The following is a 57,671-nucleotide window of genomic DNA, read 5'->3' on the forward strand; positions in this document are numbered from 1 at the left end:
CCCCAAGCTCTGGCGCTTTAACCGTTGGGCAGATCTTGTCGCTCACCGAAAAATTTGATCTGAAAAAGCTTGGGGCAGACAACCCAACCAGCTGGCAAATCATTTCCGAAGCGTCCCGACTGGCATTTGCGGATCGCGGGCGATACATGGCAGACAGCGACTACGTACCTATGCCAACTCAGGGTTTACTGGATTCTGGTTATCTTGCTGAACGCGCAAAACTCATTACACCAGATAAGGTGTTGGAAAACGTCAGTGCAGGTTCGCCACCCTGGAACCATGCAATGCGTCTGGCAAACGATGAATCGATTGAGCTTCCATCCACTAGCCATTTCAACGTCGTCGATAAAGAAGGCAACGTCGTTTCTATCACAACCACCATTGAAAATGCCTTTGGCTCTCGCTTAATGGTTAGAGGCTTCCTGCTGAACAATGAGCTGACGGACTTCTCTTTCCGAACTCACAAGGACGGATTCCCGATTGCCAACCGTCTGGAGCCGGGTAAACGTCCTCGTTCTTCGATGTCGCCAACCATTATTATGGAAAATGGCAAACCCTACATGGCAATAGGCTCACCAGGTGGCAGCCGCATCATTGGTTATGTCGCGCAATCCATCATCGCTCATACTCAGTGGGGTATGGATATTCAGCAGGCGATAAACCAGCCTCATTTGGTTAACCGCTTCGGAACGTTGGATGTAGAGAAAGGCACCAGCGCGGAGTCATTCAAACCTGCTCTTGAGAGCATGGGCTACAAAGTCAATGTCAGGGATTTGAACTCGGGTTTGCACGCAATTCGCATTACCAAAGACGGATTGGAAGGCGCAGCTGACCCTCGTCGTGAAGGTGCCGCAATCGGCAAGTAGCACATTTCAGCCGTTGTACCTATGCCCTTGTAAGAGATCTCTCACAAGGGCGTAAGTTAACGCGGTTTCCTTTCTATCAATAAAGCACACCACAAACACTAACTTATTGAAAAATATAAATTTATATACAATTGCTCATCATTTAAACAAAGAAATATTGGCTCGGTCTATTGAGTAAAATCCGCATTCTCTTAATATGAACCCTGTCGGAAGGATGCTGACACGGAACAGGAAACAGCCAAGGATTTGGTTATCTTCAGGATGAAGATTCGGTTATTCAGGACGAGTGACCAGCACGGAGCAAAAAAGGACATTGAACGGACTCAATCGTTATTAGGATGATAACGGCAAGGAAGGCAATGGACACCTCTAGGATGAGGAATGGAACTGGCATCAGGACGATGAAAGGGACACCGCTCAAGGAACAAGTGAGTGCGCTAACGAGGATTGTTAGCAGATCAGGATAAGATCATTGGACACCGCTAGGACGGCGATGAAAAGGATTGTGCTGAAGGACACAGCGCTGCTATCAAGGATTTGATGCATGGAGCAACATTAGTAGCCGGATTGCTGCGAGTAAGATTATAACCCCGATGGGCTTTGCCCTCGGGGTTTTTCTTTATCTACTCCAACCGTTCTGTAGATACTAAAAAGCCCGCTTTTGCGGGCTTAAGAAACTAGCTTTTGTCAGTTAGAGCTTTTCTAACTTTGCAAATGACGTGACCAGCCATTTGATCCCTTCGCCATTGAATGCAACCTGAACCCGGCTTTGTGGACCACTGCCCTCAAAATTGATGATGGTGCCTTCTCCAAACTTAGGATGCATTACTCGTGCCCCCAAAGAAAAGCCTGTTTCATTGAAGTTTTCTTTCACCACTTGCTGGCTAAAACGTCCAGAACTTGCAGGGCGACTTACCTGAGCTTTCATCCGCACTTCATCCAGACATCCTTCTGGCAATTCACGGATAAAACGAGATGGCTTGTGGTATTTGTCCTGACCATAGAGGCGACGCATCTCTGCATAAGTGATGTAGAGTTTCTCCATAGCACGCGTCATACCTACGTAGCAAAGACGACGCTCTTCTTCGAGCCTGCCCGCTTCTTCCGCCGACATCATGCTTGGGAACATCCCTTCTTCAACTCCCACCATAAAGACCAGTGGAAACTCGAGGCCTTTTGCACTGTGCAGCGTCATCAGCTGAACGGCATCGTCGAATTCGTCTGCCTGACCTTCCCCTGCTTCTAAGGCTGCATGAGTCAGAAATGCCGTCAGTTCGGAAAGTTCTTCCGCTTCTTCTGGCTTTTCAAATTGTCGGGTCGCGGTAACCAGCTCTTCCAGGTTTTCAATTCGCGCCTTGGACTTTTCGCCTTTCTCCTGTTCGTACATCGCAAACAGACCAGAGTTTTTAATCACATGGTCGGTTTGGTGGTGTAGTGGCATTTCAAAGGTGTCGTCTTCCAACGCATTGATGAGTTCAATAAACCTACTCAGCGCACCAGCGGCACGACCCGCCAGAACTTTCTCTTCTAACAGGGCTTGAGATGCTTGCCATAGTGTTGCGCCGCGATCACGCGCCGCAAAGCGAATGGTTTCTAACGTTTTGTCGCCCATTCCACGGGTCGGTGTATTCACGATTCGTTCAAATGCCGCGTCATCATTGCGATTGGACATTAACCTTAGGTAACAGAGCGCATCTTTGATTTCCTGACGCTCGAAGAATCGCATGCCGCCGTAGATTCGATATGGCAGCCCCGCCTGAATCAATGCTTCTTCGAGCACACGAGACTGGGCATTGTTTCGGTACAACATGGCAGAGTCATTCAGTGCTCCGCCTTTCTCATGCCACTCTTTGATCTTACTGACGGTAAAACGGGCTTCGTCCAGCTCGTTGTAAGCCGAATAAACCGAGATGGGTTCACCTTCGTTCCCTTCGGTCCACAGCTCTTTACCCATACGCTCGGTATTATTGGCGATCAGTTCGTTTGCGGCCGACAGGATGGTTTTGGTCGAACGGTAGTTTTGCTCCAGGCGAATGGTTTTGGCTTCAAGGAACTCACTCAAAAAGCGTTGAATGTTCTCAACTTTTGCTCCGCGCCAGCCGTAGATCGACTGATCGTCGTCGCCGACAATCATTACGCGCGCATCGGGACCCGCCATCATTCTCAGCCATGCATACTGAATGTTGTTGGTGTCCTGAAACTCATCAACCAGAATGTGTTTGAAGCGTGCCTGATAGTGTTCACGGATATGCTGTTTTTCACGTAGCAGCTCGTGTGCTCGCAGAAGAATTTCAGCAAAGTCCACCAACCCGGCACGATCACAGGCTTCTTGATAAGCGGTATAAATTTGCAGATAGGTCTTGGTTACCGGATCCTGATAGCAGTCGATATGGCTCGGACGCAAGCCTTCATCTTTCTTTCCATTAATCCACCAAGCCGCTTGCCTTGCAGGCCATTGCTTTTCGTCCAGATTGAGCGCTTTGATCAGACGACGCAACAAACGCTGCTGGTCTTCAGAATCAAGGATCTGAAAGTCTTCCGGCAATCTGGCGTCCAGATAATGTGCTCGAAGAATGCGGTGGCAGATACCATGGAAAGTACCGTTCCACATCCCTGATGCACTGCCCATCATCAGCTCTTCAATACGACCGCGCATTTCCGCCGCGGCTTTATTGGTAAAGGTAACCGACATAATAGAAAACGGCGATGCTTGCTCGACAGCCATAAGCCACGCGATGCGGTGTACCAGTACCCGGGTTTTACCACTGCCCGCTCCAGCCAGCACCAACATGTTCTCAAGCGGCGCCGCTACGGCTTCACGCTGTTTGTCATTCAAGCCATCAAGTAATAAGGAAGCGTCCATCGTTTTCTACTGTGTATTTATACATAACTGGACATTATAACCGAATTCCTCGCAAGAATAAGGGCGATTTAACAATTTAAAGCCACTTTTTAACCAGCTATAAATCAACCAGTTACAGACGTTAAGAAAAAAATGTGAAAAAAAATCGGCTTTTTTGTGAAAGATTTGGCGTTCATTTCTAATCTTATTCAATAAGCAACCTGATAAACGCTTGTCCATCGCGAAACGGGTTGTCTTTATTAAAGAAACTAAGGATCAAGTTCGAGGATTTAAATATGAAAAAGTCTAATCTTGCTGTCACTGCTGCGGTTACGGGCCTTCTTGCAATTGCTGGTACTACGCTAACTGCTACTTCTGCGGTCGCAGCAGAAAAAGAGAAATGCTATGGCGTGGCGAAAGCAGGGAAAAACGACTGTGCAACTAAGACAAGTTCTTGTGCAGGCACGTCTAAAGAAGATTTCCAGAAAGACGCATTCATCGTAGTACCAAAAGGTTTGTGTGACCGTCTGGCGGGCGGAAGCAACACTTCTTCTTAAGCCTTTTCCTCTTAGCCATTCCAGGGCGATAGGCTGCGCTTGTCGCCCTTATTTATGAGTGGCTTTGTGAAAGAGGCTTGGAAACATCCATTCAGGGAGACACACATGCACAGCAAAGTCGGCGTTGGTTTAAGAACACCTCATCTGGATTTTTTTACCACCGAAGCCACAGGGCTAAGCTGGTTGGAAATCCATAGCGAAAACTACTTTCTACCCAACTCTTTGCAGCGCAAGCAGCTTAATCAGATCGCCGAGAATTACGACATCAGTTGCCACGGTATCGGATTGTCGCTGGGGTCTGTGGGTGGTGTCAATCACGAGCATCTCGTTCGTCTTAAGCGATTAATCGACGACATCAACCCTATTCTGATTTCGGATCACCTGAGCTGGAGTGAAAACGGCGGGCATTACTACAATGATTTATTGCCACTGCCCTATACCGAAGAAGCGCTGGATGTTTTCTGCCAAAACGTAATACAGGTTCAGGATCATTTGAAAAGACCCATGCTGATTGAAAACCCAAGCAGCTATGTGAAGTTTTCTCACTCAACAATTGATGAGTGGGTGTTTCTTGCGGAAGTTCAGAAAAGAACGGATTGTCGCCTGTTGCTTGATTTCAATAACATCCACGTCAGTGCATTCAATCATGGTTTCAGTACTGATGAGTATCTGGCGGGGATAGATGCAGACACGGTGGATGAGATTCATTTGGCAGGCTTCACCATTAAACAGCTCGACAAAGGTGAAATCTGGATCGATACCCATAGCCGCCCAGTAAGCGATGAAGTGTGGTCATTGTTTTCCAGCTGGATTGCTCAACACGGTGACAGACATACCCTGATTGAATGGGATCTGGAAATTCCTGAGCCACAAGTTTTGCTACAGGAAGCAAGCAAAGCCAGCCATTACCTGCTTCAGGTGCAAGGAGACAACCATGTCACTGCCTCTCGCTAAATTGCAGTCTCAGTTCGCCCAAGCGCTGCACTACAAAGCCACAGGGGAGTCGTGCGAAGTGGTCTCGGATGTTTTTACCGCCGATGAGCGCATGCAGATCTACCGCAATAACTTCGTCATGAGTCTTTGCGAAGTGCTGGAGGTGACCTATCCAAAAGTGTTGGCATTGGTTGGAGAAGAGTGTTTCCACCAGATGGCTCGACAGCACGTTCTAACGCAGCCACTCACAGAAGGTGATGTATCCGGTTACGGTGAGGGGTTTGGCGATACTATCCGCCAGTTTGATCAGGTAATAGCTGCCGTCCCTTATCTATCCGATATGGCAGATCTGGAATGGAAAATAGACACCAGTGAATACAGGTTGTCTTCCACTCAAGAGACCGATTATTTCCCAATGGAAGCTTTGGCAGAGGTAACAGAAACACAACAACCCGCATTGGTGTTTCATCTCGCGCCTCAGGTACAAAACATTCAGAGTGCCTTTGCCATTTTTTCGTTATGGGAAGCCTTGGAAAAGGAAGAGTTTGAAGGCTTAGAACTTAACGTACCAGAGCAGGGAGTTGTCTGGTTAGACATAAACCGTCAGCTCCATCTGGACCCAGTAGCCCAAGAAGTATGGGCTCTGATTAACGCCTGTTCGATGGGGTTAGCACTAGCAGAAATTGAACCGGAATTATTAGGATATCTGAACACATTGATGGCTTCAGGTTATATCGATGGGTTTAGCTTAAAAGAACAACAATTAGAGGAAGAGTTATGAGTTCAGCAGTCAGAAATATCATCGACACCTACGACGGCATCGTAGAAAAGCTTCAGGCAGGGTTTATCCCTTTGCTGCTTTTATTCTGCCGACTTTGGGTTGCCTGGGTATTTTTCAATTCAGGGCTAACCAAAATCGCATCTTGGGACAGTACCCTTTATCTGTTCGAGTTTGAGTATGTGGTTCCTTTGCTTCCCTGGGAGTTGGCTGCGTATACAGGTACTGCCGCAGAGTTGATTCTACCTGTCTTTCTCGCATTAGGGTTGTTTACCCGCCCTATGGCAGCAGCTTTGTTCGTGTTTAACATCATTGCCGTGGTTTCGTATCCCCTGCTTTGGGAAAAAGGCTTCTACGACCACCAGCTATGGGGCTTGATGATTCTGTTAAATGTGGTTTGGGGTGCTGGTGTGATCTCGGCAGACTATATCCTGAAGAAGAAATTTACCGACTGAATCTCCCTTTAGTAAAGTAGCAACCTGTAAGCTACCTACCAATTTGCCCCAGTTTTTGGGGCATTTTTTTGTTTGTATGTTTTATAAACCTGATTAAAGATTCTATTAATATCAATATTAGTAATGTATTCGAATTGCTCAGATGTTTATCAGTCATGCACCAAGGCTCGGTGCAAAAGCAATATGAGCAAATATCCTTACTTAATTAGTTAGAAAGGGATTTAGCCAATCACTCCCCCTCAAAACGGTGATTGGCGTCGGCAGCAGACTACGGCTGCCTTTTTTTCTAAAAGTTTCGATTACCTGAATTTGCCACCAATAAATTAAGAAATGAAATTAATATTCATCTCTTAATTATCTTTTCCTGTGACTAAATAAATTAAAAGCCAGCACTTTGGCTGGCTTTTAATTCGAACAATTCATTTATTTCTTAGCAAGAAATTCTTTTAATTCTTCTGCGGATATTCCCTGTTGAGCTAATTCAGCGGCGAGCTGCTGAACGCTTTCGCTTTTACGCGATTCTATGACTTGCTGAAATTGATAAACAATATCTCTTAGCATGTGAAGGGGTACTTGTTTAGCCGCACTGCGAATACGTTCTTCGCTTTGGTTACCAAGTTCATTTAGCAGCTTCCCAAACATTACTTTTTCTGGAGACTCTTCTAACTGCTCAAGAATACGAGCCATCTCATAAGTTGTCATCGACATTGATTATGTATCTTCCAAATAGGTAGAACGGAATAATTATATAAGAGGAGCTAAATATACACCCCTTTTGCTGCTGGGAAAACAATCAATTTCAATTATTCGTCATTTATTTGTATAGAAATTAATTCACTGCTTCTGTATGCCAGTTTTTTCCTTTGCGGCTAAATAATATTAGCAGTGCCGGTGCTAAAAGCCACATATGCAAAGCAATTAATACCTCAGATTCAAGTGGTAAGCGCTGCATGATACCGACCATTAAGCCAGAGCCACTCATCTGCATCAATCCAAGTAACGCTGCGGCAGTACCCGCTTTGTCACCAAATGGTGCCAACGCTTTACCAGCTCCTGCCCCCATCAGACAAGCAAAGCCAATAGAAGACATAAAGATAGGCAGCATAAACCCAATTGGAGTCTGCCATGACTTCATGACCAACATCACAAGGCCACCGATTAGAAGCATGGATACGCCAAAAACCAATGTACCGTGTGTGCCCCATTTATCCATCAGCTTTGGTGCCGCCATACAAAAGACAATATTGAAGACGGCGTTAATACCAAACCAGAAAGTAAATGCATTCATGGAAATACCCATGTTTTCCATTAATACCACCGGTGCAGACGTGACATACGCCAATATCACTGCCATAGCAAACATGCACAGCGACGAATGGAAAATGAAGCTTTGATGTTTAAGTACGCTGAGGTAACGAGAAGGTCTGAACAACGGCTCTTCAGAACGGGCTGGATTGGTTTCCTTGAAGTTAACCAATAAGCAAAGCCCCACAATTACTGCAAAACCCGCCATAAAACTAAAGTTACTTCGCCACCCAAACTGCTGCGTCAGCCAGCTTCCAAGAATAGGAGCCAAGGCAGGAATAAAGCAGATAGCACCATTAAGGTAGCTGATCATACGTCCGCTTTTCTTGGGTCCAAACATATCGCGAACTGTTGCAAAAGCCGCTACCGATGTCGCACACGCACCTAAGCCTTGTAGCAGCCGAGCCATCAGCATCCATTCAATAGATTGAGCGACCCACGCCAAATAAGCGCTCAAGCCATAGATTGCGATGCCTCCTAATGCAACAGCTCGACGTCCGTATCTGTCGGCGATAGGTCCAGCAAACAACTGCCCGACTCCCATAGCAAACAGGAACCAGGTAATGGTGTCTTTAGCCAGCCCATTATCCACCTGAAATGCCTGTGCCATGGTTGGCAACGCTGGAAGGTAGATATCTATAGCCAACGGGCTGAATAGCACCAGCATAATGAGCATGGTGAACTGGAGCCTGGACACTTTTTCTGGATTTATCGTCGACATAATAACCGTCACTTTTGTTTTCTGAGGTGGCAGTTTATTATTGAAGCAATATGAATAGAAATGGTCTATTTTCATCTCAGATATTCCGGTGGGGAATTTCTTATGAACATTGAACAGTTGGGTCGAATCGACCTTAACTTACTGGTTTGCCTTAACGTATTGCTCGAAGAAAGAAACGTCACGCGTACTGCGTCTCGGCTGTGCCTGACTCAATCTGCAGTCAGTAAGTCTTTAGCGAAGCTGCGAACCCAATTTGATGATCCACTCTTTTATCGCAGTGCCCATGGATTGAATCCCACGCCAAGAGCTTTGTTCCTAAAGCCCAAACTCGAAGCGTTGATCTACCATCTGGAATCCATAACGCAACCTGAAACTTTCGACCCTAAGACATCAAAACGTCGATTTCATATAGCCTTAGTGGAAAGTGTGTACCCACTTATCTTGCCTCACTTTCTTCCCAGTATGTTTCAGCAGTCACCCGGTATAAAAATCACGACTCATCCATGGAAAGACGATACGTTCAAGTTACTACAGTCCGGTGATATTGATTTTGGTATTACAGGCAAGGATATCGATATTAACGATGCAGCGTTAACGCTCCTTCCGCCATCAGACATCGACACTCAGGAAATTTATCGGGATCAGCAGGTATGTCTGGTGCGAAAGTATCACCCCGTTTTAAGCAGACACTGGGATTTGGATGCGTATCTGGCTGAAAGGCATGTACAGGTGCGTTGTGACGGCAACGATCGCTGGCTGCTGGATTACAAACTGGCAGATATTGGGTTAGAACGAGATATTGCATTGTACGTCCCCGACTTTAACAGCGCAGCCAGTTTGTGTACTTACACCGATTTTGTCTTTACAGCCCCAATGCATTTCGCGCAGTACATTTCAAGCTATCTAGATCTGGTGGTACTTCCTTTACCAACAGAGTTACCTCCTATGGCTTACACCCTATTCTGGCATAAAGACAGAAGTGAAGACGCGGCATTAAGTTGGTTTCATCAGATTATTAAATCCAACACGCTTCATTTGAACAGCAAGGATTCAGGCTCAAAGAGTGATTAGGAAAGACTATATTGTGAGACGTCTGAAACTCCTCAATTTTGGTAGCACTTCTTACCGCAGAATACATTGCTTGTCGGATCAAAAAGCGATAGTTTGTACGCAATTTCGTCGTTAAAACGAATATAAGAACAGGTAAAAGGATTCCTACGGATGGATGTCATGATTAAAGAAAGAGTAGAAGCCCTGCGTAAGTGGTTCGTAGAAAGCAACGTTGACGCACTGATCATTCCTCATGAAGATGAGTTTTTAGGGGAATACGTGCCTGCTCATCACGAGCGTTTACTTTGGGCTACAGGGTTTACAGGCTCCGCAGGTGCTGCAGTTATTACTGCCGACAAAGCTGCAATTTTTGTTGATGGTCGTTATACCGTTCAGGTCACCAAGCAAGCGCCTGCAGAAGTATTCGAATACCGCCACCTGATTCAAGAGCCTGCTTTAGACTGGGCAATTGAAAACCTGCCAAGCGGAGCGAAACTCGCTGTTGATCCTAAAATGCATTCTCACACATGGCTGCAAAAAGCGCAGGATAAGCTCGAAGATCAGCTTGAACTGGTATTGGTTAGTCATAACCCTGTTGATGCGCTTTGGGATGATCGCCCGGAGCCAACGGTAACAGACGCTCGCTTGATGGGCATCGACCTTGTTGGACAAAGCAGTCAAATTAAACGCGCTGAAATCGCAGAACTTGTCAAAGAGAGCAAAACAGACGCAGCGTTGCTGACTCAGCTGGATTCCATCTGCTGGCTACTGAACATTCGCGGGTTAGACGTATCTTGCCTTCCTGTTCTTCTTTCGCATGCCATTATTCACTCTAATGAAGAAGTAGAGTTCTTCATCGATCCAGCTCGACTGCCTGAAGCATTTTCTGAGCACGTTGGCAGTGGTGTTACCGTCTATTCTCCACAAGAGCTTGAAGCGCGACTACAGGCTCTTTCAGGCAAAAATGTATTGGTTGACCCAGCAACAAGTAATGCTTGGTTTACTCTCACTCTTCAAAATTCAGGCGCAGAAGTCATCAACGGTGATGACCCATGCTTGCTACCTAAAGCGGCAAAGAATGACGCTGAAATTCAAGGTATGCGTGCCTGCCACCTGCGCGACGGCGCAGCTATGGTGAACTTCTTGTCCTGGTTGGACGGTGAAGTAGAAGCCGAACATTTCCACGATGAAGCAGTGCTGGCTGATAAGCTTCACGAGTTCAGAAAAGTCGACACTACTCTTGCGGATTTAAGCTTTGATACTATTTCCGCATCAGCAGGTAATGGCGCGATGTGTCACTACAATCATCTAAATCAGCCAGAACCTGGCAAGCTTGAGCCTAACTCGCTTTACCTTGTCGATTCAGGCGGTCAGTATTCGGATGGCACAACAGACATCACTCGTACCGTTGCCATTGGAAAACCAACAGATGAAATGATTCAGCAGTTTACTTTAGTTCTGAAAGGTCACATTGCACTTGCTAATGCTGTATTCCCTCACGGTACGACCGGTCATCAACTGGATATTCTGGCTCGCCAATTCTTATGGTCCAATGGTTATAACTTTGACCACGGCACTGGTCACGGTGTTGGACATTTCTTAAGTGTTCATGAAGGTCCGCAAAGAATTGCTCCTGCAGTTAACACTGTTGCCTTGCTAAAAGGCATGGTGCTTTCTAATGAGCCGGGTTACTACCGCGCTGACGAGTTTGGTATTCGTATTGAGAACTTAGAGCTGGTTGTCGATGTAGAAACACAAGGCGACTCCAACATGCTAGGGTTTGAATCTTTAACCCGTTGTCCTATCGATAAGCGAAACATCGACGTTAATCTGCTGACTCGTCCTGAGCTTCAATGGCTGAATGATTACCACCAAAAAGTTTGGGATGAAATTAGCCCGCTAGTTTCCGGTAATGCTTTAGAGTGGTTGAAAGACGCAACGTCACCACTGTCCTACCCTAATTAATCTGGTTTCACTAAAGATAAAAATGCCGCTTTAAAAAGCGGCATTTTTGTTTCTTCATAGTGTGTTTCACGTGAAACACTCACTGGTCTAAACCAGCAACTCTATCCCGAATAAGCATGATGCCAATCCTTCCAAACAGGTTCAAACCCGCGATTTTTCACAGCTTGGGCTACCTGCGCAGCAGAACGCTCATCACTGATCGCGAATTGCTCTAGTTCTACGTCGTCGTTCGCATACCCACCCGGTTGAGTTTTAGAGGCGGCTGACAGACTGGTCACGCCCAAGGGTAAAACATTATCTCTAAATGACTCAGATTCACGTGTGGAAAGCGACAGTTCAACTTCAGGGTTAAGCATTCGATAAGCACAAATCAGTTGCACTAACTGTTTGTCAGACATAACCGATTTGGGCTGAAGAGCGCCTTCGCAAGGTCGAAGCCTAGGGAAAGAAATGGAGTAACGCGTTTTCCAATAAGTCCTTTCCATGTAACTTAAGTGAGCCGCAACATAAAAGCAGTCTGTGCGCCACTCTTCCAAACCGATTAGCGCACCCAGCCCAATCTTGTCTATACCAGCAGATGCAAGTCGATCTGGCGTGTTGAGTCGGTAATTGAAATCTGTTTTGTTTCCTCTCAGGTGGTGCTGACCATAGGTAGAAGGATGATAAGTTTCCTGATAGACCATCACCGCATCTAAGCCTAACGTTTTTAGCTCTGCGTAGCATTCCTGGTCAAGGGGCTGCACTTCCATGGCAAGATAGCTAAACCGCTTTTTAATCTCTGGTACCACTTCGCGGAAATACTTCATTCCCACTTTTGTTTCATGTTCACCAGTCACCAGAAGAACAGAGTCAAAATTCATTTTCTTGATCGCGTCAATTTCCAAATGAATATCTTCAACGTCAAGGGTTCTTCTCTTGATGCGGTTTTCCATCGTAAAGCCGCAATAGGTACAAGAGTTCGCGCAAAGGTTGGATAGATAAAGGGGGATATAAAAGCCAATCGTATTACCAAAGCGTTTCCGCGTCAGGGCGTAAGATTGCTGCGCCATTAACTCTAAATACGGCTCCGCCGCAGGAGAAATCAGCGCCTTAAAATCTTCTAGATCTCGCTTGGGTTTGGCTATCGCACGCTTTACATCTTCAGCCGTTTTACTGTAGATGGACATGCGGATTTCATCCCAATTCATCTGTTCAAACTGATCTGAAAAGTTCATGTTCTACCCCAGAAACGATGTCAGAGGGCTTGAGGCTACCGCGTGATTCACCTGCCCCGCCAGACCGGATTCATAGGCTAAACGACCACTTTCTACAGCCAACTTAAACGCTTTTGCCATTTGCACCGGATCCGCCGCTGCTGCGATTGCGGTATTAACTAGCACGGCATCGGCACCTAGCTCCATGGCTTCTGCGGCATGAGAAGGAGCACCAATCCCCGCGTCGACAACCACTGGAACATTAGCCTGATCAATGATGATTTCCAGAAAGTCTCGTGAAGCAATACCCTTATTGGAACCGATTGGAGCACCAAGCGGCATGACGGCGGCACAACCTACTTCTTCAAGATGCTTGCACAAAACAGGATCGGCGTGGCAATACGGCAGAACAATAAAACCTTGCTCAACCAATTTTTCAGCTGCTTTTAACGTTTCAATCGGGTCAGGCATCAGGTATTTCGGATCAGGGTGTATCTCGAGTTTCAACCAATTTGTCTCTAATGCCTCGCGAGCAAGCTGAGCTGCGAAGATGGCTTCCTTGGCATTTTTGGCACCGGAGGTATTAGGTAACAATCCGATGTTTTGCTCAATCAACGGCGAAAGAATGTCATCGTCTTTTGCGTCCAAGTCGACGCGCTTAAGTGCCATTGTTGCAAGCTGAGAACCCGATGCAATGATTGCTTCACTCATGACACGACTGTTTGAAAACTTCCCCGTTCCCGTAAACAACCGAGAGTCGAAGGCCTTGTTTGCGATAGTTAACATCATTAACCTCCTGCTATTGCTTTAAAAACGACGACGTCATCACCTGCATTTAGGAAGGTTTGATCCCACGTTGTTTTTGGTTGAACTTCTTGGTTGATTGCCGCAGCAATTCCTTTAAGTTCGATGTTTTTGCTTTCCAGCAAACTGGTCAGTGTTGTGCTTGATTCAGCTTCTTCCGACTCACCATTAAATGTAATTGTAAAAGTACTCATTGTTCTTCCTGAGTATCTGAGTTTGTATTGCAAACAGGGCAAGCCGGGTCTTTGGCGACCTTGAGCTGATGAAATTGCATTGAAAGTCCATCAAACAAAGTGAGTCTGCTTTCCGCGGCTTTTCCTGTTGTAATAATTCTTATGGCAGTAAGCGCTTGATGAGTACCAATGATTCCCACAACCGGTCCAACAACACCGGCATCGGAGCAGCGCATGTTGGGTTGCGATTCATTGATAGGATATAGACAGTGGTAACAAGGTTGTGAATCCTGATACAAAAACGTAGAAAGCTGACCATCCCAACCTATTGCGGCTCCGGAGATAAGCGGTGTTTTTGATTTCATGCAAGCAAGATTAACTGCTTGCCTGGTTTCAAAGTTGTCGCTGCAATCCAGAACTAAGTCGGCCATCATACATTCCAGTTCGAGTTGGCTTCCCTCGAGCCGCTTGTTTATGGTTCTGACTTTAGTTGATGCGTTGAGACGTGCGATGGCTTTCTTCGTCGCTTCTACTTTTGGTAGACCTACTTCGTTTTCCGTGTACAGAATCTGTCTTGGAAGATTGCTAATTTCTACCGTGTCTCCATCAGCGACAACAAGGTTGCCAACACCGGAGCAGGCTAAATGCTGTATTGCAGAACAGCCAAGCCCGCCACATCCAATGACCAGCAATCGCGCTTTTTTCAGCTTACTCTGCCCAGTATCACCAATCTCTGGAAGAGCGATCTGTCTTTGATAACGGAGAAATTCTGAATCAGAAATCGGAGCCACTCTTTTGCCTGCTACTCATCAAGGTGTGAAACTGTCCGATCACTTCTTTTGGATCGTCGCTCAGCGTAATCGCTCTAACTACAGCTAAACTCGAAACGCCACACTTCCATACGGATGGAGCACGTTCCAGATCAATTCCACCTATTGCTACTGTTGGAAAAGTCCCTACAAGCTTTTGGTATAGTTCGAGTCGAACCAGCCCTTGGGGTCTTGAAGGCATGACCTTAGTCGTCGTTGGGAAGATATGCCCGAGTGCAATGTAGCTCGGATTGACCTGCTTGATTCGCAAGATTTCGTAATAGCCATGAGTAGACAACCCAATACGTAGCCCTGCATCAGCAATGTCATCAAGCTCTGCTACTTCCAAATCTTCCTGACCAAGATGCACGCCGTAAGCACCATGCTTGATGGCTAGCTGCCAGTAATCATTGATATAAACCTGAGCATCATACTGCTGCCCCAGCTCTATTGCCTCTTTCACCTTTGACTCAAGGTCTGGGTCTTGTGAATCCTTGATTCTCAGCTGGACGGTTTTTACACCCAGCTCAAGCAATCTAGCAACCCACTCTACCGTATCGACTACTGGGTATAGTTTTAGTCTTTCGGAATCTGTAGACGGGAACTGAATATCACTCTCGACGTTCCAACCTACATCAATATTCAAAAGGCTATCAGATAGCACCGGAACAGGAAAAGCTTCGAGATTCAAAGGCCATGTTTCACGTGAAACATCGTCACGGACTGCCGCTCGAGCAATAACTAATGCGTCCTCAATAGGAAAATCAATGACCAAAGCCGTCAGTAGCCAAGCGACATATGACTCTTGTTCTTGCTCATTGAGTGGCGAACCTTCAAAAGCAATCGCTCGGTTTGTACCTTCATGAGCCCATAAGTCGACCAACTGAAAATCATGGTAGACATCCAGTAGTAGCAAATTAGCCTGCTTAGACAGATCAGAAATTGCCAGAGGCGAAGCCTGACCAGAAGCAAAGCGACAAACAAAATCGGCGTCGCTTTCTCCTTCACCAAGAAACAGTGTTGTCGTCCTGTCATCAACATGGCACTGAACAAGTGGAGTTGGGCTAATGCCCAACTCGATATCGGAAATATCAAATCCCTGCTCTTTCGCTAGCAATAAGCACGACTGCACCAAACCCGTAAGATGTACTTTATCTTGCGGAAGAAGTAGCTGTGGCATTATTCCTCCAAAACGCTTTGCTTAGCGGGATGGTAAAGTTCCGACCCTGATGCCTTAAATTCCTCAGACTTCTGGCGCATGCCCTCAAGTGGGTCATCTAGCATTTTGATCTCAATTGCCTGATCGAGCGCAACCTGTTTTGTGTCTTTTGCGTATTCACGGACTTCCTGAGAAATCTTCATAGAACAGAACTTAGGTCCACACATAGAACAGAAGTGCGCAACTTTTCCAGACTCTTGAGGAAGAGTTTCATCGTGGTAAGTACGCGCTGTATCCGGGTCTAGAGCCAAGTTGAACTGGTCTTCCCAGCGGAATTCAAAGCGAGCCTTAGAGAGTGCGTTATCACGAATCTGCGCACCAGGGTGACCTTTAGCCAAATCAGCGGCATGAGCGGCGAGTTTATAAGTGATAAGACCGGTTTTAACGTCTTCCTTGTTTGGCAGACCTAAATGTTCTTTAGGCGTCACATAACACAACATGGCACAGCCGTACCAACCGATCATGGCGGCACCGATCCCTGAAGTGATGTGGTCGTAGCCAGGTGCAATGTCAGTTGTCAGTGGCCCAAGTGTATAGAATGGCGCTTCATGACAGTGCTTAAGCTGCTCGTCCATGTTCTCTTTGATCATGTGCATTGGGATATGACCCGGACCTTCAATGATCACCTGCACATCGTATTCCCAAGCAACCTTAGTCAGCTCACCCAAAGTTCTTAGCTCAGAAAACTGAGCTTCATCGTTTGCATCGGCAATGGAGCCAGGACGAAGACCATCACCCAGTGAAAGCGCTACGTCGTACTTCGCACAAATTTCACAGATTTCACGGAAATGCGTGTACAGGAAACTTTCCTGGTGATGAGCCAAACACCACTTAGCGATGATTGAGCCGCCACGAGAAACAATACCTGTGACTCGCTTAGCCGTCATCGGAACATAACGAAGCAACAATCCAGCGTGAATGGTGAAGTAATCAACCCCCTGCTCCGCCTGCTCGATAAGGGTGTCTCTCATCACTTCCCAGTTGAGGTTTTCTGCGATACCGTTCACTTTCTCAAGCGCCTGATACATTGGAACCGTACCAATCGGAACCGGGCTGTTACGCATGATCCATTCACGTGTTTCGTGAATGTTTCGACCGGTTGAAAGGTCCATAACCGTATCGCCACCCCAGCGAGTTGCCCAAACCAGCTTTTCTACTTCTTCTTCAATTGAAGAGGTGACCGCAGAGTTACCAATGTTGGCATTTACTTTAACCAGGAAGTTTCGACCAATGATCATTGGTTCTGATTCAGGGTGGTTAATGTTGGAAGGAATGATGGCACGACCTTCTGCCACTTCTTTACGAACAAACTCTGGGGTGATTTCTTTCGGTAAGTTCGCTCCAAAGCTTTCACCTGGATGCTCGATATTCAGTTGCTCATCCGCAAACTTACGACGCTGCATGTTTTCACGAATGGCGATGTATTCCATCTCCGGAGTGATGATGCCTTGGCGCGCATAGTGTAGCTGTGTAACACACTGTCCCTCTTTTGCACGGCGAATTTTTGGAAGGTTTCCGTAACGAAGCTCGTCAAGCGTATCGTCTTCAAGGCGCTCTTTAGTGTAGACCGAGCTTACATCTGCGAGGATTTCTGTATCGGCACGCTCTTCAATCCACTTCTCTCGCAGTTTTGGCAAACCGCTGTACAAGTCGATGTCGTAATTTGGATCAGTGTAAACACCGGAGGTGTCATAAACGCGAATTGGGTCATTCGGCTCGAATATAGGGTCTTTCTTCGTACCACCAACCAGGCTATCAGCCAGGCTGATTTCACGCATTGGGACCTGAATATCACTGCGTGAACCTTCTACGTAGACTTTATGAGAGTTTGGATAGGGTTGGGTCGACAGATTATCAATAAACTGTTTGGCTTCCAGTCTCGCTTGCTTGCGATTCGACATAGCATTTTTCCTTGCATCATTATTTTTGAGGGCATAACCCTAGGAAGAAAATGCTTGACGGATTGTTGTGACAAGAGGGCAGTGAGCAGATAAAACAAGTTCGTGCTCAACTGTAAATCAGATAGATCTCGATTGTATTCGAGTGATGGTATCTTCTCTTGTTCCCTTCGCAGGTATTAGCCTGATCAGGTTCAACGGATCCCGCTACGCGGTCTCAGCTCATTACTTAACACGCTACGTGTTCGAGCACTCCGACAAGTGAAGCCAGTATAAGGGAAAGGTTATGTCAAAACCAAGACTAAAGGTAAAAAAGATTAACTTTTAATCAACAATTGAAAACCGATCCAGGCAGCAGAGATACTGAGAATAACATTTAACAAAACATTCAGACCCATCTTAAAAAAAGCGCCCTGCTGCATCAGTAAAACATTATCCATAGAGAAAGTTGAGAACGTGGTCAGCGCTCCCAAGAAACCTAACCCGATAATCTGTCTCCAGGGCTCTGTGGCAAGACTTCCATTCTCAAACGAGGCAATGAGCATTCCCATCGCTAAAGAGCCCACAACGTTCACTGTGAGCGTCCCATAGGGAAAACCTCGCCCAAATAAACTTGCACATAACTCCGACACCAAAAATCGTGAGCAGGCACCAAATGCACCACCTAGTGCAATAAAGCCAAGAACGGATAATTGTCCCATCTTCCCCTATCCTTCATTTGAATATTGCGATTATTCTATCTCTATATACACAAAAAATTGTTTTTATTTTCGGATACATTGAGACACGAAGAGTGTGAGATATTAAAAGTTACAGGAGTCACTTTTGGTGACTTGAAACAAGTTTTTATGATGTAGAAACGAAAAAGCCCTGATCGGCTGATCAGGGCTTGGAAATTGAACCTGGCGATGTCCTACTCTCACATGGGGAAGCCCCACACTACCATCGGCGCTATTGCGTTTCACTTCTGAGTTCGGCATGGAAATCAGGTGGGTCCACAATGCTATGGTCGCCAAGAAAATTCTTTTTTGTTTCAGACTGACTCACAATCTGTAAACAATAATTAATGGTGCTAGTACCCAGATTTGAACTGGGGACCTCACCCTTACCAAGGGTGCGCTCTACCAACTGAGCTATACCAGCACATTCAATTCTTTTATGCTATGGATTAAAAAAGCCCGTTCTTGCAAACGGGCTTCTTTTAAATTTAAAGCCTGGCGATGTCCTACTCTCACATGGGGAAACCCCACACTACCATCGGCGCTATTGCGTTTCACTTCTGAGTTCGGCATGGAATCAGGTGGGTCCACAACGCTATGGTCGCCAAGCAAATTCTTTAATCTGGAAAGCTGTTTTTAGTTCTGATTCTTACACATTCAATCTGTTCTTATCTGAGTCCACTCAAAACCCCTTGGGTGTTGTATGGTTAAGCCTCACGGGCAATTAGTACAGGTTAGCTCAACGCCTCACAACGCTTACACACCCTGCCTATCAACGTTCTGGTCTCGAACAACCCTTTAGGATACTTAAAGTATCAGGGAAGACTCATCTCAGGGCTCGCTTCCCGCTTAGATGCTTTCAGCGGTTATCGATTCCGAACTTAGCTACCGGGCAATGCCATTGGCATGACAACCCGAACACCAGAGGTTCGTCCACTCCGGTCCTCTCGTACTAGGAGCAGCCCCCTTCAATCTTCCAACGCCCACGGCAGATAGGGACCGAACTGTCTCACGACGTTCTAAACCCAGCTCGCGTACCACTTTAAATGGCGAACAGCCATACCCTTGGGACCGACTTCAGCCCCAGGATGTGATGAGCCGACATCGAGGTGCCAAACACCGCCGTCGATATGAACTCTTGGGCGGTATCAGCCTGTTATCCCCGGAGTACCTTTTATCCGTTGAGCGATACCTTCCATTCAGAACCACCGGATCACTATGACCTGCTTTCGCACCTGCTCGAATTGTCATTCTCGCAGTCAAGCGGGCTTATGCCATTGCACTAACCACACGATGTCCAACCGTGTTTAGCCCACCTTCGTGCTCCTCCGTTACGCTTTGGGAGGAGACCGCCCCAGTCAAACTACCCACCAGGCACTGTCCTCACTCCCGATAAGGGAGCCAAGTTAGAACATCAAAGCTACAAGGGTGGTATTTCAAGGACGGCTCCACGCAATCTGGCGACTGCGTTTCAAAGCCTCCCACCTATCCTACACATGTAGGTTCAATGTTCAGTGCCAAGCTGTAGTAAAGGTTCACGGGGTCTTTCCGTCTAGCCGCGGGTACACTGCATCTTCACAGCGATTTCAATTTCACTGAGTCTCGGGTGGAGACAGCGTGGCCATCATTACGCCATTCGTGCAGGTCGGAACTTACCCGACAAGGAATTTCGCTACCTTAGGACCGTTATAGTTACGGCCGCCGTTTACCGGGGCTTCGATCAAGAGCTTCGTCCGAAGACTAACCCCATCAATTAACCTTCCGGCACCGGGCAGGCGTCACACCGTATACGTCATCTTACGATTTTGCACAGTGCTGTGTTTTTAATAAACAGTTGCAGCCACCTGGTATCTGCGACTCTCGTCAGCTCCATCCGCGAGGGACTTCACCGATAAGAGCGTACCTTCTCCCGAAGTTACGGTACCATTTTGCCTAGTTCCTTCACCCGAGTTCTCTCAAGCGCCTTGGTATTCTCTACCCGACCACCTGTGTCGGTTTGGGGTACGATTCCTTACAATCTGAAGCTTAGAGGCTTTTCCTGGAAGCATGGCATCAATGACTTCACTACCGTAGTAGCTCGACATCGTGTCTCAGCCTTAAAGAGAGCCGGATTTACCTAACTCTCAAGCCTACGCACTTGAACCTGGACAACCGTCGCCAGTACCACCTAGCCTTCTCCGTCCCCCCATCGCAATTGTAAGAAGTACGGGAATATTAACCCGTTTCCCATCGACTACGCTTTTCAGCCTCGCCTTAGGGGTCGACTTACCCTGCCCCGATTAACGTTGGACAGGAACCCTTGGTCTTCCGGCGAGGGAGTTTTTCACTCCCTTTATCGTTACTCATGTCAGCATTCGCACTTCTGATACCTCCAGCAGCCCTTACAGACCACCTTCAACGGCTTACAGAACGCTCCCCTACCCCGCATACAAAGTATGCAGCCGCAGCTTCGGTGTATTGCTTAGCCCCGTTACATCTTCCGCGCAGGCCGACTCGACCAGTGAGCTATTACGCTTTCTTTAAATGATGGCTGCTTCTAAGCCAACATCCTGGCTGTCTGAGCCTTCCCACATCGTTTCCCACTTAGCAATACTTTGGGACCTTAGCTGGCGGTCTGGGTTGTTTCCCTCTCCACGACGGACGTTAGCACCCGCCGTGTGTCTCCCGGATAGTACTTACTGGTATTCGGAGTTTGCAAAGGGTTGGTAAGTCGGGATGACCCCCTAGCCTTAACAGTGCTCTACCCCCAGTAGTATTCGTCCGAGGCGCTACCTAAATAGCTTTCGGGGAGAACCAGCTATCTCCAGGTTTGATTGGCCTTTCACCCCTAGCCACAAGTCATCCGCTAATTTTTCAACATTAGTCGGTTCGGTCCTCCAGTTGATGTTACTCAACCTTCAACCTGCCCATGGCTAGATCACCTGGTTTCGGGTCTATATCCAGAGACTGAGCGCCCAGTTAAGACTCGGTTTCCCTACGGCTCCCCTAGATGGTTAACCTTGCCACTGAATATAAGTCGCTGACCCATTATACAAAAGGTACGCAGTCACCCCGAAGGGCTCCTACTGCTTGTACGTACACGGTTTCAGGTTCTATTTCACTCCCCTCACAGGGGTTCTTTTCGCCTTTCCCTCACGGTACTGGTTCACTATCGGTCAGTCAGTAGTATTTAGCCTTGGAGGATGGTCCCCCCATATTCAGACAGGATATCACGTGTCCCGCCTTACTCGATTTCACTTGAAATGCGCTGTCGGTTACGGGGCTATCACCCTGTATCGCGCTCCTTTCCAGAAGCTTCACCTGACGCATAAAAAGCTTAAGGGCTAATCCAATTTCGCTCGCCGCTACTTTCGGAATCTCGGTTGATTTCTCTTCCTTCGGGTACTTAGATGTTTCAGTTCCCCGAGTTCGCTTCACTGAGCTATGTATTCACTCAGCAATACTTACTTATGTAAGTGGGTTTCCCCATTCGGAAATCCCAGACTCAAATGACTCTTACTGTCTTATCTGGGCTTATCGCAAGTTAGTACGTCCTTCATCGCCTCTGACTGCCAAGGCATCCACCGTGTACGCTTAGTCACTTAACCATACAACCCCAAGAGGTCTTGTATGTTCAAACAACCAAGGTTTGTGTCTCTCATTATTGAATGAGCGAGAGACATTCGATTTTGCCGGACTCAAATATAAACATCACAAGGATGTTTCCAAGAACACTTGAATGTGTGTTGGTACCTAATTCATAGAATTAGGATTTGAGAACTTTTAATTGAATAACAACGCTTATCCGTAGATAAGGGGATTGTTGCTATTCGTCAGCTTTCCAAATTGTTAAAGAGCTAATCACTTCGTAAGGAAGTAACCATTTTTAAATATTCTGTATCAAGAAAATACTTAAAGATGGTGGAGCTAAGCAGGATCGAACTGCTGACCTCCTGCGTGCAAGGCAGGCGCTCTCCCAGCTGAGCTATAGCCCCATAAAGATTCAATGTCTGACCCGCTATCTTTGGGAAGATAGTGGTGGGTCTGAGTGGACTTGAACCACCGACCTCCCGCTTATCAGGCGAGCGCTCTAACCAGCTGAGCTACAGACCCAACATTGCTCTTAACGTTATAAACCGTACCAATCTGTGTGAACACTCATCGCGACTTATTCGTCTTCACTTTGAAAAGTAAAAACAAACTATCCGTATCGTATAAGGAGGTGATCCAGCCCCAGGTTCCCCTAGGGCTACCTTGTTACGACTTCACCCCAGTCATGAACCACAAAGTGGCAAGCGTCCTCCCGAAGGTTAAACTACCTGCTTCTTTTGCAGCCCACTCCCATGGTGTGACGGGCGGTGTGTACAAGGCCCGGGAACGTATTCACCGTGGCATTCTGATCCACGATTACTAGCGATTCCGACTTCATGGAGTCGAGTTGCAGACTCCAATCCGGACTACGACGCACTTTTTGGGATTCGCTCACTCTCGCAAGTTGGCCGCCCTCTGTATGCGCCATTGTAGCACGTGTGTAGCCCTACTCGTAAGGGCCATGATGACTTGACGTCGTCCCCACCTTCCTCCGGTTTATCACCGGCAGTCTCCCTGGAGTTCCCACCCGAAGTGCTGGCAAACAAGGATAAGGGTTGCGCTCGTTGCGGGACTTAACCCAACATTTCACAACACGAGCTGACGACAGCCATGCAGCACCTGTCTCATAGTTCCCGAAGGCACCAAAGCATCTCTGCTAAGTTCTATGGATGTCAAGAGTAGGTAAGGTTCTTCGCGTTGCATCGAATTAAACCACATGCTCCACCGCTTGTGCGGCCCCCGTCAATTCATTTGAGTTTTAATCTTGCGACCGTACTCCCCAGGCGGTCTACTTAACGCGTTAGCTCCGAAAGCCACGGCTCAAGTACACAACCTCCAAGTAGACATCGTTTACGGCGTGGACTACCAGGGTATCTAATCCTGTTTGCTCCCCACGCTTTCGCATCTGAGTGTCAGTATCTGTCCAGGGGTACCGCCTTCGCCACCGGTATTCCTTCAGATCTCTACGCATTTCACCGCTACACCTGAAATTCTACCCCCTCTACAGTACTCTAGCCTGCCAGTTTCAAATGCAGTTCCGAGGTTGAGCCCCGGGCTTTCACATCTGACTTAACAAACCACCTGCATGCGCTTTACGCCCAGTAATTCCGATTAACGCTCGCACCCTCCGTATTACCGCGGCTGCTGGCACGGAGTTAGCCGGTGCTTCTTCTGCAGCTAACGTCAAAATGCGCATCTATTAAATACACACCCTTCCTCACTGCTGAAAGTGCTTTACAACCCGAAGGCCTTCTTCACACACGCGGCATGGCTGCATCAGGCTTGCGCCCATTGTGCAATATTCCCCACTGCTGCCTCCCGTAGGAGTCTGGACCGTGTCTCAGTTCCAGTGTGGCTGATCATCCTCTCAGACCAGCTAGGGATCGTCGCCTTGGTGAGCCTTTACCTCACCAACTAGCTAATCCCACCTGGGCATATCCTGACGCGAGAGGCCCGAAGGTCCCCCTCTTTGAGCCGAAGCTGTTATGCGGTATTAGCCATCGTTTCCAATGGTTATCCCCCACATCAGGGCAATTTCCCAGGCATTACTCACCCGTCCGCCGCTCGACGCCGTTGTCGTTCCCCGAAGGGTCAGACAACTCGTTTCCGCTCGACTTGCATGTGTTAGGCCTGCCGCCAGCGTTCAATCTGAGCCATGATCAAACTCTTCAATTTAAGATTTTGGTCGGCTCAATGAATACTGATTACATTACATAGTAATGTTTGAATTGACTGTGCCGGTATTGCTACCGATTGGTCACTCAGTTCATTGAAACCTAAATCGATACCGAAGTATCTATTTGGATTATCATCAACGAGTGCCCACACAGATTGATAGGTCTATATTGTTAAAGAACATTGATTTGAGCTCTGCTCAAATCGGACGGCTATTTTAGCGAGATAAACATTTGTGTCAAACACTTTTTTCAGTTTATTTCGTTTGCTTTTCAGCATTCTAATCTAACCTCTGACTCGCTCGGTTTCTTTCGAAGCCATCCCGTGTCAGCGAGGGGGCATTATAGAGATCGGCATCACATTGGCAAGTGCTTTTTGATGTTTTTTTTGATTTCTAAATCGTTTGGGTGTTTTTTATTCAAAAGAGTGTATTTTCACTACTCTTCTATCGATTTTTGCCCTTTAATCGCCTTAGTTAAGGAGAAATTATGAGCTCAATGAGAAGTTATAAGGGTATTTGCCCAAAAATTGGTGAGGGCGTCTATATAGATAGCAGCTCAGTTTTGGTTGGCGATATTGAAATAGGAAAAGATGCCAGTATCTGGCCTTTGGTTGCTGCACGAGGGGATGTGAACCATATTCGCATTGGTGATCGCACCAACGTACAGGATGGGTCTGTTCTACATGTTACGCACAAGAACCCTGAGAACCCCGAAGGTTACCCTCTTATTATTGGTAACGAGGTGACGGTTGGACACAAAGTGATGCTTCACGGATGTACCATTGGAGACCGGGTACTGGTGGGGATGGGTGCGATTGTTTTGGATGGCGCGACTATTCAAGACGATGTGATGATTGGAGCGGGCAGCTTAGTGCCACCAAACAAGGTATTGGAAAGTGGCTACCTCTATGTCGGTAGCCCCGTAAAGCAAGCTCGACCACTAACTGAAAAAGAGACTGCGTTTCTTAAAAAGTCCGCCAGCAACTACGTACGGACTAAAAATGAATATCTTACAGAAGTAGAAGACATTAGGGTCTGTTGACCTTTCGCGGTTAAATTTTGTTCGAGTTCTATGCGTTTTAATCGCGGCGCAAGGTCTTTCGCTTAGTCAATCTAAGTAAATACCTTGCAACAAAGAGTAAAACACATAGAAACGAACCCTTTGGGCAGCATTTGTGGCTCCTTTCTACTGCGTTACCGCTTATTGATGTAGAGCGACTACACCGAATAAGCGCTGCCTTGTATAAAGAAGCCACAAATCGCTGCAAAAATCATCTCGAAAGGTTAACAGACCCTAACAAGTAATGACGATATTACCGTTACTGTCGTAGTCTTCATCTTCTATTAAAGATTCAGCAAGTTCTTCTATCTCGAAGCGATACTGTGAGAATAATGAAAGAGCTTGCTGTTCTTCTTTGATCTCTTCTTTACTGATCTCTTGAATCATTTCCAACGACACCAGACATTCAATCAACATACCTGATTGCTGGGCAGGAAAACGAATCGCTTGATTCTCTTCATCCCATGTCTGCATGTCTGGAAATAAAATCGACTGATTCACTGAGTTATCCTTCTAAATTTTTTCTTAGTTCTCTTAAGATTTGCTTAGTACCCGGTCTTAACCCACGCCAAAGCATAAAGCTTTCTGCCGCTTGCCCAACCAACATTCCCAACCCATCGTAGGTCTGAGCTACACCTTTGTCTTTTGCCCATTGATTAAATGCAGTAAGACCTTGCCCATACATCATGTCGTAGCTCACGGTGTGTTTATCAAATATTTCCGGGCTAATAGCAGGTAAATCACCGCTCAAGCTGGCTGAAGTGGAATTGATAACAACATCGAAGGAGGTTTGGATCTCTTCCATTGGCACTGCCTGAATGGCACCAAACTCTTTGAACATTTCTTCTAATCTTTGGGCTTTAGAAAAAGTGCGGTTAGCCACCACGATGTTTGCAGGGGACTGATCCAGTAACGGCTTGATAACACCACGCGCCGCACCACCAGCGCCAATAATCAGTATTCTCGCGCCTTTGAGGGGAACCTGATACTGAAGCAAGTCCTGAACGAGACCTTCTCCGTCGGTGTTGTCGCCAATGATTTCTCCATCGTCGAGCTTTTTCAGTGTATTCACTGCACCCGCGAGTTGTGCTCGTTCGGTCAATCGATCAGCAAACTGGTAGGCGTCCTCTTTAAATGGAACCGTGATATTGCAACCTCGACCTCCATTTGCAAAAAACTCTTTTGCGGACTCAACAAAGCCACCAATAGGTGCCTGCATGGTTGTGTAGGTGAGCGATTGATTCGTTTGCCGGGCAAAAAGTGTATGAATAAAAGGGGATTTGCTGTGCCCGATGGGGTTGCCAAATACTACGTACTGATCGATGTTTTGCGTCATTTCCTTGCCTGCAAAAATAGAAATAGGGTCGTTTTAACCGACCCTATCATCATACCCAGATAGCCTCAAGCCATCGGACTCTCGCATTTATGACTGCAATCTACCAATCTCTGGGCTTTAGGTAATTTTGGCACAAATCGTCTTCGTGGGTACCAGGTTCAACCTGATAGTCGTATTCCCATCGAGCCAATGGCGGCATGGACATTAAGATGGATTCAGTACGCCCACCGCTTTGCAATCCAAACAGAGTACCTCGGTCGTAAACCAGGTTGAATTCAACATAGCGCCCGCGTCGGTAAAGCTGGAATTGACGCTCTCGTTCACCAAACTCTGTCTCTTTTCGGCGCTCGATGATTGGAAGCAGCGCGTCGGTGTACCCTTCCCCTACGGCTTTGATGTATTCAAAGCTTTTATCGAATCCCCATTCATTCAGATCATCAAAAAACAATCCGCCGACGCCACGAGTCTCGTTTCGGTGAGGTAGGAAGAAATATTCATCACACCACTTTTTGTGCTCGGCATAGACGTTTTCACCAAACGGCGCACAGATTTCTTTAGCGGTATTGTGCCAGTACTGGCAATCTTCTTCGAACGGATAGAAAGGAGTCAGATCAAAGCCACCACCAAACCACCAGATGGGGTCGTGACCTTCTTTCTCTGCAATGAAAAAGCGTACGTTAGCGTGGGACGTGGGTATGTAAGGGTTATTTGGGTGCATCACTAAAGAGACCCCCATAGCTTCGAATTTTCGTCCTGCCAGTTCAGGGCGATGAGCGGTCGCAGAAGCTGGCATTTCTCGACCAGAGACATGAGAAAAGTTGACACCACCCTGCTCAAAAACCTGACCACCCGTCATCACACGAGTTCGACCACCGCCACCTAACCGCTCGGTAGATTCACGATGCCAGATGTCTTCTTTGAACACCGCCTTACCATCCGCGTCTTCCAGCTTCTGGCAAATGGTGTCTTGCAGACTCAATAAAAAGTACTTTACTGCATCTTTGTTTATCTCTGACATCGTATGTTCCTTTGTTCGCAGGTTACCCCTGTCTTAATACTTGGGAAGTCAAAGCGTCACGAATTTCACTTGGCTTCTCGCGTCCACCCGTTTCGCCTTCCAGAATCGCCACTAAATGATCGCCCAGTTGAACCTGAACTTCCTGAAAAGTCATGCATGGAGGCTCACCTGTCAGGTTGGCGCTGGTAGAGGTTAGCGGTTTACCGAACGTCTCGCAAAGTTTTTGAACCAGAGGGTGGTCAGTTACGCGTACCGCAATTGAGTCAAACTGACCCGAAAGCAGGTTTGACAGCTCTGGCTTCGCTGGCATCACCCAGGTAACAGGACCTGGCCAGGTCGCGAACACAGCCGCCTTTGCTTCTTCGCTTAGTGCGCTCTCATCTACGTAAGGCTTTAATTGATCAAAATTTGCAGCAATAAGAATCAGCCCTTTTTCGACCGGGCGTTTCTTAAGCTCTAGCAGCTTCATAATGGCTTCAGCATTGTCAGGGTCACAGCCCACACCAAATACGCCTTCCGTAGGGTAAGCAATCACTTCGCCATCGCGCAGTGCTTGAACTGTGTTTTCAAAATTGGTCAATTTGAGGCCCTTTTACTTAACATTTGAACAATAGTGTACAAAGAGTTTACACGACCACTCAAAGTAATTTGCCGGGAAACTGTATCAAACCTTAAAACGAATTTGCGCAAACGTTTTCCTTAATGTCATTTCTACGTATAATGCGCGCAAAATATCCGCTCACCCAATAAAAGCGCTGAAGGAGTTTTGAGATGCAAGTCGGTATTATTATGGGTTCTAAATCTGATTGGCCAACCATGAAGCTAGCAGCAGAAATGCTGGATCGCTTTGGTGTTTCTTATGAAACGAAAGTGGTTTCTGCCCACCGTACACCGCAACTATTGGCCGACTACGCCAACAGCGCAAAAGAGCGTGGTATCAAGGTTATCATCGCCGGAGCTGGCGGTGCGGCTCACCTGCCGGGTATGGCTGCAGCATTCACAAGCTTACCGGTTCTAGGTGTTCCGGTTCAGTCTCGTGCTCTGAAAGGCATGGATTCTTTGCTTTCTATTGTTCAGATGCCTAAAGGTATCGCAGTAGGTACGCTGGCAATCGGCGAAGCCGGTGCTGCAAACGCTGGTATCCTAGCAGCACAAATCATTGGTACACACAATGAAGATGTGATGGCAAAAGTTGAAGCTTTCCGCCAAGAGCAAACAGATACGGTTTTGGCTAACCCGAATCCAGCAGAGGATTGATACCCATGCACGTTCTAGTCTTAGGTGCTGGTCAACTGGCTCGAATGATGTCTTTGGCTGGTGCGCCTCTGAACATTGAAATTTCCGCTTTTGATGTGGGCTCGGAAAACATTGTTCATCCGCTAACTAACCAGGTTACTGGCAGTGGGTTAGCCAATGCGATAAACCAGGCGGACGTGATTACGGCTGAGTTCGAACACATTCCTCATGATGTACTGGATGAGTGCGAGAAAAGCGGCAAATTCTTCCCGACTACCGATGCCATCAAAGCAGGTGGTGATCGTCGCATCGAAAAATCTTTACTCGATAACGCTGGCGTTAAAAACGCCAAGTACTTTGTGATCAACACCAAAGCGGCCTTTGAGCAAGCCATCGAACACGTTGGCATTCCAATGGTGCTGAAAAGCACGCTTGGCGGTTACGACGGTAAAGGACAATGGCGCTTAAAAGACAAAGCGCAGGCAGAGGCGATTTGGCAGGAAATGTCTGAATGCATCGCAGAAACGCCAAACCAAGCCATCGTGGCAGAAGAGTTTGTGCCATTTCAGCGTGAAGTGTCATTAGTTGGCGCTCGAAATGCGGCAGGCGAAATCGCAATCTACCCGCTGGCAGAGAACGTTCATACCGATGGTGTACTTACGCTTTCGACGGCAATTGATGATAAAGCTTTGCAAACCCAGGCAAATAAAGCGTTCACGGCGGTTGCCGAATCACTTGGCTATGTTGGTGTTTTGGCATTGGAATTTTTCGATGTAAATGGCGAACTGCTGGTTAACGAGATCGCGCCTCGTGTTCACAATTCTGGTCACTGGACTCAGCAGGGTGCGGAAACCTGCCAGTTCGAGAACCACTTACGTGCTGTGTGTGGGTTGCCTTTAGGCAGTACGGAGCTTGTGCGTCCGACATCTATGGTCAACATCTTAGGTGAAGACCAAGTACCAGAAAGTGTTCTGGCGATGCCAGAGTGTCACGTTCACTGGTATGGCAAGGAGAAGCGTGCAGGTCGTAAAATGGGACACATCAATGTGTGCGCAGGCAGCGACGAAGCGTTGAAAGCGGCACTGGTAAAGCTTGCAAGCATATTGGATGCCGATGCCTTTCCCGCTTTAAAGGAAAGTGCTCAAGCTTTGTAACACGTAATTACTCGTAAAAAACGGCACTCATATGAGTGCCGTTTTTTATTGAATTTGCTCTTTCTGACACTTCCGATTCGCACACACAACTTTTGCGCCGGACGCCAGTTTCTTCTCTACTAATAGTGAGTAATTACATTCGCTGCACGTCCCGATAACCGGTTTGTGATTCACGGCAAACTTGCACTTAGGGTAGCTGCCGCAGGCATAAAACATTTTGCCGTAGCGAGATTTTCTTTCTACTAAATGCCCGGTTTTGCATTCTGGGCACGCTATCTCGTCTTCGGGAACTTGCTCTTCCTTTGGTGCATCCAGAGATTCTATGTGATGACATTCGGGGTAGCTGCTGCAACCAATAAACATGCCATATCGACCCTGCCTTAATACCAGCTCACTGGCACATTTTGGGCAAGGTACGCCAAGCTCTTTAACGACGTGACCGTCATTCTGATTAAGGTTACGAATGTAGTCGCAAGCAGGGTATTGGTTACACCCTAGGAAAGGACCATGTTTGCCATGGCGCAAAGACAATTCTCCGCCACATTGAGGGCACGGCTCTGTTTCCAGTGCATGCTCATGGGCAGAGAAAAGTTGTGCATCGATTTTACCGCTCATTCACTCCACCGTTAATGAAGAATACCGCTCTCCGTAGTATACAGGAGCTCCTCCATCTGGGTGTAGGCGTTTTCATTGCCAGGTACGTTAAACAGCACCATCAGCACAATCCATTTCAGATCGTCGAGCTGGAAATCGTTGGTTTCCAGCCCCATGACACGGTCAATGACCATTTCACGGGTTTCAGCGGTTAGTACTTCGACTTGCTCAAGGAACATTAGGAATCCGCGGCATTCCAGGTCTAAGCGTGACATTTCGGTACGAGTGTAAATACGTACCGACGTAGCTGCACTGGTTCTCATGGCGGATTGTGCATCGCTTTGCTGCAGCGCTGCCAAGTCCTCTAACCAGTTCAGGGCTTTGTAGATCTCTTTTTGATGGAATCCCGCTCTCAGGAGCTCATCTTCCAACTCATCTTGATCGACCATCAATTCCGCATCGCTGTGGATGTAGGTCTCGAACAAATACATCAGTATGTCCATCATAGTTAGCCCCTCCCCTTTCGAATATAGCCACCAGGTACTGCAACAATATGCCCTGAAAGCTCAAGTTCCAGTAGTTGCATCATGACTTCATGCACAGGTATATGGGTCCGCTCTGCAAGAATATCAACGGGTGTTGCTTCTATTCCTACGTTAGCCATTAGTTCGGGAAATGGCAATTCTTCTTGCTCGGCTTCTTCACTAAATATAGATGTTTGTTGAGAAAACGACCAAGAAACTAAATTTTCAACTTCCTGGAGGATATCTTGGGAGGACTGAACCAAGCAGGCACCTGATTTGATCAACGCATTACCACCTCGGGCATTGGGGTTATGAATTGAGCCCGGTAAGGCAAAAACATCGCGCCCCTGCTCTGCGGCATAGCGGGCAGTAATGAGTGAGCCACTGCGCTCTGCCGCTTCTACGACAAATACACCTACCGATAATCCACTAATTATTCGGTTACGACGGGGAAAATGTTCAGGACGAGGTTTGGTGTTCGGGCGAAATTCCGACACCAATGCCCCTTGCTCGACAACTCTGGCGGCGAGCTTTCGATGCCTTGCAGGGTAAATACACTCCAACCCGGAGCCCAATACGGCAACAGTTTTTCCACCTCCTTCCAGTGCCCCATCATGAGCGTACCCATCTACACCCAAAGCCAGGCCGCTGGTCACAACCAGCCCATTACCTGATAGGTCTTTAGCGAAGGCTTTTGCGGTTTGCAGTCCTTCGATACTGGCGTTTCGACTGCCCACCATTGCAATTTGTGGTGCACTCAAAGACGACACATCACCTTTCACAAAGAGTGCGGTGGGCGGTGAAGGGACTTCTTTCAACAGAGGTGGATAATCAGTATCCAGCAAAGTAAGAATGTGGTGGGAATCAGAAACCGCCTCCCACTCAAGACTCTCATCCACTTCTGGGTGGGATTGAGCTTGTAGATAAGCGATCTGTTTTGGTTTAAGACCGATGGCTTGCCAGCGCTCCGGACCGGAAGACAGTATGTTGACGGGAGAATCAATAGCGAGCAATCGAGTCAACGACTGGCCGCCTAATTGTGGGGTGAAACTTAAGGTCAGCCAGGCTCGTAACTCATTGTTCGTCATGTCAGGTATTGGAGTCCTCTTCCTCTGTCGTTTCCTTTAACAAAGGGGAAAGACCTAATGTCTGGGTATGAATGGGCGCTTTGCTTCGGGTGATCAATGCAATACTGAACGAATCATAAGGTCGAATGACGATCATTTCGCCAACAGATACGTCGGGCAGTTTCTCGCTCAGCCAGCCATCGTCGACAATGTAATTGCCACGGCTGCCTGAAACACCCAGCCCTTCTTCCCATAAATCAAACATGGTGCCCTGTTCAACGTTATCGTTCAGACCGCGATCGATGATCACTACCTGATTTCGACCAATGTACTTGCTGCCTTCAAGCGCACCTAAAATAGAGGCTGAAACGTTCTTCGGTGCAGGCTCTGGATAAAAAGTGTTGGATAAAGAAAAGCCTTCTTTGGTCAGCAATGGTAGTGCAATGTCGTTAGACAGAATCTCTTGCTGCTGCGTTTCCACCTGCAGCGCACTGAGTTTTTCTCCTGCTTCTAGCAAGGTGGCAGTGGCAACCATTTTCAAAGAAAGAACTTCTGCTCCGGTATCGCTGCGACGATATTCCTGCACAGCTCGGTATATTCCCCAGTTTTTCTCATCGGTAGGACCATCAATGAAAAGTTGATCATGTTTACTAAGGAAACGGCGCCCATCCTGTGTACCCACTACACGCATAGCGTTATCTACCACCTCTTCTGTCACCAGACGATCGGAGTTGATGTAAGGTAAAACCAGCCCTTCAGGCAAGGTTGGAACGGCTTGTTTGTCGATGATACGAGCTTTAGGGGAGAGAGTGAGCAGCGGCTTCAGGCTCAGCATTGGCTGACCATTTCGCCAGACCAGTGTGAGTTTATCGCCAGGGTAGATTAGATGGGGATTATCAATGTCAGGGTTGATTTGCCATAAACGCGGCCAAAGCCAAGGGCTATCAAGGTACAAAGCCGAAATATCCCAAAGGGTATCGCCTTTTTTTACCTCGTAGGTTTTAGGTGCATTTTCCTTAACCGATAAAACATCACCTTTTGCAAGGACACCATGTGCCACAACACATGTTATTATAGCTAAAGAGGTACGACCTAACTTGGCCACTAATCCTTTCATAACCCCAGTTTCCCTATCCAATATTGGCTAGGATGCTGTCATTTAGGTTATAAAATGTCTAGAATTGAGCCAGCTAGGTTTTAGCTGTTTCGGCACAGTTCAATATTTCGAGTGTATATGTCTGTATTACAAGTATTAACTTTCCCTGATGATCGCCTTCGCACAGTGGCAAAACCTGTCGAAGCGGTGACACCAGAGATTCAAAAGATCGTCGACGACATGTTGGAAACCATGTACGACGAAGAAGGCATCGGTCTGGCGGCAACCCAGGTTGATATTCACCAGCGCATCGTCGTCATCGACGTGTCTGACACCCGTGATCAACCAATGGTGTTGATCAACCCTGAAATCACCGACAAGCGCGGTGAAGACGGCATTGAAGAAGGCTGTTTGTCTATTCCGGGTGCACGCGCATTGGTTCCTCGTGCGGCAGAAGTGTCTGTGACTGCACTGGATCGTGAAGGCAAAGAGTATTCGTTTGAAGCAGATGAGCTTTTGGCTATCTGTGTTCAGCACGAGCTGGACCACCTTGAGGGCAAACTCTTTGTGGACTACCTTTCGCCTCTGAAGCGTAAGCGTATTCAAGATAAGATGCTTAAACTTAAGCGTTTTAACGAGAAGCAAGCGAAAAGAGCCTAACACCCTTCTTCACATATTTAAGGAAGTTTACCTTGAGTCAGTCTTTAAGAATTGTCTTTGCAGGTACTCCGGACTTCGCCGCCCGTCATTTGGCGGCGTTATTGTCTTCGGAGCACGAGGTTATTGCGGTTTACACCAACCCAGATCGACCAGCAGGTCGCGGTAAGAAACTCACCCCTTCGGCGGTTAAGAGCCTGGCGCTGGAACATGACTTGCCCGTTTATCAACCAGAAAACTTCAAATCCGACGAAGCGAAACAAGCGCTGGCCGATTTGAATGCCGACATCATGGTCGTTGTGGCTTACGGTATGTTGCTGCCACAAGCCGTACTGGATACACCTCGCTTTGGTTGTATTAACGTTCACGGTTCGATTTTGCCTCGCTGGCGTGGAGCAGCACCGATTCAACGTTCAGTATGGGCTGGTGATGAAGAAGCTGGCGTAACCATCATGCAGATGGACATCGGTCTGGATACTGGTGATATGCTGAAAATTGCAACGCTTCCAATTGAAGCGACCGATACCAGCACATCCATGTACGACAAGTTAGCGGAACTTGGTCCTCAGGCTCTGATTGACTGCCTTGGTGATATCGCAGAAGGTAAAGCCGTTCCTGTTAAGCAGAATGACGACGAAGCCAGCTACGCCAAGAAACTCAGCAAAGAAGAGGCACGCATCAACTGGAACGACGATGCGGCTCACATAGAGCGCTGCGTCCGCGCATTTAACCCATGGCCAATCAGCCATTTCGATGCCGCTGATAACACCATCAAAGTCTGGCAAAGCCGTCTGGACAACCAAACCACGGACAAGCCAGCAGGCACCATCCTTCAAGCTGACAAAACAGGTATCTATGTCGCAACAGGTAATGGCGTATTAGTGCTTGAACAGATTCAGGTTCCGGGTAAAAAAGCCATGTCAGTTCAGGACATTTTGAACGCAAGAGCGTCCTGGTTTGAAGTAGGCAGCCAACTGGTTTAACCCAGAACAAACGACGAAGTGCATGATCACTTCATTACGAACTTTTTGGGGGCAGAGATGCCCTCCTTTGCTTTAAGGTATTCACCATGAATGTTCGCGCTGAAGCAGCCAACGTTTTGTATCTTGTTGTCGACAAGGGTCACTCATTATCTACTGCCCTTCCTGCCGCACAACAGAATATCCGCTCTCGTGACCACGCCCTGCTGCAAGAGATTTGCTACGGCGCGTTACGTTACCTTCCTCGTCTGGAAACCATCGCCAATAACCTGATGGACAAACCGTTAAAAGGTAAGCAACGAGTATTCCACCACTTGATTCTGGTCGGCATTTACCAGCTCAGCTTTATGCGGATTCCCGCGCATGCCGCGGTAGGTGAAACCGTGGAAGGCACCAAAGCGCTGAAAGGTCCTCGCTTAAGAGGGTTAATCAACGCTGTATTACGTAATTACCAACGCAATCAGGAAGAGCTGGATCAAGCTGCCGTTAGCCATAATGCAGGTAAATACGCACACCCGAGCTGGCTATTAAAGTTGTTGCAAGATGCTTACCCAGAGCAGTGGGAAACAATTATCGAAGCCAACAATCAGAAAGCGCCGATGTGGCTTCGCGTTAACCACCAGCATCACAGCCGCGACGAATACCTTGAGCTACTCAAAAATGAAAACATAGATGCGAGCGCTCACTCCGAAGCAGAAGACGCCATAAAATTAGCCTCACCAAAAGATGTGGCTTCTCTTCCGGGGTTCGAAAAAGGTTGGGTGTCGGTTCAGGATGCGGCAGCGCAATTGTCCTTAAATTACCTTGAACCTAAAGACGGGGAATTGATTCTGGACTGTTGTGCGGCGCCGGGCGGGAAAACCGCGCATATTCTGGAACGAACCACCAACAGCGATGTTGTTGCCATCGACTGTGACGAAAACCGCCTGAAGCGGGTGCATGAAAACCTGAAGCGTCTCAATCTTCAGGCGAAAGTCGTTTGCGGTGATGCACGTAATCCTCAAGAATGGTGGCAAGGCGAACAATTTGATCGCATTTTGCTGGATGCACCCTGCTCCGCAACGGGTGTGATTCGCCGTCATCCGGACATCAAATGGCTAAGACGCGCAGACGACATTGAAGCGCTTGCCGAGCTGCAAAGCGAAATTCTGGATGCCATGTGGCAGCAGCTAAAACCTGGGGGCACCTTGGTTTACGCGACGTGTTCAATCACGCCACAAGAAAACAAACATCAGGTCATTCAGTTCCTTGAAAGAACCGATAGCGCTCAGCTTGTCGGTTCAGAGCTGGATAATCCGGGCAGACAGATTCTTCCGGGCGAAGAAGATATGGACGGGTTTTATTACGCCGTTTTAACGAAAAAAGCTTAGGCGCGATACTAGGGTCTAAGCAGAATAGGTGAGCGATGAAAATCATCATACTCGGTGCTGGACAAGTTGGTGGCACCCTCGCAGAAAACTTGGTGGGTGAAAATAACGACATCACAGTTGTAGACCGTGATGGAGACCGACTTCGTGAGTTGCAGGACAAGTACGATTTGCGTGTGGTAAATGGGTTCGCGTGTCACCCAGATGTGCTGCGCGAAGCGGGGGCGCAAGATGCCGATATGCTTGTCGCCGTTACCAATACCGATGAGACCAACATGGCGGCTTGTCAGGTGGCGTTCACCCTATTCAATACCCCAAACCGTATTGCCCGAATACGCTCGCCTGAGTATCTGGCTGAGAAAGATGCGCTGTTCCAGTCGGGTGCCATTCCTGTCGATCATTTAATTGCGCCCGAAGAACTGGTAACCAGCTACATTGAACGTTTGATTCAATACCCTGGAGCATTGCAGGTGGTGAGCTTTGCAGAACGTAAAGTCAGCCTCGTAGCAGTAAAAGCCTACTATGGTGGTCCTTTGGTCGGAAACGCCTTGTCTGCTCTGCGCGATCACATGCCCCACATCGACACACGTGTGGCAGCTATCTTCCGTCAGGGTCGTCCGATTCGCCCACAGGGCACTACCATTATTGAAGCCGACGACGAGGTTTTCTTCGTCGCCGCCAGTAACCACATTCGCTCGGTAATGAGTGAGCTTCAGCGCCTTGAAAAACCTTACCGTCGTATCATGATTGTGGGCGGCGGTAACATCGGTGCCAGCCTCGCTAAACGCTTGGAGAAAGAGTACAGCGTAAAACTGATTGAACGAGGCTACCAAAGGGCAGAAAGGCTATCCGAGCAACTGGAAAACACCATTGTTTTCTGTGGTGACGCTGCCGATCAGGAACTGCTTGCTGAAGAAAACATTGATCAGGTGGATGTGTTCATCGCCCTGACCAATGAAGACGAAACCAACATCATGTCAGCCATGCTTGCAAAACGTATGGGTGCCAAGAAAGTGATGGTACTGATTCAGCGTGGCGCCTACGTAGACTTAGTCCAGGGCGGAACCATTGATGTGGCGATTTCACCACAGCAAGCCACCATTTCTGCTTTGCTTACTCACGTTCGTCGAGCCGATATCGTTAACGTTTCCTCTCTGCGTCGTGGTGCGGCCGAAGCCATCGAAGCCATCGCTCACGGTGATGAAACCACCTCCAAAGTGGTGGGACGTGCAGTTGGCGATATCAAGCTGCCGCCGGGTACTACCATAGGTGCCATCGTTAGGGGTGAAGAAGTGCTGATTGCCCATGACAGAACTGTGATTGAACAAGATGATCACGTGGTGATGTTCCTCGTCGACAAGAAATACGTGCCAGACGTCGAGCGTTTGTTCCAACCAAGCCCATTCTTCCTATAGAGTCAGCGTAGGCGCTCCGATTTCAAAGCGCCGCTCAAACCGTGGTAATAAGTCGATATGGTTCATTTACGCCCGATCTTATTTGTCATTGGACTGGTGCTCTCTAAACTAGCCCTCTTCATGTACGCCCCCACTGCGGTGGCATTCTTCTCAGGCACGCCCGGCTTCATTGAGTTTGGGCAATCGGTACTTATCCTTCATGGTGTCGCCTTTGTCTGTCTGACTATTGGTCGCACTGCCGAATTCCGGCTCGGGGTTCGGGATATGTTCCTGATCACCTCGTTTGTGTGGACCATCGCCAGCGCCTTTGCCGCTTTGCCGTTTGTGTTCATCAATCACATCAGCTTTACCGATGCGTATTTCGAAACCATGTCAGGTATCACGACCACAGGCTCCACTGTGCTCAGTGGGTTGGATGAGATGGCTCCGAGTATCTTGTTATGGCGTTCAATACTGCAATGGCTAGGTGGAATAGGGTTTATCGTCATGGGTGTGGCGATCTTGCCCATGCTCAATGTCGGAGGGATGCGACTCTTCCAAACCGAAAGCTCAGACTGGTCAGATAAAAGTGCGCCAAGAACTAAGATTGTCGCCATCCATATCGTCTATGTGTACCTCACACTCACCGCTTTGTGCCTGATTGGGTACTTGCTCACCGGAATGTCTGGGTTTGATGCCATCAATCACGCTTTCACGACTCTTTCGACAGGCGGCTACTCCACATCGGATGGCTCGATGAACCACTTTTCCAACGGCGCGCATTGGGTCGCAATCGCATTTATGTTCTTGGGTGGGTTGCCTTTCTTGCTGTTTGTCACGGCATTAAAGAAAAAGCGCCCGATGTCATTGTGGCAAGATGCTCAGGTAAAAGGGTTCGCCTATCTGGTGCTGTTTACCGCGTCAGTCGTGGCAGCTTGGCTGTGGTTTCATGAAGATTATTCCATGTCTGATGCGGTTCGCGTCTCGCTATTCAACATCATCTCTGTAGTGACAACCACGGGCTTTGGGTTGGAGGATTTCACCGCGTGGGGAGCACTACCCGGGGTCATTTTTGCGTTCATCATGATGGCAGGGGCATGCTCGGGATCGACCTCCGGTGGAATCAAAGTGTTCCGCTTTCAGATTGCACTTACTCTACTCCACAAGCAGATGATGAAGCTGATTCACCCGTCTGGCGTCTTCGTCCAGAAATACAATCAGCGCCCAGTTAATGAGGACATTGTGCGCTCTCTCGTCGCGTTCGGACTGATGTTCCTTATCACCATCATTGTTATAGCGGGTGCACTAGGAGCAATGGGGCTGGATCCGGTGACAGCCATTTCTGGCGCAGTCACTGCGGTTGCGAATGTAGGGCCGGGGATGGGTCATGTGATTGGCCCTACTGGAAATTTTGCACCACTGCCAGATGCCGCCAAATGGATACTGAGCTTAGGAATGCTGATGGGCAGGCTAGAAATTCTGACGATTCTGGTGCTGTTCTTCCCTGCATTCTGGAGAAGGTAGTGAAGACCCGATTAAATCGGGTCAACAAAGAAATAGATCGCAAAGAAATGGCACGCTGCCCCACCCAGAACAAACCCATGCCAGATGGCATGGTTAAAGGGAATGCGTTTGCAGACGTAGAAAATCACCCCGAGTGAATACACCACTCCGCCCACTGCCAGCAAGACCAGACCGCCAATATCCAATGAAATAGCCAGTTGATAAATCACGATAAGTGATAGCCACCCCATGGTCAGATAGGTATACAACGATAGCTTTTTAAACCGATACACAAAGGCAATTTTGGCGATGATACCAATCAGGGCGATCGACCAAATCACAATCATCAAACCAATCGCGAGTGGCGTTCTTAAACTCACTAAAAGAAACGGGGTATAGCTTCCCGCAATAAGGAGGTAAATCGCACAATGGTCAAAGGTTTTCAGCCAACGTTTGGCTTTTCGATAGGGAACGGCGTGATAAACCGTAGACGCAAGAAACAGTAAAATCAAACTGCCGCCATACACACTCATACTGGTAATGGTCAATGCGTCGGCATGGTGGTCTACGGCTTTAATCAGTAAAAAAACCAGCCCAACGATGCCGCAAATCATTCCCAATGCATGAGTAACGCTGTTGGCGATTTCTTCATTTAAGCTGTATTCACTCGCTAAAGGACGTGTCATACGCCCCTCCTTCAATAGAGTAACGACTCAAGAGAGGTGCAGTATGACATATTCAGAGTACACTTGTAAGCTTAAATTTTTACGTCAAAGAATCAGGTAGAGCTTTCTAAAAACTCCAACACCTGTCTGCCCGCTTCTTCCCCTGAAAGTTGAGAAGACAAGGCTAAATGACGCTTAAGTTCATTCCCACCTAACAGCCCGGCAAGCATACCGCCGATGCCTCTTTTGCGGCGATCCACTTCAAACCAGAGTTTCAGCTCATTCTCATCACGATAGGCGACGATTTCCAGTTCACGCCAACGACCGTGATAAGGTCCTGTCGTCGGGACAAACTCAAATTCCTGAACGAATGGGAGCTCAAACCCTTTCGCTTCTTCACATTCAACCTGACGGATGCGAAGCCCCTGCTCCTCTAACGCGGTAAAAATCCCGTCCATTAACGGATCAGGACGTACAGTCAATACATCTTTATCGGTTGGGTCGATCGCCATGGAAATGTCTAAGCCAGTTTCCAGCCAGACTTTGGCATCGCCAATCGTAACTGGGGTGTTCCAGGGAATGGGAAGCTCTACATCAAACACACGCTCTTCACTCGGTTCAATGGTAAAAGCATAAGGCAGTTGCCATGACGCCAAAGCGTATTTCACGTTTTGCTTTTTGGTCTGCATTCCTTCCTGAACGTGGCTTTTGTCATTGTCTGCCGGAACTTCGCGAACATAACGACAACAAAGCTTCAAATCGATGTTGTCAACTTCCTGAGCCGACGATCCGCCATACACATGGATTTTAATGCTGACATTTTGCCCAGGAATCAGCACTTCCTGCTGAAGAATAGAATCTACTTTGGCACTGCCAATACCAAAGCTAGCTAGCGTTTTTTTAAAAAATGACATGAACAACTCCTCTAAATTGGGGTCTTCCTTTGCTTTATAAGGTCATGATTGGCAGAAGAAAGTTCCGTTTATTTTCTATACATATCCTGTACGGTCGGCTTGTGCAACATTCAAACAATGGACTCACTAAAAAATGAGCAAAAAACCAGCATTTCATTCGCACATTCTTACAATTAGTGCTACTCTCTGAGCCGGATATGATTTCATATCTTTACTCCTGATTTTCTATTGGATTGGCACGGCCAGAAGAGAGAAATCTCATAGGGAATCGGGCCATTAATTTGGCAAGGGATGTGTCTGACTGTTAGGTAAACCAATGCGCCCAACACCTGTCAGGTTTTCGCACACGAATCGTAGTGCGAGTCGACGTCGCCCAGGTTTTGTATCTGCTCCGGTTAACAGCAAACCGGCTCCACAAGTAAACTTAGTTGCTCGCAACGCTCAAAAGAGCCAGCAAGACAATAAAGTTACCGAAGCGGCTTAATGAAAAGCGCGGTCTTTGACTGCGCTTTTTTATTTCAACAGATTTTGTTAACTTAGCGACATAAGACAACACAAGTATTGTGGAGAAAGAAATGAAATGTCACCGCGTCAATGAGCTGATTGAACTGATCCACCCTGAATGGCAAAAAGACTCTGAGCTCAATTTAATGGAGTTCATCGTCAAGTTGACTCAAGAAGCAGGTTATGACGGTAAATTAGAAGATCTAACGGATGATGTGCTGATTTATCACCTTAAGATGCGCAACAGTGAAAAAGACGAGATGATTCCAGGTCTGGCAAAAGATCAGGAAGACGATTTTAAAACTGCGTTGCTTAAAGCACGCGGCGTAATTTAACTCCCTCTTTCTCAGAAGCGGCGCCAGCCGCTTTTTTGTCCCTGCCCTCTGTTTACCCTTTTTTCTACTCAACTGTTACTAAGATTCTTTTTAAACCTTGATACCCATAAAAAAATAAATGTTTTTAAACCCGTATAATTCGTGTGCAATTTGAGCTACGCCTTATTCTTCATCAACACAAACCTGATAGTTAAAGGGCTTGATCGTGTGAGAATAATATAGGGCGACTAAAATAAAAGATAAGTAGCAATGTCGAAGAGTGAAGGCAAAAGAACCTTCACCTCAATACGCCTAAGAAGGACACCTGTATGGGTCAGGAAAGAATCGATGTCAAAGACGTGACTCCGAAAACCTTTAATCCCAAAACACATAAAGGGAAAGGAGATCGCTTTAACCCAAGTAACCGAATTTACGTTCGGGAAAGCAAAGGTACTTACCAAAAGCTTCGCCGATATGGAGGCTGGTTTCTACTGCTCATATTTGGTTTAACCCCATGGATACCTTACGGAGACAGACAGGCAATTTTGCTTGATCTGGGCAATCAGCAATTCAACTTCTTTGGTACCACCTTATATCCTCAGGATTTAACGCTGCTTGCGTTACTGTTTATGATCGCGGCTTTTGGACTCTTTTTTCTTACCACTTTTTTGGGTCGCGTCTGGTGTGGGTATCTTTGCCCTCAAACAGTCTGGACGTTCATGTACATCTGGTTTGAAGAGAAGCTGGAAGGCTCAGCCAATAAAAGGCGCAAGCAAGACAGTGGAAATCTGTCATCCAACCTGGTTTTCAGAAAAACGCTCAAGCATATAGCGTGGTGGGCGATTGCTTTAATCACCGGTTTCACGTTTGTCGGCTACTTCGTGCCCGTAAAAGATCTGGTGATTGACTTTTTCACTTTAAATGCCAGTTTCTGGCCGGTGTTCTGGGTCGTCTTTTTTGCCGCCTGTACTTACGGGAATGCTGGCTGGATGCGATCTATCATGTGCATTCATATGTGCCCGTATTCTCGCTTCCAGTCTGCGATGTTTGATAAAGACACCTACATCGTAGGGTACGACACCAAGCGAGGTGAAACCCGAGGCGGACGCTCACGCAAAGCCGATCCAAAATCACTTGGGCTTGGTGACTGCATCGACTGCGATCTCTGCGTGCAGGTCTGCCCGACTGGCATCGACATTCGGGATGGCTTGCAGTACGAGTGTATCAACTGCGGTGCCTGTATTGATGCCTGTGACAAAACCATGGATCGCATGGGCTACGAAAAAGGGCTCATCAGTTACACCACGGAACACCGCTTATCGGGGCATAAAACCCACATTATGCGTCCTAAATTACTGGGATACGGTGTGGTGATGATACTGATGACGGGTCTGTTTCTGTTCCAGATCGCCAGTGTTGAGCCCGCAGGGATGTCAGTATTACGAGATAGAAATCAACTATTTCGGATGAACAGCGAAGGGCTGGTGGAAAACACCTACACGCTAAAAATCATCAATAAAACTCAAGAGCGACAAGAATACACGCTCAGTGTAGAAGGGCTTAGCGACGTTCGCTGGTATGGCGCTCAGACGGTACATGTTAATCCCGGTGAAGTATTGAACCTTCCACTCAGCCTGGGGGCAGACCCAGACAAACTTAGCTCTCCTATCTCAAAGATTCAGTTTATACTCTCGGACAGTGACCAATTTACTGTTGAAGTCGAAAGCCGGTTTATTAAAAAGCTTTAGACTTTCTGAGATGGAATGAGGCGCAGCAATGCGCCTTTCTTTTGTATGTCTGATAACGCTTTTAACTTCGAAGCTCTGACCCCTGACTTCATGTGGTACGCATTAGAAAGTATCGGTGTTCGCGCAGAATCCGGTCTGCTGGCTTTGAACAGCTATGAAAACCGGGTTTACCAGTTTACCGATGAAGATCGCCGTCGATATGTGGTGAAGTTTTATCGTCCTTCACGTTGGAGCAAAGCGCAAATTCAGGAAGAACACGATTTCGCGCTTGAATTGCTCGAACAGGATATCCCCCTTGCACCGCCACTACGAATCAATGGCAATACGCTGCACGAATACCAAGGCTACTTATTCACTCTGTTTGAGAGTGTGGGTGGGCGCCAGTTCGAAGTCGACAACTTTGAACAACTGGAATGGGTCGGTCGTTTTTTGGGGCGTATTCACAAAGTTGCACAAACTAAACACTTCAAGCATCGACCCACGATAGGATTAGACGAGTACCTGTACCAGCCAAGAACCGTGTTGCAGCAATCCAATATGATTCCAATGTATTTGGAGCAGAGCTTTTTCAATGACTTGGATTTGCTCATTGCTAGGATTGAGTCGTACTGGCACTCGGATTTTAACCTGCAGCGTTTACATGGGGATTGCCACCCGGGAAACATCTTATGGCGCGACGGTCCCATGTTTGTGGATTTAGACGATGCGAGAAACGGACCTGCGGTACAAGACCTGTGGATGCTGCTTAATGGGGAGCGCCACGACAAACTGGCTCAGCTGGATATCATTCTTGAGGGTTATGAGGAATTCTGTAACTTTAATCACAATGAATTGAAACTAATTGAGCCTTTGCGCGGTCTACGAATGGTACATTACATGGCTTGGTTGGCCAGGCGTTGGCAAGATCCGGCGTTTCCTGCTGCCTTCCCATGGTTTGATGATCCAAAGTACTGGGAAAGTCAGGTACTGGCATTCAAAGAACAAATTGCGGCGCTGGATGAACCTTCTCTGACTCTGATGCCACAATATTAAGAAAAGTAATAATGGAGTAAGTACACAATGAAAAAGCTGTTTGCACTTGTCGCAACACTTGTATTGAGCGTCAGCGCTCACGCTGCGCAGTTTAAGGAAGGCACCAATTACAAAGTGCTGGATTTAGAAGCCTCTAAAACCCCGACTGTTACCGAGTTCTTCTCTTTTTATTGCCCTCACTGTAACTCGTTTGAGCCAATCATCCAGCAACTGAAAAAGAAAATCCCTGAAGATGCGAAACTGGTTAAGAACCACGTCTCTTTTATGGGTGGCAACATGGGTGCACCAATGAGCAAAGCTTACGCGACCATGGTTGCGCTAAAAGTGGAAGACAAAATGGTGCCAGTGATGTTCAACCGCATTCACAACCTGCGTAAGCCACCAAAAGACGAAGCTGAATTGCGCCAAATCTTCCTGGATGAAGGTGTTGATGCGAAGAAATTTGATGCGGCATACAAAGGCTTTGCCGTAGATTCAATGGTTCGCCGTTTCGACAAGCAGTTCCAAAATAGCGGCCTGCGTGGCGTGCCAGCAGTAGTGGTAAACAATAAGTACCTGGTAAATACAGAAGGTCTTGAGTCTCTGGACCAGTACTTCGATTTGGTTAACTACCTGCTGAAGCTGAAATAACACTTCGCTACAACGAGCTAAGAAAAAAAGGAGCCTAGGCTCCTTTTTTGTTGCATGACATATCCAGAACTACCGGCTTTGATAAATATTCTTTAGCACTTCATCTTTTTGTCGCCAAACATCCCCCAGCCATTGCTGGAACTGGCGCTTATAAGGCTTGTCATTAAAGTAATCCCCCTGAACTTCCTCTGTCATCGGAATGGTGCGGATTCTCACCTCAATGCGCTTCATTCTTCCCATCAGCATATCCTTAAAAGGCGAATTCACATTCTCTGGATAAGCAAGAGTTACATCGATAATGTTGTCAAACTGCTCGCCCATGGCGGCAAGGGTATATGCGATACCGCCTGACTTTGGTGCCAGCAGGTACTCATAAGGTGCTTTTGATTTGCGCTGTTTATCCTGGGTAAAGCGAGTCCCTTCCACGTAATTCACCACGGTAGTCGGCAGGTGGCGAAACTTCTCGCAGGAGCGTCTGGTCGTTGCCAGATCCTGACCGCGCTTTTCAGGATGACGAATCAGATATTCTCGCGAGTAACGGCGCATAAATGGCATGTCCAGCGCCCAGCAAGCCATACCTACAAATGGTACGTACAGCAGTTGCTGTTTAAGAAAAAACTTCGGCATCGGGATTTTGTCTTTGAATACAGTGCAAAGCACTACAATGTCAGTCCAGCTTAGATGGTTACTGATCATCAGGTACCAACCGTCTTTTTTCAGCCCTTCTCCCCCCTCAATCGTCCACTCTACGCGATTAGACGCAGACAGAATCAAACCATTCACAGTCGCCCATAGCCACATGAAAAAGTTGGCTGCACGGGTAATTTGCGTTTTAAGCTTTTGCCCGGGGAGCAGAAGCTTTACCAGCGCTAAGATAACTATTGGAATCGAGCACATAGCGGAATTAAGAATAACGAGCGAAACATTGATGATAAGAAGAAGATAACCAAACATAGACGCTATAAGTGTTGGAAAGTGAACCGAGCCAATAAAACGGTGCAATATTGTACTGTGCTGTCATCTTAATGTAATCCATTTATTTAATGGTCTGATTTGTCGAATTTTTCGTATGCTGTCATGGAATAATGAGTTAACTACGGATTAACATGATCACTTGTACTCTCAGCCAAAAACAGATCTCGCAACATTAGATAAAGGAAATATCATGAAACGAAAATCGTTAAGTGTTGTACTTGCAGCGTTATTTGCCTCTTATGGCGTACAGGCAGAACTGAACGATAGAAATGGAATCAGTGGCGAGGTCGCTATTAATGTTGGATACACCAGCCAGACTTCCAATTTGAACACAGAAGCCGATGCTCAACGTGTAGAAGGGGAAACCCCAACGCAAAATAAAGAGCTCATTGCCCCTCTCGGAAATTTGCAATACACCTTCGGAGATAAGCGAAACCATCAAGTGTTCATCGGTACGTCACGTGCGGACGTTGCTATTGGTACATTAGCACTTGAGCTCGGTTATCGTAATGAACTGCCATCCGGTATGACATGGAGTGTTGCGGCTTTGCCAAGTGTATTGCAATCTGATGTATGGCAAGATCCATATCAGTTGGTGGGTTCGAGAAAAGAAACTAAAGAGTTCGGTACGGCTTACCGCTTACAACTGAAGAAAACGCCACTTTGGGGACTCAATTTTGATTTCGCTTACGGTCAAATCAATATCGACAAGGAAACGTCGGGCTCTGAGCTGGCTTCAGGTGCAGAGAAGCTGGCTCGTGAAGGAAATGTCTACTATTCAAAGGTAGAGAAGTTTCTTCCCCTCAGCCGCACGACATTCCTGATGCCTTCATTGAAATACGTTCAGCGTAATGCCGACGGCTCTGCCATGCAGAATACTGGGATAGGCGCAGACCTGACCGTGTTGATGCTAAGAGGTCAACACCAGATCGCAACCACTGTTTCTTACATGAACAGAGGTTACGACGATGTAAACCCCGTGTTTGACAAAACCCGTGACGACAACCAACTCAAGCTGTTCCTCGCTTATGAGTATCAGAACTTCATGAACTGGGAGAATACCTCTCTGGTCGCTTTCGGTGGTTATGAGAATGTCTCTTCAAACATCGATTTTTATGACAGCAGTAACTGGATTGTGGCTACGGGCTTAAACTACAGCTTCTAATTCCACCTTACTTTTAAAAAATGCCAGCAAACGCTGGCATTTTTTATACCGCCTGAGCCGTCAGTTGCTTCATTAATCTGTCCATCGCTCGATAACCCAACGCTTCAGCAATATGTGGCCGCTCGATTTGAGGGCTTCCTGACAAATCTGCAATGGTACGTGCCACTTTGATGATTCGATGATAAGCGCGTATGGATAACCCGAGTTGGTGCAATGCGTTCTCCAGAAACTCTGCATCTTGCTTGTGCAAAGGACAGTATTTGTCGATTTCACGTGTACCCAGTAGCGCATTCACTTTTCCACTGCGAGCCTGCATTTTCTCTCGGGCAAAGTTGACCCTCTGTTTCACCACCTGAGTCGGCTCTCCGCGATCGCCACCTTCTGATAACGTACCTTTCGGTAGTGCCGGTATTTCCAGTGACATATCAAAGCGATCAAGTAAAGGCCCTGATAGTCGCCCCAAATACCGCAGGATCGTCTGAGGGTTCACTCGAGCCTGATTCCCCTCATAGTACCCCGTAGGGCTAGGGTTCAATGCCCCAACTAACTGGAATCGGGCAGGAAAACGGGTTTTCCCCGCGGCGCGAGAAATAATGATTTCACCGGATTCCAGTGGTTCTCTGAGTGAATCCAGAACCTTTCGTTCAAACTCCGGCATCTCATCTAAAAATAACAAACCGTTATGAGCTAAAGATATTTCACCAGGACGGGGAATCGATCCACCGCCAACCAGTGCTGCCATAGAACTCGAATGATGTGGGGAACGGAATGGACGCTTCTTCCAGTTGTACTGATTTATCTCTTGTTGGGTGAGAGAAGCAACCGAAGCGCTTTCCATTGCCTCATCTTCGCTCATGTCGGGCAGCAAATCGCACAGTCGCGACGCCAACATGGTTTTCCCCGTGCCGGGTGGTCCAAGAAAAAGCAAATTGTGATTACCCGCAGCGGCAATTTCTAGTGCTCGCTTACCTTGCTGCTGACCAATGATATCTTGCAGGCATCGTGATGATTCCTTTGCAAAATGAAGTTCTGGGGTTTGAAATAATCCCAGTGTTTTCTGCCCACACAAATCAGCGCACACATCGAGTAAATTGGCTGCCGATTTGTGAACATCCGCCCCTACAAGCGCTGCCTGATCACCATTGGCATCGGGCACAACCAAGCAATGATTTTCCCGGTTTGCGGCTAACGCCGCTGGTAACACGCCTTTGACAGACCGAAGCTCACCCGAAAGAGCCAGTTCACCAATAAACTCGGTCTGACCTAGTTTGGTAATGGCAACTTGCTCTGATGCCGCCAAAATACCCAGCGCTATGGGTAAATCAAACCTTCCACCTTCTTTCGGTAAATCAGCGGGAGCCAGATTGACCGTAATTCGCTTGGCTGGAAACTCAAAGCCTGAATTAATAATCGCACTGCGAACCCGATCTCGGGATTCTTTCACAGTAGTTTCTGGTAATCCTACCAACGTAAACCCTGGCATTCCGTTGCTAATGTGAACCTCAACCGTCACTTCTGGAGCTTCCACTCCTACACACGCCCGGCTATGAATGATCGCTAACGCCATGTTGCTTCCCTGCCTACTATTTAAACAATGACAAATTTATAACTAATTAATTTTTAAAGACTATTTCTTGTATATCCTTTTTCCGCACGCAATAAATGTGAAAAAAGTCTTACTTTTTGCTTGTCATGTAACCAAGGATTGTGTTACCACTAGAAACGCAAACAAATTCACAACTTTTGAATAACTAGAATTAATGAAATTATCTGCTCGCACTAACGCACTCGTTGCCCTGATTATCGTGGTCATTATTAGTACCGCGCGGGGGATTGTGGGCAGAAAATAACCACAGAATAGCAAAAACCCCCGCGCTGAGAAGCTCGGGGGTTTTTTTATAACTTAAGACATCATTAACCGAATGAAATCAGGTTAATACAGGAAGAATGGGAGCACACGATGTGCCAAGGCAGTAAAGGGATGAAGCCGTTTCGTCCCTCGCAAACCGCAGGAGAGCAGCAATGACAGGAGCAGAATTGGTTGTTGCGGCTCTGCAGCAAGAAGGAATTAAAACGGTATTTGGCTACCCGGGCGGTGCCATTATGCCAATCTACGACGCGTTATATGATGGAGGTGTGGAGCACATCCTATGCCGCCATGAACAAGGCGCTGCCATGGCAGCAATTGGTATGGCGCGTGCAACACAAGACGTTGCTGTCTGTATGGCAACATCCGGACCAGGTGCCACAAATCTGGTTACCGGTCTGGCGGATGCCTTTCTAGATTCGGTGCCTCTGGTTGCGATTACCGGTCAGGTTGCCAGTTCTCATATAGGTACTGACGCATTCCAGGAAATGGATGTGATTGGCATGTCATTGGCGTGTACCAAGCATAGCTACCTGGTTACTGACATCAACGAGCTCGCCCCCACTCTTGCCGAAGCTTTTGAAGTAGCGAAAACAGGTCGTCCGGGACCGGTTATCGTCGATATCGCCAAAGACGTTCAACTGGCTCAGGCTCCAACAGAAATCCTTCCTCATTTCGAGCCACCAGCAATCCCAGTTGTTGATCCTGAAGCCGTAGCACAAGCGCAAGAACTTCTGTCTAAAGCAACGCGCCCTGTCTTATATGTCGGTGGCGGTGTTCAATTGGCAAACGCGACAGAATCCGTTCGTGAGTTTCTGCGTCTTAACCCTATGCCTTCTGTCAGCACCCTTAAAGGGCTGGGAACCATCGAAAGGCACGATCCTCACTATCTTGGCATGCTGGGTATGCACGGCACCAAAGCGGCAAACCTGGTGGTTCAGGAATCTGATCTTCTGATTGTGGTCGGTGCACGTTTTGATGACCGAGTGACAGGTAAACTTGATACCTTTGCGCCTCACGCCAAAGTAATTCATATCGATATCGATGCCGCTGAATTTAATAAACTAAGAACCGCTAACGCGGCACTTCGTGGTGACATCAATGTCATCCTTCCTCAACTTGAGTTGTCCCACGATATCTCTCCTTGGGTTCATCACAGTGAAAGTTTAAGAAGCGGATTCAAATGGCGTTATGACCACCCTGGCGATCTCATTTTTGCCCCTCTTCTGCTTAAACAGCTTTCCGACATGATGCCTGACTCTTCCATGGTATCGACCGATGTTGGTCAGCACCAAATGTGGGCAGCGCAGCACATTCAGGCTCGTGAGCCGCAAAACTTCATCAGCTCTGCCGGTCTGGGCACTATGGGTTTCGGTCTTCCAGCTGCAATGGGGGCGGCAGTCGCACGTCCTGATGACCAGTCTATCCTTATATCTGGGGATGGTTCATTTATGATGAACGTTCAGGAATTGGGAACGCTCAAGCGCCGCCAGATTCCTGTGAAAATGGTGCTTCTGGATAACCAGCGTCTGGGTATGGTTCGTCAGTGGCAATCGCTGTTCTTCGATGGTCGCCACAGTGAAACCATTCTTGATGACAACCCAGACTTCATCATGCTGGCACAAGCATTCGGTATTCCGGGCAAGGTCATCACCAAGAAAGAAGAAGTTGAGCCAGCACTAAAAGAGATGCTGGAAAGCGAAACGTCTTACTTACTGCACGTTTTGATCGACGAAGAAGAAAATGTATGGCCTCTGGTTCCACCAGGCGCTTCAAACAATGACATGCTGGAGAACACCTGATGCAACGTTACTTAATGGACATCAAAGCCGATGATAAGCCTGTATTGCTGGAACGTGTTCTTCGTGTGGTTCGCCACCGTGGTTTTGTCATCAAGCAGGTTGCTGCGACTCAAAACCACGAAAGCAAGGTTGCCAGCGTAGAAATCATCGTCGATAGCGACCGCCCTATCACCACTCTTATCAATCAGATAGAAAAGCTGTGGGACATTCGCACTGTAGAGGTCACGGAAATCAATAGAGACGAATTGCCCAATAACAACTTACAACAAAAAGTTTGTGCTTAAGGAAGGAATGCGAACATGACAAAAAAGACAGCTGATTACATCTGGTTCAATGGTGAAATGGTTCCTTGGGGAGAGGCGAACGTTCACGTCTTGACTCACGCCATGCACTACGGTACTTCCGTGTTTGAAGGTGTTCGTTGCTACAACACACCAAACGGACCAATCGTATTCCGCCACTTAGAGCACGCCAAACGCCTAAAAGATTCTGCAAAAATATACCGCTTTCCTATTCCTTACACAGTTGAGGAAATCATGGAAGCCACTCGTGAGACTCTGCGCCAGAACAAGCTGGATAACGCTTACATCCGTCCATTGGGTTTTGTTGGCAATGTGGGCTTGGGGGTATGTCCACCGGAAGGCACCGAAATGGAGGTGATCATTGCGGCATTCCCATGGGGTTCTTACTTAGGTGAAGAAGCATTGGAAAACGGTGTAGATGCGATGATTTCAAGCTGGAATCGTGCCGCACCTAACACCATCCCTACTGCAGCAAAAGCTGGTGGTAACTACCTATCTTCATTGCTAGTAGGCGGTGAAGCCCGTCGTCATGGCTATGATGAAGGTATTGCGCTTAGCGTTGACGGCTACCTTTCTGAAGGGGCGGGTGAAAACATCTTTGTTGTAAAAGACGGAGTGATCACCACACCGCCAGCAACCAGTGCGATCCTTCCGGGTATCACTCGTGACTCCATCATGACGCTAGCGCGAGATCGTGGCTACGAAGTACGTGAAGCCAACATTGCTCGTGAAGCGCTATACCTAGCAGATGAAGTCTTTATGACGGGTACTGCAGCGGAAATTGTGCCAGTGAGCACCATAGACAAAATTGACGTGGGCAGCGGTAAACGCGGTCCGATTACAAAAGAAATGCAAGACGCCTATTTTGGGTTGTTTAACGGCACCACAGAGGACAAGTGGGGCTGGCTGGATTACGTATATCCAGAGAATGCACCAGCGAAGTAAGGAAGTAGAACAATGCCAAAATACAGATCCGCCACCACAACCCATGGTCGTAACATGGCTGGCGCACGTGCCTTATGGCGTGCCACTGGCGTAAAAGAAGAAGATTTCGGAAAACCTATCGTTGCGGTAGTTAACTCGTTCACCCAATTTGTTCCAGGTCACGTACACCTCAAAGACATGGGGCAACTGGTGGCAAGGGAAATTGAGAAAGCTGGCGGTATCGCCAAAGAATTCAACACCATTGCCGTTGATGACGGAATCGCAATGGGTCACGGTGGTATGTTGTATTCCCTGCCATCGCGCGACTTGATCGCCGATTCTGTGGAATACATGGTCAACGCGCACTGTGCAGACGCCATGGTATGTATCTCGAACTGTGACAAAATAACTCCGGGAATGCTGATGGCAGCCATGCGCCTCAACATCCCAGTCATTTTTGTGTCTGGCGGACCGATGGAAGCGGGTAAAACAAAGCTATCCGATCAAATCATCAAGCTAGACCTGGTCGACGCCATGATTCAGGGTGCCGATCCAAACGTATCTGATGAACAAAGCCAGCAAATTGAACGTTCTGCTTGCCCAACGTGTGGTTCTTGTTCCGGTATGTTTACCGCAAACTCAATGAACTGTCTGACGGAAGCACTTGGTCTGTCTCAGCCAGGTAATGGCTCAATGCTAGCTACCCACGCTGACCGTGAATCCCTGTTCCTGAATGCGGGTCGTCGCATCGTTGAACTGACCAAACGCTACTATGAGCAGGACGATGAAACGGCTCTGCCTCGCAACATTGCCTCATTTGAAGCGTTCGAAAATGCCATGGCTCTGGATATTGCGATGGGTGGTTCCACCAACACCATCTTGCACTTGCTATCTGCGGCGCAGGAAGGCGAAGTTGATTTCGATATGGAAGACATTGATCGCTTGTCTCGACGCGTACCACACTTATGTAAAGTGGCGCCTTCTACTCAGAAATACCATATGGAAGACGTGCACCGTGCTGGCGGTGTAATGGCGATTCTTGGTGAGCTGAATCGTGCTGGCTTGGTGAACAACCAAACCCGAACGGTACTGGGTCTATCTATGGAAGAGCAGTTAGCGCAATACGACATCATGCAAACTGAAGACGCTGATATTCTTAAATTCTATCGTGCAGGTCCAGCAGGTATTCGTACCACTCAAGCATTTTCTCAGGACTGTCGCTGGGATCGTCTTGATGACGACCGTGAAAACGGCTGTATTCGTACTAAAGAGAATGCATTCAGCCAAGACGGTGGTCTGGCGGTTCTAAAAGGCAACATCGCCCTTGATGGATGTATCGTAAAAACCGCTGGTGTAGACGCAAGCATTTTGAAATTCACTGGTCCTGCTGTGGTATTCGAAAGTCAGGAAACGGCGGTAGAAGGCATCCTAGGTGGCAAGGTAAAAGCTGGCGACGTGGTCGTTATTCGCTACGAAGGACCAAAAGGCGGTCCGGGCATGCAGGAAATGCTGTACCCAACGACTTACCTTAAGTCGATGGGACTAGGCAAAGAGTGTGCTCTGCTTACCGACGGTCGTTTCTCCGGTGGTACTTCTGGTCTTTCTATTGGTCACGCCTCACCTGAAGCGGCAAGCGGTGGCACCATTGGATTGGTGAAACAAGGCGATATCATCGCGATTGATATTCCTAACAGAACCATTTCGTTGGAAGTATCCGAAGAAGAACTGACAGCTCGTCGAGCCAAACAAGACGAACTGGGCTGGAAACCAGAAAATCGTGAGCGTGAAGTTTCCTTTGCACTTAAAGCGTTTGCCAGCCTGGCAACCAGTGCAGACAAGGGCGCCGTCCGCGACAAATCTAAGCTAGAGGGCTAGCTTATGACACTGACCACTCAAACTGGCGCAGAATATCTGCGCCAAATCCTGCGCGCTCCGGTATACGAAGTGGCAATGGTGTCCCCTTTTCAGGAGATGCCACGGCTCTCCGCGCGCATTGGCAACCATATTCAAATCAAACGAGAAGATCGCCAGCCCGTTCACTCGTTTAAACTTCGCGGCGCTTACAACATGGTCGCGAACTTATCTGACGATCAGAAGGCTGCGGGGGTTATTGCGGCATCCGCTGGTAATCATGCCCAGGGTATGGCTCTGTCAGGCTCTAAGCTCGGCATTCAAACCACCATCGTAATGCCCAAAACCACGCCAGACATCAAAGTCGACGCAGTTCGAAGTTTTGGTGGCAATGTGGTTCTTCATGGTAATAACTTTGATGAAGCCAAAGCTGAAGCAGAGCGACTCTCTCTAGAACACGGATATACCTTTGTACCACCCTTCGATCATCCTATGGTGATCGCGGGTCAGGGCACGATTGGTATGGAAATGCTCCAACAAAATGGTCATCTCGATTACATTTTTGTCCCGGTAGGTGGCGGCGGTCTCGCAGCAGGCGTTGCAGTGCTCGTAAAACAACTGATGCCAGAAATCAAAGTAATTGCGGTAGAGCCAGAAGAATCTGCTTGCCTCAAAGCCGCACTGGATGCTGGTGAGCCAGTGGTCTTGGATCAAGTCAGCATGTTTGCTGATGGTGTCGCGGTAAAGCGCATTGGCGAGGAAACCTTCCGCTTGTGTCAGCAATACATCGACGGACACGTTAGCGTTTCAAGTGACGAGATCTGCTCTGCAGTCAAAGACATTTTTGAAGACACTCGTGCGATTGCCGAACCATCTGGTGCGCTGGCGTTAGCTGGGTTGAAAAAGTTTGCCGAGCAGAATGCCTTACAAGGCAAACAGCTTGGAACCGTGTTATCCGGTGCCAACACCAACTTCCACGGCTTGCGCTACGTTTCAGAGCGTTGTGAGTTGGGTGAGAAACGTGAAGGTTTACTGGCGGTGACTATTCCTGAGCGTCAAGGTGCTTTCTTTGAGTTCTGTAACCTGATTGGCGGCAGAGCGGTTACCGAGTTTAACTATCGTTATAACGACGACAAGCTTGCCAACATTTTCGTTGGTCTGCGGCTGCAAGAGGGTCAACAAGAGCTCGACAGTGTCATTCAGGATCTGCGTGATGGCGGGTATCCTGTAGTTGATCTGTCTGACGATGAAATGGCGAAACTGCACGTCCGCTATATGATTGGTGGCAAACCGTCTAAGCCATTGAAAGAACGTTTGTACAGCTTTGAATTCCCGGAATACCCTGGTGCGCTTGTGAAGTTCTTGAGTACACTAGGCACACACTGGAACATCAGCCTGTTCAACTACCGTAACCAAGGCGCGGATTACGGTCGGGTATTGTGTGGCTTTGAACTGGATGAATCGGACTTGTCTCGATTCTCGGCTCACCTAAGGGAACTTGGTTATCAGTGCAAAGACGAGTCGGATAACCCGTCATATCAGTTCTTCCTTTCTTAACGGTAATTCTTAACAAAAAAACGGGGCTTTGCCTCGTTTTTTCTAACTTTCGATCCAATCCCGATAAAGGGTATCTGTGTTCCCTAAGTAGTTGATCATCCAGTCTCTCAACCGATGATCTTCATTTTGACGCCAGACCATACAACATGCACTCATAGGGCTGTTTTCTGAGGTCTCTATTTCTCTTTCTATCAGTTCTCCACGTGCCAAATATCCGCTGGCAATGTGTTTGGGCATATACCCTACCCCGACACCATTTTTCAGACATTCAATAGCACTGAACCAGTTAGGCAATAGAATGCGTCTCTGTTGTCGATAATGCCAGTTGTGCCTTTTCGGCAATACGATAGAAGTATCATCCAAACAAATCGCAAGAAAAGGGCTCACCGTCTCTTCACATAATGATTCAGCCAATACACAAGGATGAGCCGGCGACATCACAAATACCCACTCCAAATCACCCATGGGTCGAATACCAAAATCCCCTCCGACAGGCACGGCAGCTGTCGCACCAAGGACAATATCTGCGCGCTCTTGCGATATGGCTTCCCACGAGCCATTAAACACTTCCATGTTGATTTGCAGCTCGGCAAAATCAAACGTCTGGTAAAAGTCTTCAATCAGGGGCTTCAACTTATCCAGCTTGACCACATTATCCAATGTCAGTTTAAGCGTCTGATGCCAGCCCAGAGCGGCACGTCGGGTTTGCGCTCGCACATCTTCCATCTGGATAAGCATCTGCCTGGCATGCTGGATGAACGTCTCACCCGCAGGGGTTAACTCTACCTTTCTCGGCAATCGACGAAACAGCAATACGCCCATCTCTTGCTCTATCTGCCGAACGCTATAACTGATGGCTGAAGGGACCTTGTGAAGCCGCTCAGCAGCCGCGCTGAAACTGCCCATCCGAGCGACCGTATCCAGCATTTCTAAAGACTGTTTGGAGAACATTTGCTTTCAATTTTTTTGATAGATAACTACAAAATATAGCGCTTATCGTTTGGTATATCCAAAAATAGAATCATTACCTCAATTGGTTTCAAAGAAAAACCATCTTCAATCATACAAATAATTTGAACGGTAAAAAGATGAAAGCGACTAAGTTTCAACTTTTCTATTTAGCCCTCCTCTCGATGTTGGGATTCATCGCAACGGACATGTATTTACCCGCTTTTAAAGCCATGGAACATGACTTTGCAACTGGTCCCGAATCGATCGCAATGTCTCTGTCTGTCTTTTTGGCAGGATTGGCGGCAGGACAATTTCTATGGGGACTGGCGAGCGACAATTACGGTCACAAGCGCACCCTGATTTTTGGGTTAGTGATATTTGGTCTCTCTTCACTGGCACTGGCAGCGTGTACCAGCATTTGGCAATTGCAATTGCTTCGATTTATTCAGGCGTTGGGCGTGTGTGCACCTGCTGTTATCTGGCAAGCAATGGTCATCAAACAGTACGAGGTAAAAGTCAGCCAACAGATTTTTGCTACCATCATGCCGCTAGTGGCTTTGTCTCCTGCTCTGGCCCCTCAACTTGGTGTTGCGTTGTTGAATCTTTCTGGGTGGCGGAGCATTTTTGTCGTTTTGGCCGTGCTGGCTATCATTTTGGTCCTAATCACGTTAAAGCAAGTAGATACTCATACAGAAAAGAAAACCACCAGCATGGGTAAAGACATCAAATCGTTAATGGGTTCACGAATCTATCTTGGCAATGTGATGATGTTCGCCATGGCTTCGGCAGCATTCTTCGCTTATCTGACGGGTATGCCGGAAATCATGGCTAAACTGGGTTACGACGCGAAAGACATTGGTTTCAGCTTTATCCCTCAAACTATCGCGTTTATGGTGGGTGGATATTTGGGCAAACGTTGTGTTGCGAAATACGGCGATGAATTGGTACTGAAACAATTACTGGCGCTGTTCAGTGTGTCTGCATTATTGGTCTTCATGGCGACACAATGGACGTTAACGACCATCTATCCATTGTTAGTACCATTTTGCTTTATTGCCATCGCCAATGGGGCTCTTTACCCTATAGTGGTCAACCGAGCGTTATCCAGTGCCAAACAGAGCCCGGCCACCGCAGCTGGGCTTCAAAATAGCTTACAAATTTGTGTCAGTGGCATCGCCAGTGCTGTGGTTGCTACTTATGCCAGTATGGCGTTGACTATCACTGGGTTTGCGATCCTTGTGTGCTTGATAGGATTGTGGACGGGGTACTTTGTGTCTAACAAGAAAGCAGCGAGGCACTTTACCCTACCAGACAACTCTCGTGTGGTGGCTCAAGAAGAAAAGTAGAAGACAAAAAGAAAGGAGCGCAATGCTCCTTTCTCTCAATCGGCTTACTTACAGGCTTTTCAGCCCCCACTTCTCTGCGGTTTTCTTGAAGAACCCTTGCGTTTT

50 protein-coding genes, 3 tRNA genes, 4 rRNA genes and 1 riboswitch (2 of these 58 cut by a window edge) are annotated in these 57,671 nt (G+C 47.6%); of the genes, 26 read left to right on the forward strand and 31 right to left on the reverse strand.

All coding sequences use genetic code 11. From position 1 onward, the window contains the following. Positions 1-866, forward strand: the 3' portion of a protein-coding gene (ggt, locus tag QMG91_RS17885; RefSeq protein WP_281828022.1) for a gamma-glutamyltransferase. The gene continues 892 nt to the left of window position 1, outside the view; only the last 866 of its 1,758 coding nucleotides appear in the window; its start codon lies beyond the left edge, outside the window; it ends in the stop codon at positions 864-866. Between the two features lie 691 nt (positions 867-1,557). Here the strand turns inward: ggt and uvrD are convergent. Next, entirely contained in the window at positions 1,558-3,729 is a 2,172-nt protein-coding gene (uvrD, locus tag QMG91_RS17890) for a DNA helicase II (RefSeq protein ID WP_281828024.1), read from the reverse strand. Positions 3,730-4,004: 275 nt separating this feature from the next. On the opposite strand from uvrD, the gene QMG91_RS17895 reads away from it, so the two are divergent. From QMG91_RS17895 to QMG91_RS17910, 4 genes are all read left to right on the forward strand, one after another. Then, positions 4,005-4,265 (forward strand): BufA1 family periplasmic bufferin-type metallophore, encoded by a 261-nt coding sequence (locus QMG91_RS17895; protein ID WP_004407718.1) that lies wholly within the window; start codon positions 4,005-4,007, stop codon positions 4,263-4,265. 105 nt (positions 4,266-4,370) lie between these two features. Next, positions 4,371-5,219 carry an MNIO family bufferin maturase gene (gene bufB / locus QMG91_RS17900; RefSeq protein ID WP_281828027.1) on the forward strand — a complete coding sequence of 283 codons (849 nt, stop codon included), beginning with the start codon at positions 4,371-4,373 and terminating at the stop codon, positions 5,217-5,219. Then, the gene (locus QMG91_RS17905) at positions 5,200-5,979 is read left to right on the forward strand and encodes an HvfC/BufC N-terminal domain-containing protein (RefSeq protein ID WP_022611787.1); all 780 of its coding nucleotides are present in this window, start codon (positions 5,200-5,202) and stop codon (positions 5,977-5,979) included. Before bufB ends, QMG91_RS17905 begins: the two co-directional genes overlap by 20 nt. Beyond that, a complete protein-coding gene (locus QMG91_RS17910; RefSeq protein WP_004407704.1) occupies positions 5,976-6,431 on the forward strand; it encodes a DoxX family protein in 456 nt (151 codons plus the stop codon). The genes QMG91_RS17905 and QMG91_RS17910 overlap by 4 nt, the downstream gene beginning before the upstream one ends. A gap of 423 nt (positions 6,432-6,854) precedes the next feature. On the opposite strand, the gene tsrA is transcribed toward QMG91_RS17910, so the two are convergent. Then, positions 6,855-7,139 carry an H-NS-like global regulator TsrA gene (gene tsrA / locus QMG91_RS17915; protein ID WP_004407702.1) on the reverse strand — a complete coding sequence of 95 codons (285 nt, stop codon included), beginning with the start codon at positions 7,137-7,139 and terminating at the stop codon, positions 6,855-6,857. Positions 7,140-7,260: 121 nt separating this feature from the next. Next, the gene (locus QMG91_RS17920) at positions 7,261-8,457 is read right to left on the reverse strand and encodes a multidrug effflux MFS transporter (protein WP_038196473.1); all 1,197 of its coding nucleotides are present in this window, start codon (positions 8,455-8,457) and stop codon (positions 7,261-7,263) included. A gap of 102 nt (positions 8,458-8,559) precedes the next feature. Between QMG91_RS17920 and QMG91_RS17925 the strand changes: the two genes are divergently transcribed. After that, the gene (locus QMG91_RS17925; RefSeq protein WP_022552131.1) at positions 8,560-9,528 is read left to right on the forward strand and encodes a LysR family transcriptional regulator; all 969 of its coding nucleotides are present in this window, start codon (positions 8,560-8,562) and stop codon (positions 9,526-9,528) included. Between the two features lie 150 nt (positions 9,529-9,678). After that, complete coding sequence (locus QMG91_RS17930; RefSeq protein ID WP_281828034.1) at positions 9,679-11,472, forward strand: aminopeptidase P family protein; 1,794 nt, start codon at positions 9,679-9,681, stop codon at positions 11,470-11,472. 101 nt (positions 11,473-11,573) lie between these two features. On the opposite strand, the gene thiH is transcribed toward QMG91_RS17930, so the two are convergent. The 14 genes from thiH to QMG91_RS18000 all read right to left on the reverse strand — a co-directional run bounded on the left by thiH (position 11,574) and on the right by QMG91_RS18000 (position 24,032). Then, positions 11,574-12,686, reverse strand: a complete 1,113-nt coding sequence (thiH, locus tag QMG91_RS17935) for a 2-iminoacetate synthase ThiH (protein ID WP_004407689.1) — start codon at positions 12,684-12,686, stop codon at positions 11,574-11,576. Between the two features lie 3 nt (positions 12,687-12,689). Next, positions 12,690-13,451: a thiazole synthase gene (locus tag QMG91_RS17940; RefSeq protein WP_281830479.1), complete on the reverse strand. Its 762-nt coding sequence runs from the start codon at positions 13,449-13,451 to the stop codon at positions 12,690-12,692. 2 nt (positions 13,452-13,453) lie between these two features. Next, the gene (gene thiS / locus QMG91_RS17945; RefSeq protein ID WP_281828036.1) at positions 13,454-13,663 is read right to left on the reverse strand and encodes a sulfur carrier protein ThiS; all 210 of its coding nucleotides are present in this window, start codon (positions 13,661-13,663) and stop codon (positions 13,454-13,456) included. After that, positions 13,660-14,433 carry a HesA/MoeB/ThiF family protein gene (locus QMG91_RS17950; RefSeq protein ID WP_281828037.1) on the reverse strand — a complete coding sequence of 258 codons (774 nt, stop codon included), beginning with the start codon at positions 14,431-14,433 and terminating at the stop codon, positions 13,660-13,662. The genes thiS and QMG91_RS17950 overlap by 4 nt, the downstream gene beginning before the upstream one ends. Beyond that, complete coding sequence (locus QMG91_RS17955) at positions 14,417-15,634, reverse strand: thiamine phosphate synthase (protein WP_281830480.1); 1,218 nt, start codon at positions 15,632-15,634, stop codon at positions 14,417-14,419. The genes QMG91_RS17950 and QMG91_RS17955 overlap by 17 nt, the downstream gene beginning before the upstream one ends. Continuing rightward, positions 15,631-17,571 (reverse strand): phosphomethylpyrimidine synthase ThiC, encoded by a 1,941-nt coding sequence (thiC, locus tag QMG91_RS17960; protein ID WP_004407669.1) that lies wholly within the window; start codon positions 17,569-17,571, stop codon positions 15,631-15,633. Before thiC ends, QMG91_RS17955 begins: the two co-directional genes overlap by 4 nt. A gap of 145 nt (positions 17,572-17,716) precedes the next feature. Beyond that, positions 17,717-17,835, reverse strand: a riboswitch (TPP riboswitch). A gap of 50 nt (positions 17,836-17,885) precedes the next feature. Next, positions 17,886-18,269: a fluoride efflux transporter CrcB gene (gene crcB / locus QMG91_RS17965; protein ID WP_004407667.1), complete on the reverse strand. Its 384-nt coding sequence runs from the start codon at positions 18,267-18,269 to the stop codon at positions 17,886-17,888. 199 nt (positions 18,270-18,468) lie between these two features. Next, positions 18,469-18,585 (reverse strand): 5S ribosomal RNA (rrf, locus tag QMG91_RS17970). 50 nt (positions 18,586-18,635) lie between these two features. After that, positions 18,636-18,711 (reverse strand) — tRNA-Thr (locus tag QMG91_RS17975). 69 nt (positions 18,712-18,780) lie between these two features. Continuing rightward, positions 18,781-18,896, reverse strand: a 5S ribosomal RNA gene (gene rrf, locus QMG91_RS17980). A 94-nt stretch (positions 18,897-18,990) separates the two neighbouring features. After that, positions 18,991-21,874: ribosomal RNA gene (locus QMG91_RS17985) — 23S ribosomal RNA — on the reverse strand. 311 nt (positions 21,875-22,185) lie between these two features. After that, a tRNA-Ala gene (locus QMG91_RS17990) sits at positions 22,186-22,261 on the reverse strand. Between the two features lie 41 nt (positions 22,262-22,302). Next, a tRNA-Ile gene (locus tag QMG91_RS17995) sits at positions 22,303-22,379 on the reverse strand. 102 nt (positions 22,380-22,481) lie between these two features. After that, positions 22,482-24,032 (reverse strand): 16S ribosomal RNA (locus tag QMG91_RS18000). The 16S, 23S and 5S rRNA genes sit together here with 3 tRNA genes alongside, the layout of an rRNA operon. 488 nt (positions 24,033-24,520) lie before the next feature. On the opposite strand from QMG91_RS18000, the gene QMG91_RS18005 reads away from it, so the two are divergent. Beyond that, a complete protein-coding gene (locus QMG91_RS18005) occupies positions 24,521-25,075 on the forward strand; it encodes a gamma carbonic anhydrase family protein (protein WP_281828039.1) in 555 nt (184 codons plus the stop codon). Positions 25,076-25,327: 252 nt separating this feature from the next. Here QMG91_RS18005 and QMG91_RS18010 read toward each other — a convergent pair whose 3' ends face one another. The 4 genes from QMG91_RS18010 to QMG91_RS18025 all read right to left on the reverse strand — a co-directional run bounded on the left by QMG91_RS18010 (position 25,328) and on the right by QMG91_RS18025 (position 28,027). After that, the gene (locus QMG91_RS18010; RefSeq protein ID WP_281828041.1) at positions 25,328-25,594 is read right to left on the reverse strand and encodes a DUF1488 family protein; all 267 of its coding nucleotides are present in this window, start codon (positions 25,592-25,594) and stop codon (positions 25,328-25,330) included. Between the two features lie 4 nt (positions 25,595-25,598). Beyond that, positions 25,599-26,429: a shikimate dehydrogenase gene (gene aroE, locus QMG91_RS18015; RefSeq protein ID WP_281828043.1), complete on the reverse strand. Its 831-nt coding sequence runs from the start codon at positions 26,427-26,429 to the stop codon at positions 25,599-25,601. Positions 26,430-26,529: 100 nt separating this feature from the next. After that, positions 26,530-27,447 (reverse strand): oxygen-dependent coproporphyrinogen oxidase, encoded by a 918-nt coding sequence (hemF, locus tag QMG91_RS18020; RefSeq protein WP_281828045.1) that lies wholly within the window; start codon positions 27,445-27,447, stop codon positions 26,530-26,532. A gap of 22 nt (positions 27,448-27,469) precedes the next feature. Beyond that, positions 27,470-28,027 (reverse strand): L-threonylcarbamoyladenylate synthase, encoded by a 558-nt coding sequence (locus QMG91_RS18025; protein ID WP_223095383.1) that lies wholly within the window; start codon positions 28,025-28,027, stop codon positions 27,470-27,472. Between the two features lie 191 nt (positions 28,028-28,218). Between QMG91_RS18025 and purE the strand changes: the two genes are divergently transcribed. Both purE and QMG91_RS18035 read left to right on the forward strand, forming a co-directional pair. Next, positions 28,219-28,704 (forward strand): 5-(carboxyamino)imidazole ribonucleotide mutase, encoded by a 486-nt coding sequence (gene purE, locus QMG91_RS18030; protein ID WP_223095385.1) that lies wholly within the window; start codon positions 28,219-28,221, stop codon positions 28,702-28,704. A 5-nt stretch (positions 28,705-28,709) separates the two neighbouring features. Beyond that, on the forward strand, positions 28,710-29,837 hold the full coding sequence (locus QMG91_RS18035) for a 5-(carboxyamino)imidazole ribonucleotide synthase (protein WP_223095387.1): 1,128 nt from the start codon (positions 28,710-28,712) through the stop codon (positions 29,835-29,837). A 45-nt stretch (positions 29,838-29,882) separates the two neighbouring features. Here the strand turns inward: QMG91_RS18035 and QMG91_RS18040 are convergent, their stop codons facing one another. Genes QMG91_RS18040 through QMG91_RS18055 form a run of 4 tightly spaced genes read right to left on the reverse strand, consistent with a single transcriptional unit; the run spans position 29,883 to position 33,139 of the window. Next, on the reverse strand, positions 29,883-30,452 hold the full coding sequence (locus tag QMG91_RS18040) for a DNA topoisomerase family protein (protein ID WP_281828047.1): 570 nt from the start codon (positions 30,450-30,452) through the stop codon (positions 29,883-29,885). 11 nt (positions 30,453-30,463) lie between these two features. Then, entirely contained in the window at positions 30,464-30,937 is a 474-nt protein-coding gene (locus QMG91_RS18045; protein ID WP_004406478.1) for a DUF494 family protein, read from the reverse strand. Positions 30,938-30,939: 2 nt separating this feature from the next. Further along, a complete protein-coding gene (gene dprA, locus QMG91_RS18050) occupies positions 30,940-32,043 on the reverse strand; it encodes a DNA-processing protein DprA (RefSeq protein ID WP_281828048.1) in 1,104 nt (367 codons plus the stop codon). 1 nt (position 32,044) lies between these two features. Next, positions 32,045-33,139, reverse strand: coding sequence for a LysM peptidoglycan-binding domain-containing protein (locus tag QMG91_RS18055; protein ID WP_022597304.1), 1,095 nt, complete (start codon positions 33,137-33,139; stop codon positions 32,045-32,047). 117 nt (positions 33,140-33,256) lie between these two features. On the opposite strand from QMG91_RS18055, the gene def reads away from it, so the two are divergent. The 5 genes from def to QMG91_RS18080 all read left to right on the forward strand — a co-directional run bounded on the left by def (position 33,257) and on the right by QMG91_RS18080 (position 39,040). Further along, positions 33,257-33,778 (forward strand): peptide deformylase, encoded by a 522-nt coding sequence (gene def / locus QMG91_RS18060; protein WP_004406486.1) that lies wholly within the window; start codon positions 33,257-33,259, stop codon positions 33,776-33,778. A gap of 32 nt (positions 33,779-33,810) precedes the next feature. Next, a complete protein-coding gene (fmt, locus tag QMG91_RS18065) occupies positions 33,811-34,758 on the forward strand; it encodes a methionyl-tRNA formyltransferase (RefSeq protein ID WP_281828049.1) in 948 nt (315 codons plus the stop codon). An 86-nt stretch (positions 34,759-34,844) separates the two neighbouring features. Beyond that, positions 34,845-36,125 (forward strand): 16S rRNA (cytosine(967)-C(5))-methyltransferase RsmB, encoded by a 1,281-nt coding sequence (rsmB, locus tag QMG91_RS18070; RefSeq protein WP_281828050.1) that lies wholly within the window; start codon positions 34,845-34,847, stop codon positions 36,123-36,125. A 35-nt stretch (positions 36,126-36,160) separates the two neighbouring features. Next, the gene (gene trkA / locus QMG91_RS18075) at positions 36,161-37,537 is read left to right on the forward strand and encodes a Trk system potassium transporter TrkA (protein WP_004406496.1); all 1,377 of its coding nucleotides are present in this window, start codon (positions 36,161-36,163) and stop codon (positions 37,535-37,537) included. Positions 37,538-37,594: 57 nt separating this feature from the next. Then, a complete protein-coding gene (locus QMG91_RS18080) occupies positions 37,595-39,040 on the forward strand; it encodes a TrkH family potassium uptake protein (RefSeq protein ID WP_281828051.1) in 1,446 nt (481 codons plus the stop codon). Between the two features lie 11 nt (positions 39,041-39,051). Here the strand turns inward: QMG91_RS18080 and trhA are convergent, their stop codons facing one another. Further along, entirely contained in the window at positions 39,052-39,705 is a 654-nt protein-coding gene (gene trhA, locus QMG91_RS18085) for a PAQR family membrane homeostasis protein TrhA (RefSeq protein WP_022552149.1), read from the reverse strand. 92 nt (positions 39,706-39,797) lie between these two features. Further along, entirely contained in the window at positions 39,798-40,598 is an 801-nt protein-coding gene (locus tag QMG91_RS18090; protein ID WP_281828052.1) for a sporulation protein, read from the reverse strand. Between the two features lie 575 nt (positions 40,599-41,173). Between QMG91_RS18090 and QMG91_RS18095 the strand changes: the two genes are divergently transcribed. The 4 genes from QMG91_RS18095 (at position 41,174) to QMG91_RS18110 (ending at position 44,826) form a co-directional block, all read left to right on the forward strand. Then, a complete protein-coding gene (locus tag QMG91_RS18095; RefSeq protein ID WP_004406505.1) occupies positions 41,174-41,437 on the forward strand; it encodes a YihD family protein in 264 nt (87 codons plus the stop codon). 308 nt (positions 41,438-41,745) lie between these two features. Beyond that, positions 41,746-43,164: a cytochrome c oxidase accessory protein CcoG gene (ccoG, locus tag QMG91_RS18100; protein WP_281828053.1), complete on the forward strand. Its 1,419-nt coding sequence runs from the start codon at positions 41,746-41,748 to the stop codon at positions 43,162-43,164. A 45-nt stretch (positions 43,165-43,209) separates the two neighbouring features. Next, positions 43,210-44,196, forward strand: a complete 987-nt coding sequence (locus tag QMG91_RS18105; protein ID WP_281828054.1) for a serine/threonine protein kinase — start codon at positions 43,210-43,212, stop codon at positions 44,194-44,196. 27 nt (positions 44,197-44,223) lie between these two features. Beyond that, entirely contained in the window at positions 44,224-44,826 is a 603-nt protein-coding gene (locus QMG91_RS18110) for a thiol:disulfide interchange protein DsbA/DsbL (protein ID WP_004406510.1), read from the forward strand. A 69-nt stretch (positions 44,827-44,895) separates the two neighbouring features. Here QMG91_RS18110 and QMG91_RS18115 read toward each other — a convergent pair whose 3' ends face one another. Next, positions 44,896-45,780 carry an acyltransferase gene (locus QMG91_RS18115; protein WP_281828055.1) on the reverse strand — a complete coding sequence of 295 codons (885 nt, stop codon included), beginning with the start codon at positions 45,778-45,780 and terminating at the stop codon, positions 44,896-44,898. Positions 45,781-45,991: 211 nt separating this feature from the next. Between QMG91_RS18115 and QMG91_RS18120 the strand changes: the two genes are divergently transcribed. Next, positions 45,992-46,966: a DUF2860 family protein gene (locus QMG91_RS18120; protein WP_281828056.1), complete on the forward strand. Its 975-nt coding sequence runs from the start codon at positions 45,992-45,994 to the stop codon at positions 46,964-46,966. A gap of 43 nt (positions 46,967-47,009) precedes the next feature. Here QMG91_RS18120 and QMG91_RS18125 read toward each other — a convergent pair whose 3' ends face one another. Further along, positions 47,010-48,533 carry a YifB family Mg chelatase-like AAA ATPase gene (locus QMG91_RS18125; protein ID WP_281828058.1) on the reverse strand — a complete coding sequence of 508 codons (1,524 nt, stop codon included), beginning with the start codon at positions 48,531-48,533 and terminating at the stop codon, positions 47,010-47,012. Positions 48,534-48,988: 455 nt separating this feature from the next. Between QMG91_RS18125 and ilvG the strand changes: the two genes are divergently transcribed. From ilvG to ilvA, 5 genes are read left to right on the forward strand one after another with little or no spacing between them, the layout of a single operon-like run. Continuing rightward, positions 48,989-50,635 (forward strand): acetolactate synthase 2 catalytic subunit, encoded by a 1,647-nt coding sequence (gene ilvG / locus QMG91_RS18130; RefSeq protein ID WP_281828059.1) that lies wholly within the window; start codon positions 48,989-48,991, stop codon positions 50,633-50,635. Beyond that, positions 50,635-50,919 (forward strand): acetolactate synthase 2 small subunit, encoded by a 285-nt coding sequence (gene ilvM, locus QMG91_RS18135; RefSeq protein WP_004406520.1) that lies wholly within the window; start codon positions 50,635-50,637, stop codon positions 50,917-50,919. The genes ilvG and ilvM overlap by 1 nt, the downstream gene beginning before the upstream one ends. A 15-nt stretch (positions 50,920-50,934) precedes the next feature. Further along, entirely contained in the window at positions 50,935-51,882 is a 948-nt protein-coding gene (gene ilvE / locus QMG91_RS18140) for a branched-chain-amino-acid transaminase (protein ID WP_004406522.1), read from the forward strand. Between the two features lie 12 nt (positions 51,883-51,894). Continuing rightward, positions 51,895-53,736 carry a dihydroxy-acid dehydratase gene (gene ilvD, locus QMG91_RS18145; protein ID WP_281828060.1) on the forward strand — a complete coding sequence of 614 codons (1,842 nt, stop codon included), beginning with the start codon at positions 51,895-51,897 and terminating at the stop codon, positions 53,734-53,736. Positions 53,737-53,739: 3 nt separating this feature from the next. Continuing rightward, entirely contained in the window at positions 53,740-55,269 is a 1,530-nt protein-coding gene (gene ilvA, locus QMG91_RS18150; RefSeq protein WP_022608417.1) for a threonine ammonia-lyase, biosynthetic, read from the forward strand. Between the two features lie 42 nt (positions 55,270-55,311). Here the strand turns inward: ilvA and punR are convergent, their stop codons facing one another. Then, complete coding sequence (gene punR, locus QMG91_RS18155; protein WP_281828061.1) at positions 55,312-56,220, reverse strand: DNA-binding transcriptional activator PunR; 909 nt, start codon at positions 56,218-56,220, stop codon at positions 55,312-55,314. Between the two features lie 137 nt (positions 56,221-56,357). Here punR and punC point away from each other — a divergent pair, with 137 nt between their 5' ends. Further along, a complete protein-coding gene (gene punC, locus QMG91_RS18160; RefSeq protein ID WP_281828063.1) occupies positions 56,358-57,566 on the forward strand; it encodes a purine nucleoside transporter PunC in 1,209 nt (402 codons plus the stop codon). A gap of 48 nt (positions 57,567-57,614) precedes the next feature. Here punC and QMG91_RS18165 read toward each other — a convergent pair whose 3' ends face one another. Then, positions 57,615-57,671, reverse strand: partial view of a transporter substrate-binding domain-containing protein gene (locus QMG91_RS18165; RefSeq protein ID WP_281828065.1) — the final stretch only. The gene runs 717 nt beyond the window's last position; 57 of the gene's 774 nt are visible here — the last part of the coding sequence; its start codon lies beyond the right edge, outside the window; it ends in the stop codon at positions 57,615-57,617.

The organism is Vibrio nigripulchritudo (assembly GCF_027924785.1).
In the GTDB taxonomy this organism is placed as follows: Bacteria; Pseudomonadota; Gammaproteobacteria; order Enterobacterales; family Vibrionaceae; genus Vibrio; species Vibrio nigripulchritudo.

What these genes read in the sequence shown, in the direction of transcription:
- QMG91_RS18120 (WP_281828056.1), top strand. Translation starts at nt 45,992, where the DNA reads ATGAAACGAAAATCGTTAAGTGTTGTACTTGCAGCGTTATTTGCCTCT.
- QMG91_RS18005 (WP_281828039.1), top strand. Translation starts at nt 24,521, where the DNA reads ATGAGCTCAATGAGAAGTTATAAGGGTATTTGCCCAAAAATTGGTGAG.
- ilvD (WP_281828060.1), top strand. Translation starts at nt 51,895, where the DNA reads ATGCCAAAATACAGATCCGCCACCACAACCCATGGTCGTAACATGGCT.
- QMG91_RS18035 (WP_223095387.1), top strand. Translation starts at nt 28,710, where the DNA reads ATGCACGTTCTAGTCTTAGGTGCTGGTCAACTGGCTCGAATGATGTCT.
- uvrD (WP_281828024.1), bottom strand. Translation starts at nt 3,729, where the DNA reads ATGGACGCTTCCTTATTACTTGATGGCTTGAATGACAAACAGCGTGAA.
- QMG91_RS18125 (WP_281828058.1), bottom strand. Translation starts at nt 48,533, where the DNA reads ATGGCGTTAGCGATCATTCATAGCCGGGCGTGTGTAGGAGTGGAAGCT.
- dprA (WP_281828048.1), bottom strand. Translation starts at nt 32,043, where the DNA reads ATGACGAACAATGAGTTACGAGCCTGGCTGACCTTAAGTTTCACCCCA.
- trkA (WP_004406496.1), top strand. Translation starts at nt 36,161, where the DNA reads ATGAAAATCATCATACTCGGTGCTGGACAAGTTGGTGGCACCCTCGCA.
- QMG91_RS18080 (WP_281828051.1), top strand. Translation starts at nt 37,595, where the DNA reads ATGGTTCATTTACGCCCGATCTTATTTGTCATTGGACTGGTGCTCTCT.
- QMG91_RS17905 (WP_022611787.1), top strand. Translation starts at nt 5,200, where the DNA reads ATGTCACTGCCTCTCGCTAAATTGCAGTCTCAGTTCGCCCAAGCGCTG.
- QMG91_RS18090 (WP_281828052.1), bottom strand. Translation starts at nt 40,598, where the DNA reads ATGTCATTTTTTAAAAAAACGCTAGCTAGCTTTGGTATTGGCAGTGCC.
- def (WP_004406486.1), top strand. Translation starts at nt 33,257, where the DNA reads ATGTCTGTATTACAAGTATTAACTTTCCCTGATGATCGCCTTCGCACA.
- trhA (WP_022552149.1), bottom strand. Translation starts at nt 39,705, where the DNA reads ATGACACGTCCTTTAGCGAGTGAATACAGCTTAAATGAAGAAATCGCC.
- QMG91_RS18045 (WP_004406478.1), bottom strand. Translation starts at nt 30,937, where the DNA reads ATGATGGACATACTGATGTATTTGTTCGAGACCTACATCCACAGCGAT.
- punC (WP_281828063.1), top strand. Translation starts at nt 56,358, where the DNA reads ATGAAAGCGACTAAGTTTCAACTTTTCTATTTAGCCCTCCTCTCGATG.
- bufB (WP_281828027.1), top strand. Translation starts at nt 4,371, where the DNA reads ATGCACAGCAAAGTCGGCGTTGGTTTAAGAACACCTCATCTGGATTTT.
- thiC (WP_004407669.1), bottom strand. Translation starts at nt 17,571, where the DNA reads ATGTCGAATCGCAAGCAAGCGAGACTGGAAGCCAAACAGTTTATTGAT.
- purE (WP_223095385.1), top strand. Translation starts at nt 28,219, where the DNA reads ATGCAAGTCGGTATTATTATGGGTTCTAAATCTGATTGGCCAACCATG.
- ilvM (WP_004406520.1), top strand. Translation starts at nt 50,635, where the DNA reads ATGCAACGTTACTTAATGGACATCAAAGCCGATGATAAGCCTGTATTG.
- rsmB (WP_281828050.1), top strand. Translation starts at nt 34,845, where the DNA reads ATGAATGTTCGCGCTGAAGCAGCCAACGTTTTGTATCTTGTTGTCGAC.
- tsrA (WP_004407702.1), bottom strand. Translation starts at nt 7,139, where the DNA reads ATGTCGATGACAACTTATGAGATGGCTCGTATTCTTGAGCAGTTAGAA.
- hemF (WP_281828045.1), bottom strand. Translation starts at nt 27,447, where the DNA reads ATGTCAGAGATAAACAAAGATGCAGTAAAGTACTTTTTATTGAGTCTG.
- QMG91_RS18110 (WP_004406510.1), top strand. Translation starts at nt 44,224, where the DNA reads ATGAAAAAGCTGTTTGCACTTGTCGCAACACTTGTATTGAGCGTCAGC.
- crcB (WP_004407667.1), bottom strand. Translation starts at nt 18,269, where the DNA reads ATGGGACAATTATCCGTTCTTGGCTTTATTGCACTAGGTGGTGCATTT.
- ilvG (WP_281828059.1), top strand. Translation starts at nt 48,989, where the DNA reads ATGACAGGAGCAGAATTGGTTGTTGCGGCTCTGCAGCAAGAAGGAATT.
- QMG91_RS17940 (WP_281830479.1), bottom strand. Translation starts at nt 13,451, where the DNA reads ATGTTAACTATCGCAAACAAGGCCTTCGACTCTCGGTTGTTTACGGGA.
- QMG91_RS18055 (WP_022597304.1), bottom strand. Translation starts at nt 33,139, where the DNA reads ATGAAAGGATTAGTGGCCAAGTTAGGTCGTACCTCTTTAGCTATAATA.
- thiH (WP_004407689.1), bottom strand. Translation starts at nt 12,686, where the DNA reads ATGAACTTTTCAGATCAGTTTGAACAGATGAATTGGGATGAAATCCGC.
- QMG91_RS18105 (WP_281828054.1), top strand. Translation starts at nt 43,210, where the DNA reads ATGTCTGATAACGCTTTTAACTTCGAAGCTCTGACCCCTGACTTCATG.
- punR (WP_281828061.1), bottom strand. Translation starts at nt 56,220, where the DNA reads ATGTTCTCCAAACAGTCTTTAGAAATGCTGGATACGGTCGCTCGGATG.
- thiS (WP_281828036.1), bottom strand. Translation starts at nt 13,663, where the DNA reads ATGAGTACTTTTACAATTACATTTAATGGTGAGTCGGAAGAAGCTGAA.
- ilvE (WP_004406522.1), top strand. Translation starts at nt 50,935, where the DNA reads ATGACAAAAAAGACAGCTGATTACATCTGGTTCAATGGTGAAATGGTT.
- QMG91_RS17910 (WP_004407704.1), top strand. Translation starts at nt 5,976, where the DNA reads ATGAGTTCAGCAGTCAGAAATATCATCGACACCTACGACGGCATCGTA.
- QMG91_RS17920 (WP_038196473.1), bottom strand. Translation starts at nt 8,457, where the DNA reads ATGTCGACGATAAATCCAGAAAAAGTGTCCAGGCTCCAGTTCACCATG.
- QMG91_RS18095 (WP_004406505.1), top strand. Translation starts at nt 41,174, where the DNA reads ATGAAATGTCACCGCGTCAATGAGCTGATTGAACTGATCCACCCTGAA.
- aroE (WP_281828043.1), bottom strand. Translation starts at nt 26,429, where the DNA reads ATGACGCAAAACATCGATCAGTACGTAGTATTTGGCAACCCCATCGGG.
- QMG91_RS17925 (WP_022552131.1), top strand. Translation starts at nt 8,560, where the DNA reads ATGAACATTGAACAGTTGGGTCGAATCGACCTTAACTTACTGGTTTGC.
- QMG91_RS18115 (WP_281828055.1), bottom strand. Translation starts at nt 45,780, where the DNA reads ATGTTTGGTTATCTTCTTCTTATCATCAATGTTTCGCTCGTTATTCTT.
- ilvA (WP_022608417.1), top strand. Translation starts at nt 53,740, where the DNA reads ATGACACTGACCACTCAAACTGGCGCAGAATATCTGCGCCAAATCCTG.
- QMG91_RS17895 (WP_004407718.1), top strand. Translation starts at nt 4,005, where the DNA reads ATGAAAAAGTCTAATCTTGCTGTCACTGCTGCGGTTACGGGCCTTCTT.
- ccoG (WP_281828053.1), top strand. Translation starts at nt 41,746, where the DNA reads ATGGGTCAGGAAAGAATCGATGTCAAAGACGTGACTCCGAAAACCTTT.
- QMG91_RS18040 (WP_281828047.1), bottom strand. Translation starts at nt 30,452, where the DNA reads ATGAGCGGTAAAATCGATGCACAACTTTTCTCTGCCCATGAGCATGCA.
- QMG91_RS17930 (WP_281828034.1), top strand. Translation starts at nt 9,679, where the DNA reads ATGGATGTCATGATTAAAGAAAGAGTAGAAGCCCTGCGTAAGTGGTTC.